We start from the raw sequence: 50,531 nt of genomic DNA on the forward strand, positions 1-50,531 counted from the left end.
CGCCAGGCCTCCACCTGCTCGGGGTAGAGCCCGCGCTCGCGGCAGTAGGCGCTGACTTCAGCCTCGTTCATCGGAGCTGTCTCCAGGACGATCTGGAACTTCTCCTGGCTGGTCCACTGATCTGGCTGGGTAGAACGTGATGGCAAAACCTGTCCTCGTGCTCTGGCCTGTTTCCGCCAATTGTAGAGGGTTGTCGCGGTGATGCCTTCCTGCTCGGCTAATTCCGGGATGGTCATGCTCATGGGCGGTGCCATCTTCTTGAGGATGGCTTCCTTACGCTCTGTGGGATAACGCACGTTGATCACCTCTCAATCCGTTTGGGTGACAACTACGCTGGCAGATAGGGGGGTGCCACTTGCACCGCCCTGGACGTTCAGCGTGGTGTTCAGAGTGCGCTCGACGGCCTTACCTGAGCCATTGTCACCTTCAAAGGTGATAGGCTGCTGCACAGCCTGATTAGTAGCATGGAGCTGACTGCCGTTGATGGCGTCGGTGCTGGTCTCGCTGACCTGGCCTGCGGCCACGTTATGAATCTGGCGCTCGCCCTCTTTACTGCCGACGCTGACGAAGCCGTTGCTCTCCGAGGCCAGGCCTGCATAATCACGGGTCTCGTCATTCAGGGTCGATTCCGTGGCGGCAGTGCCGATGTTGACTTCGTGCGTATCGGAATCATTGCCGAGAACCACACTGTTAACCTGGTCGAGCGTGACATCGTTGCCCAGTACGAAGCTATTGTCCGCGTCGATATCGATGGTGTTGTCGTTGCCGAAGGCGTAAGCGCCGGTCGCGTTAACCTCATTAGGGTCGCCGAATGCGCCGGAGTTGTCGCCGGTGACGATGCTGCCGGTACCAAAACTCAGCGAGTTCTCGCCGCTAGCCTTACTTCCGGTGCCAAATGCGATAGCGTTCTTAGCGGTCGTATCAGTTATAGCGCCCTTACCAAATGCTATGGCGTTTTCACCGTTTGCCTTCGCCATATTGCCCAGCGCGTAGGCATTAAGGCCATCGGTGCTGGCATTCGAACCAACGGCAAACGAATCTGCCTTTTCGGAACGCGCCGTATCGCCGATGGCGTAGCCGCTTTCGGCGGTGGAGCGGGCCTTGTTACCCACGGCATAAGCGCTGTCTTCATTGACGGTCGCCTTCGTGCCGATAGCGAAAGCGTCCTTGCCGCTTACGGATGTCGCCTGGTTCGCCCTGGCATCGGCGCCAATGGCATAGGCTCTGCTTGCCTTGGATTGCGCGCCGCTGCCGACGGCATAGGCATGTTTGGCAGAGGCTTCTGTCCTGTCCGCATCCTTCTTGCTGCCTAACGCGAACGCATTGGTTGCGGATGCACGTGCCTCGTTACCCTGGGCGTAGGCGCTATTGCCGCTGGACCGGGCCTGGGTACCCAGAGCATAGGCGTTGGTCGCGCTGGTATTCGACTCGGTGCCGATGGCAGTGGAACTGGTTGCGCCCGCACTTACTTCCGCTTGGTCCCCAAAGGCATTGGCACTTGCGGCATTTTCTTTAACGACGGCAACGTTGCCAATGGCGTTGGCATTTTCGGCATCTGGATGCACTTTGGCTTTATAGCCAAACGCTTGGCCCTGCGCTGCTTCGCTTAGCGCAGACTCCCCAATAGCGGAGCCGTGCTCTAAGGTTACCCGGGCCTTGTAGCCAACGGCGATACCGCTATTTGCAGCGGTCTTACCCGCCTGGTTCTCGACCCTTGAGGCTTCACCAATGGCAATAGACTGATCAGCGTCAGCACGCGAGCCTACACCAATGGCAGCCGCACTCTGGCCCTTGCTATTGGATCGTTCGCCAATCGCTAAGCTATATTGCTCTTCTGCCTTGGCATCTCGGCCAATCGTCAGGCTCGAATCACCACTCGCCCCGTCCGTCGGGCCGATGGCAATAGCATCGACACCGCTGGCGCCGGTATTGTCATAGTTGGTATCGTCCTTTGACGTATTGACGCTGACAAAATGCGGCCCGGCTTCCTCGAGCTGCCTGACATTGACGGCATCAGTAGGGCTAGTGCCATCAGCGACCTTGTGGATTTGCGTATCGGCCAGGGTAATGTCGTCTTGACTGCTACCGTCATACACGACGGCATTGGAGCCGCTAGTCCCGCCACTACCGCCGCCAGGTGCACCATTTTCATTCAGGTAAGCGGATAGCGTGTTCTTGCCATCCCGGCTGAATGACAGGCTCCCATCGGAGTTCACGGTGACGTCATCACCGAAAACGCCCTGCACCTCATCGCCCAGTTGCTTCAGCTGACCGACGTTGGCCGCATCCGTGTCTAGCTCACCGCCTGCGACATTGACAATCCGGCGAGTCGTGCCAGTGGGGCCTCCGCTGCCAATGGAAAGAATCGAGCTCGCCGTTTCACTGGTCAGATAGGCACCGGCTGAAGGTGCGTTAACAGTTTTATCAGCAACTGAACCACTTCCCAGGGCAATGAAGCCCGAACTGTTGGTCGAGGTCTCTTGCCCCAATGCCAGACTATTTTCCCCGGATGCCACTGCATTGGCACCCAAAGCCAGGGCACCGCTATCGGACGCATTGGCTTTTCTGCCTATGGAAACGGTGTCATCGGTCGAAAGTGAACTGCCATTTTTAGCACTACTGCCGCCTGCCTGCTGGCCGAGAGCAATATTGTAGTTGCCGCCCCGCTCGAGGCCGGCCTGGTTGCCGATGGCGACGTTTTCGTCACTGTCATCGGCACGGTCCTTGCCGGCGTTGGCACCGATGGCCACATTACGACCACCGGCAAACACGCCTGAGCCGGCATTGCGCCCGATGTAGACGTTGCTGATATCGGCGGAGGGAAGCCCATAAGAGCCTGCACCAGCACCATCGCCCATGGCCACATCATGGTCCATCTGCGCCTGAGCGCCGTTGCCGATGGCCACTGCACTCTTGCCGCTGGGGTCAAGGGTCTGGCCGGGCGTTGTCGGATCTGGAATGGAGTCGTGCCCCGCCTGGCTGTTGTTACCGATGGCTACTCCGTTGCTGCCGGCACCGATCACCTTGGCATTATTGCCGCCGGCGAAGCTGTTTGACCCGGCCGCCGTGGCGCCGGGGCCAATGCCGACGGCGCTGCCGGCGGCCGTCGCTTTGTGGCCGATACCGACTGCATCATCTGCCGCAGTGGTTCTGTCGCCAAGGGCAACGCTGGAGTCGCCGGCTGCTACGGTACCCACACCCAGCGATAGACTGTTATCACCCGAAGCAAGGTTGGTGCCGGCCTTCAATGCAGCAATGAACTGATTTACGCCGGCTTCATCAACCGGCACCCCGGCGATTTCAGTGATCTGGTTTGAACCAGCAGGGCTATAGGTTCCGTCGGGGCTGAGCGGTACGCCGGTTGCCGTCACTGGAACGCCGTTGATCGATGTCAGATTGGTGTCATCATCGACCAAATCCAACGCCGTGATAGGATCACCGTTCGCGCCAATCGAGATGGCGTTTTCTCCCAGAGCCAGGGTTTGTTTGCCGACGGCAATCGAGTTTTCAGCCCTCGCCTGCGCTTGATTGCCTATGGCCGTTCCAGATTCCAAGGCCGCATTAGCTTGGTACCCCATTGCCAGGCTGTTACCCGCCCCGGCGCTGGCCTGGTTACCCAAGGCAATGCCATTGTCTGCCGTACCACTAGTCATGGCACCAAGCCCGGCAGCAAAGCTGTTGTTGCCGTCGGCAATTGACGTCGGCCCGATGGCGACCGAGTCAGTGCCGTTGGCTTGGGAGTCATTCTTGGTAGAGTTGGCGTGGAAATACTTGATGCCATCGCCGCCTTCGGTCAAATCCCACAGCTGGCCGGTGGCGACGGCTTCATTACCGTTTTCTACAACATTACCATCGGCAACATTGGTGACCGCGTTGCCGCCCATATCGACCGTCTGGCCGTTAGCCACGCTCAGGCCGCCGTTGGCTTTCAGCTCGCCACCAACGGTTAAGTCACCCGTGGTCTTTACCGTGGTGAACTCCGGATTCGCCGATGTGGCTATGGAAATCGCCTTACCGTTGCGGCTAATCTCGATGTTATTGCCGCTAGTGAAGACGACGGTATCACCAGGAGCAATCGTTTCTTTGTCGCCTCCGTTCGCCTGAACTTTCCAGCCCTGGCTGGCCGTGGCCTGGACGTCGTCCAGCTGGCTCTTGTTAACTGCATCAGAATCACCGGTGCCGTCAGCAACATTGGTGACCTTGTTGCCGCCCATATCCACCGACTGGTTGCCAGCCACGATCAGGCCGCCATCGGCATTTAAATTACCACCAACCGTTGCGTCACCGGTGGTCGTTACCGTGGTGAACTCCGGATTCGGTGAGGTAGCAACTTTAATGGTGTTGCCGTCACGGGAAATCTGGATATTGCTGTCACCGTCTGCAAAGGTGAGCGTCTCGCCCGGCCCGATCTTCTTCTCATTGCCACTGTTGGCCTTGACATTCCAGCCCTGGTTTGCCGTAGTCTGGACGCTATCCAATTGGCTCTTGTTAACTGCATCATTGGGTGCCGAGCCAGCAGCCAAGCCCGTTATCTGCTTGCTACTCATGTCCAGGCCACCGTTCAATGTCGCCTGACCCGTCACCTGTAGCGCACCAAGGAGGGCTGTATTGGTTACCTCGAGGTCGTTAAATAAAACATCATCCTTGGTAGCAACAGTATAGACCGCTTGACCGGTACCCCCGGTACCCTCAGAGACGTTTATATTCTTGCCTGCCTTCACCTCGCTATCGGCGGAAGCCAGCATGGCCGGCGTGATCACCGCACCGGCCGCCAACCCTATCGCGACGACAAGGGGGCAAAGCACACCCGCAGGCGAAGCCTTTACGGCGGCCGTCGGCGCCACCTGGAGCCGCTGTCCGCTAGACTTACCCTTGGATTGGGCTGCCTCGGAGGCAACCACCAGACGTCCAAGGGTGCTGTTCCAGATAATTCTAAAGACCTTGTTCATGTCCACCTGCGAAGTGTCGTTCTGGTTGTCTCAAGCAGCCCTGCCTTGTACGGAGATACTCATTCTCTTTATCGAGTAGATAATGCGCCTAGGGGCCGTAAGCGGTAGTCCTGACCGGACAGACCGCCAACAGCCTGGGCTCTCTATTTTTTGAGTATTTCTCGCCGGTCTCGCGCTCTGAAAGGAGCGACAGACGGATACAGCGCTACGCTGTCAGGGAGACTAAAATTTAAAACGAACGACTGCTTTTTCCAGAGGGGAGAAAGTTTGCCTAAAGGGAAGAAACTTTCGTAGACGCATGAATTCAGGAGATAAAAAATGGCAGGTCAGGCGGATGGAGCGCCGAAACCCGCCAGGGGTAGGGGCTGGAGCACTATACTAAAGCACTAATTGCTTTCCTTATATCGGAAAAGTTCCCTCGTTCTGCTTGACTACGGAGCCGGTCGGCAAGTTCCTTTTGACCCGGGTCGGCAGAAGCCAGGGCGTCACACCAGTCCATGATGTCGCTGACCGCGCCAAGCTCCAGAAACGTTTCCAGCTCTTTCAAGTCAGGGGGCTCGTTCGTTGCCTCACTGGCCTCGCCCCCCGAAACGCTCTGGCCGGCGGCCGCCTCGAGGCCACAGAGACGCGCCACTTCCCGACGAAACTCGAGGAAGTCGATGGGTTTTGACAGGTATGAAGAATATTCCAGGAGGGAATCCTGGTGTCTTCTGCTTTGAAGCACGCTCCAGGTAGCAGAAACCAGCATCACGGGCACCGTGGCATCTCGTGTCCTGGCAGCCCGTAGAACATCATCACCAGAAACACCCTGGAGCCGATAGTCCGTCACGATGATATCTGGTGATTCGAGTGAATCATTGAGAGCCGATATTGCCTCATGACCATCTTGAAAACCTTTAACGACAAAGCCCATCGCATCCATGCCTCGACACAAAAGATCGAGAATCGGCCTGGAGTCCTCCACTATCCATGCGCTCAAGTTATCGACATGATACTTTGGCATCAGGCAGTCAGGCGTGGCGGCACTAGCTTTAATCAAGCCCGCCTCGTCACCGATTTCAACGGGAATCAATATGCTGACCTCAGTGCCCACTCCCTGTTCGCTATTAAGAGTAATGCTTCCCCCCATCGTTGCTACCAGATCTTTTACAATAGCAAGCCCGAGCCCAACCCCCGAACCCTGCTGCGAATCACGGGAAAAAGGCTGGAAGACACGCTCCTGTAGCTCTTTAGATATTCCTCGGCCAGTATCCTTGACCGTCATTTCAAGACCGACACGACCACTGCCATCACTCAATTCACAACAGCTGACACTTAAGTAAACCTCACCCGAGAAAGTGTGCTTTGCTGAATTATCTATCAGATTGATGGCAACCTGGCGAAGAGAAATCTCATCGCAGATAACAACCGGAAACTCATTCACTGAAACATTCATGGAAAAATGGTTATCATTTTTCCTGACGAGGACATCCGCCTCCTGAGAGATAAAATAAAAAAGCTCTTCAAGATGCACATTGGCATCTCTCCACTCATGAGAGGCAACGCCTCTTGAATAGCCAATCAATCGGTTGATCAAGTTACTCATGTGCCCTGAGCTTGAATAGATGATTCGACCAAACATCCCGACCTGACCATCCTCTGCACTAAGCAACTGCGCATAGCCACTGATTGATGTAAGCGGAGACTTCAAGTCATGTGACACACGTCCAAGAAAAAGATTTTTCTCCTCATTCGCATTCTTGGCGTCATCGAGGGCCACACTTAGCTCATACGTTCGCTGCCCCACCAGCTTCTCCAGATCTTCACGCTTTTCCCGCTCGGCTCTTCGTAGCTTCTTCTCAAGATTTTTTTCCTGAGAGCGCTTTTGCTGAGAATAAAAAACCAGAAGACAAAGAATCATAAGTACAGCAGAATAAATCCTGTATTCTTCAAAAGCTCCCGTATAGCAAAAATTAGTTACATAACCAACGAAAAAGAAATTTGACGTCAGCCACCAAAGAGAAAGAACTCCCAGAAGAGTATAATGCCAATGGCGATCTACTCGAAGCGCGGCAGGAATCATGAATAACCAGGCGATGGAAAAAGAAAACTCAATAAATATTCCCATATTGCGCATAATGATGCCATCAAGTAAAAACGTCATGACACCAAAAAACAAGGCAACTACAATAGAAAAAACCGAAACCCTAAAACAAAGATCCTTAAGCCTCAACAAGAAGACAGATGAAATCAGAAAAAGCGACTCCGTAAAAATCCATAAAAATGCACGAACATTAAGCGAGTAGTCAGAAAGCCAGCTCAATAAAACCTGACTAACATATCCTTCTTTTTCCGATTCAAAAACAAAAGCCACTAATAACCAAAACCCAAGAAGAGCATAGCGAATATCAAACTTCAGCAAAAGAACAGCAAAAAGCGTGAGTATCGAAACAAGCAAAAGAGAGTGAAACTGACGACTCTCTACTTCTTCCACCGAAAACTCGACAGGGTCCCAGCTGGTGATATTCAAGTACGGACGGGTATCCGAGTAAACTCGCATCACCATCAGCAGGCTTTCATCAGGCTGTACTTCCACAGGCAGAATCAGCCGGTTTCTTTTAACCTCCCGATCTTCCAAGGGCACCTGCAACCCTGTTTCCATCTTTCTCTTTACCTCACCACTTTCAGGGTCCAGAAGCCAGGCATCAACCTTATCAAGCCGCCAGGGAGACAGTTCAAACCAACGTTTAATGTACTTGTCGCTAGAATTTTCAAGCTCCGCCTTAAGCCATAGCGTGGAGTATTGTCGCGGCCTTTCCAGAATATCTTCACGCTGACCGACCTTCTTCCAGCCATCGCTTCTCAGCGCCTGACCAAGAGATAGACCACTCTCCCCTTCAGAGTTGAAACCCAGCATACCTAGAGCAACATTATCGTCTGAAAAAACAGCAGACATATCGATAACTGCATCAACATTATCGACCCCCACCATTTTCTCAAGGGGCTCTGCTTTTACTGCCCCTGCGACCAAAATAAAAAGAACAAAAAAGATCAAAAAACACAATCTTGAGAAAACAGTAGCGACAACATAAAATTTGCGCACTTTAGTTTAGCCTTTCCAGCTTTCTAAATCTGGATGGCGGAGTCTCAAAGCGCTCCTTGAATGCTGTAGAAAAAGTTCCTACCGTGCTGAACCCGACTGCCTGGGCCACATCAGTAACTGGCATGCCAGTCGAAACCAGTAGCTTTCTCGCCTCTTTCATTCTTTCTTCCCGCAGGTACTCATAAACAGTCAACCCAACGAATGCTTTGAATGAAATATTTAACTGCTTGGCGTTAGTCCCAACCAGTCGAGCAAGCTCATCGAGCCCAGGTGCCTTATCGAGCGATTTCAAGAGCTCTATCTGGGCACTGTAAAAAAGTATTTCATCAAGCTGGCTATGAGAAAAACCTTGCTCTGACTCGCCTTCTTCAAGGCGACCCTCTTCGCAGGATGGCTTTGTCCCACTATATTTTAAATGTATAGAAAGACGCATCTTGACTTCATCGAAATTGAAGGGCTTTGCGATGTAGTCAACAGCACCGGCCATTAGCCCCTTCACTTTTTCGCTCGGCGAAGAATAACCCGAAAGAAACAAGATGGGAATGGCTTTAGTCTTGCTATCCCGAGAGAGCAACTTACAGGAATCCAAACCGTTGCAGTTTGGCATCTCAAAGTCCATCAATATTGCATCAGGAATGATCATTCTTGCTTTATGAAGACCATCAAGGCCATCATGAGCATGATAGATTCGACATCCCAGATGACGCAGAAACGTCGAAATCAGCTGGCGCTCCGCCTCTATGTCATCAACTACCAGTACTTTTTTACCTCTTAATTTATCCATACCCTTATTGCTCAGCCCCTGGCATCCATATTGGCAAGGTCTGCTCGCAGCAACCTCATCGCATAGGCCCCTGTGCGAGCATGTAATGGGAATGTTACTGCCCTGTTCTACCTACGATTCTGTCACGTGACGGACCATCAGGCTAGTGACTCAGGGCCGCACTTCCACGATGGTCGCGTAAGAGCGTTGCTCAGCGACACCCTGGTGATGAATGGCGTTACCACCGTCATGGTCTAGACCAGCACCGGAACATCGACCAGCCGCCCCGCCTCAAGCCGGCAGCGCCTGTCGGCCAGGGCTTCGATATCATCGCGATCGTGGCTGACCAGGACCACCGCGGCTCCAGCCGCCTGCTGACGGTTCACCAGCGTCCACAGGCCTTCCCGTGTGCCTTCGTCCAGGCCGGTAAAGGGCTCGTCGAGCAGCAGGACCGGCGAGCCACGCAGCAAGGCGCGCAGCAGCGCTACCCGCTGACGCTGGCCACCGGAAAGCTCACTGGGCAGGCGCGCTTCGAGGCCGGCCAGGCCCACCTCGGCGAGCCCTGCGGTGATGCGCCGGCGCTGGTCGCCGCTCAGCTTCAGGTTCGGGGCCAACCCCATTCCCAGGTTGGCCCACACCGGGAGATGGTCGAAGAGATTGTGCTCCTGGAAGACGGTGGTCATGCCCCGCTCCCAGGGCGGGCACTCCAGCAGACTCTCTCCCTGCCAGGCCAGGCGCCCCCCTTCCGGTTCGAGGAAACCGGCCAGCAGCCCCAGCAATGTGCTCTTGCCACATCCTGAGGGACCCTCCACCGCCAGGCACTCCCCCGGGTCCAGCCGAAACGTGAAGGAGAAGGCCGGCGTCTCGCCGGGGTCGACGCGGTCATAGTGGAAGGTCAGGTCGCGGCAATCGAGCATTTCAGGGTCTCCAGCGCGGGCGCGGCGGGCGGCGAGTTAGCCCCCCCAACACCGCGAAGATAAGGGCCACTCCTGCCAGCAGCAATAGCGCCGTGGCGGCGGCCCCCTGCCAGCGGTAGCCGCCCAGCTGCTGATAGAGCAGCATCGGCAGGGTCGGCGCCGAAGGGCTGCCAAACAACGCGATCACACTGAAATCGCCCAGCGACAGGGTCATCGCGTAGGCCAGGGCGAGAGCCAGCGGGCGGCGTAGCCGCGGCCAGGTCAGCCACCGCAGGCGCGCCGAACCACGCACCCCGAGCTGGTCCGCCAGGCGTAGTTCCGGCACCGGCAGCCCCGGCAGCGCCCCACGCAGTACCTGCATGGCGAAGGGCAGCGCCATCAAGGCGTTGACCAACACCACCAGGGCATAACCCTCCCAGCCGCTGCCCAGGGCGGGGCGCAACAGCAGGAAGAGCCCGGTCCCCAGCACCAGCGCCGGCACCACCAGGATCAGCTGACCGCCCCCCTCCATCGCCAGGCCCAAAACAGCATGTCCGCTACGCTGCAGCCAGCGGCTGCCGGCCAGCAGTGCCAGCGCCAGGGCGAGGGCCCCAAGCCCGGCTCCCAGCGCCATGACCAGGCTCCGTGCCGCCGCCGGCCACAGGCTCGATGCCTGGGGTAACTCGGGCAGCCCTCCCAGGCCGGCAATCACGATGGCCGACAGCGGCGGCACCAACAGCGCCACCAGGGCCAGCAGCCAAATCGCATCGACCCAGCGCGAGGCACCCGATGCATCGCGGCGGCGCCAGCGTCCCAGGGCCGGCAGGCGCACACTGCCCACCATCAGCGAGGGCGCACCGCCCCGGGAAAGCGCCAGCAGCCACAGGCCCAGGCAAATCGTCAGCTGCGTCAGCGCCAGTAAGGCCGCCAGGGCCAGGTCGTGATCGAACTTGAGCGACTGATAGATCGCCACCTCCAGGGTGGAGCTTTGCGGCCCACCCCCCAGGGTCATGACGATGGCGAAACTGGTAAAGCAGAGGGTGAAGACCAGCGCCGCCAGCCGCGGCAGCAGCGAGGCGAGTCGTGGCCACTCCAGGGTGCGCCAGATCGCGACTCGCGAGAGCCCCAGCTGAGCGGCCAGCCGCCACTGGGCCGCCGGCGCCGTTTCCAGTGCCTGGAGCATCAGTCGCGCGGAAAGCGGCAGGTTATAGAGCACATGGGCCAGCACGATGCCCGAGAGGCCATAGAGATAGCCCGCCTCGAGGCCAAATAGCCACTCCCAGAGCGGCGACGCCCAACCGCGCCGGCCATGCACCGCCACCAGGCCGAACAGCCCGATCAGCGTCGGCAGGACCAGCGAGAGCTCCATGGCTCGCAGCAGCAGGCCGCGTCCGGGAAAGGCGGGACGCCGCGCCAGGGCCAGCGCCACGGGAACGGCGAGCCCCACGCTGAGCAGCGTGGAGAGCGTGGCCTGCCACAGGGTAAAGCGCAGTATGGCGGCGAGCCACGGCTCCTGCCACAGCATGGCCGGATGCACCTCGCGAGCCTGCCATAACAGCGCCCCCAGGCTACCGAGGCCCAGCCCCGCCACCAGCGCCAGGGCAACGAAGCCCAGCCCCGGCGGCCAGGGCGAAAGGCGTTTCCAGCGTGGCATGTTCAGCGCGCCGCGGCGTTCAGCCACTCACGAATCCAGGCACGACGATTAGCGTGCACCGCCTCGGGGGTAAAGGTAAGGCTATCGGGGTCGATCAGCCGCTCGAACACCGTCGGCAGTTCAGCGCCCAGGTCGATGGCCGGGTTCATCACATTGCCCAGCGGAATATGGCGCTGGAAGTCCGGCGTCAGCATAAAGGCCAGGAAGTCCCGAGCCAGCTCGGGCTCATCGCTCGAACGCAACATCGCCGCGGTCTCCACCTGCAGATAGTGGCCCTCGGCGAATTCGGCGGCCTGGTAGCGGTCGCTCTCCTCCACCGCCATATGGTAGGCCGGCGAGGTCGCATAGGAGAGCACCATGGGCGCCTCGCCGTTCATGAACAGCGAGAAGTAGGCCTGGCTCCAGCCATTGGTCACCGTCAGCACCCGCTCGTTGAGCCTCGCCCAGGCCTCGGGGGCGTCATCGCCATAGACATGCTTGATCCACAGCAGCAACCCCTGACCGGTGACGCTGGTGCGTGGGTCCTGGAGGATGACCTTGAGGTCCTCCGGGGCCTCGAGCAGCTCGGCAAGGCTCGCCGGCGGCTCCGCGATCTGCTCGGTATCGTAGACGAAGGCAAAGTGCCCCCAGTCATAGGGGAGAAAGGTCTCGTCGTCCCACTCGATGGGCAGGTCGAGCGCACTCGTATCGGCGCCATGGGGGGCCAGCAGATCGAGCCCGCGGGCCTCGGCCATCAGGTTCATGTCCAGGCCGAGCACCAGGTCGGCGCCGCTGTCCTGCCCTTCCAGGCGCAGGCGCTGCAGGATATCGACGCCGCCATCCAGCGCCACGAAGCGCAGGTCGCAGCCGGCGCAGCGCGCCTCGAAGGCCTCCTCGATGGCGGGCCCCGGCCCCCACTCCGACACGAAGGAATCGTAGGTATAGACGGTCAGCGAGCGTTCGCCCGCCGTGGCCGTCCCCGCCGCCAGGCTTAACGCCACGGCCCCCAACACTGCTGAATAGTTCATCAAATGCCTGCTTGCCTGGTATGGGGGTCTGACCCCAAGGGGTGGGGTCAGACCCCAAGGATACTCAGCCGAAGACTATCTTGGCCACGTCTTCGTAGCGCTTGGCGAAATGCACGGTGACGCCGTCCTTGAGGTGGTCGGGCAGCTCGTCATAGTCGCGGCGGTTGGCGTCGGGCAGGATCACCTCGAAGATGTCGCTGCGCCTGGCGGCAATCACCTTCTCGCGGATGCCGCCCACCGGCAGCACATGCCCGGTCAGGGTCAGCTCGCCGGTCATCGCCAGGTTGCGGTCGATGGCCTGGTGCTTGGCCAGCGACAGCAGCGCGGTGGTCATGGTCACCCCCGCGGAGGGGCCATCCTTGGGGGTGGCGCCCTCCGGCACATGCAGGTGGACGAAGGCCGAGTCGAAGAAGTCGGCATCGGCCCCGAAATCGGCCAGATGGCCCAGCACATAGCTGTAGGCAATATTGGCCGACTCCTGCATCACGTCCCCGAGCTTGCCGGTCAGCTTGAAGCCACGGTCCAGGGAGTGAACCTTGCCCGCCTCGATGGGCAGCGTCGCCCCTCCCATGGAGGTCCAGGCCAGGCCGGTGACCACGCCCTCGCCGCTGAGCACCTGTTCCTTGCGGAACAGCGGTGCCCCCAGGTACTCCTCGAGGTTCTTCACCGAGACCTTGACCGACTGCTGGTCATTCTCCAGCAGCTTGACCGCCGCCTTGCGCACGATGCGATGCAGCTGCTTCTCGAGCTGGCGCACCCCGGCCTCGCGGGCATAGCCCTCGATGACCTGACGCAGTGCCGCGGCGGTCAGGTTGATACGCTTCTTGGGAATGTTGTCGCGCTTGAGCAACTTGGGCCATAGATGATTCCTGGCGATCGCCATCTTCTCCTCGGCGATATAGCCGGAGAGACGAATCTGTTCCATGCGGTCGATCAGCGCCGGCGGAATCGAGTCCAGGGTGTTGGCGGTGCAGACGAAGAGCACCTTGGAGAGGTCCAGGCGCACATCCAGGTAGTGGTCGAGGAAGTCGACGTTCTGCTCCGGATCGAGTACCTCGAGCAGCGCCGAGGCGGGATCCCCCTGGAAGGACTGCCCCATTTTGTCGATCTCGTCGAGCATGATCACCGGGTTCTCGACCTCGACCTCCTTGAGGGCCTGGGCAATCTTGCCGGGCATGGCCCCGATATAGGTACGCCGGTGGCCCTTGATCTCCGCCTCATCGCGCATGCCACCCACCGAGAAGCGGTAGAACTCGCGGCCCAGCGCCTCGGCGATGGAGCGCCCCACGGAGGTCTTGCCGACCCCGGGCGGCCCCACCAGCATCACGATCGAGCCTCCCACGTCACCCTTGAAGGTACCCTCGGCCAGGAACTCGACGATGCGTTCCTTGACGTCCGCCAAGCCGTCGTGATCGCGGTCGAGCACCCCCCGGGCGTGAGCCAGGTCGAGCTGGTCCTGGCTGTGCACCCCCCAGGGCATGCTGGTCAGCCAGTCGAGATAGTTGCGCGTGGTGCCATACTCCGGCGACCCGGTCTCCAGCATGGAGAGCTTGTCGAGCTCTTCCTCGATGCGGGTCAACACCTTGGGCGGCACCACCAGGCTCTCGAGGCGGTCGCGAAAGGTGTCGACGTCGCTCTCACGGTCGTCCTTGGAGATGCCCAGCTCCCGCTGGATCACCTTGAGCTGCTCGCGCAGGAAGAACTCCCGCTGGCGGTCCTGCATCTGGGCGTTGACCTGGTCGCTGATCTCGCTCTGCAGCTGGGCGACCTCGATCTCCTTGCGCAGCAGCGGCAACACCTTCTGCATGCGGGCGAGCACGGGCAGCGTGGCCAGCACATCCTGCAGTTCGTGCCCCTTTGCCGAGGTGATGGCGGCGGCAAAGTCGGTCAACGGCCCCGGCTCATGGGGGCTGAAGCGGTTGAGATAGTGCTTGAGTTCCTCGCCATAGAGCGGGTTGATCGGCAGCAGCTCCTTGATGCCGTTGATCAACGACATGGCATAGGCACGCGTCTCGTCGGCCTCGGCATCCACCGGCTCGCGCGGATAGCTGACCTCTACCAGATAGGGCGGCTCCCGGGAGATCCAGCGCTGGATCCGAAAACGCTGCAGGCCCTGGGCGATGAACTGCAGCTGATCATCCTCGCCCTGCAGCTTGTGCATCTGCACGGCGGTACCGAACTCGGGAAAGTCGTCATCCGCCATGTCTCCCGGGGCAGCCTCGCCGACAAAGGCCAGGCCCACGGTCTGGTGAGATGTCTTGGCGACGCGCTCGATCGTATCGTCCCAACGCTCACGATTGATGACCAGCGGCTGCACCTGGGCAGGGAAGAAGGGGCGGTTATGGATGGGCAGCAGATAGATACGCTCGGGCAGCGCCTCCCGGGCCGGCACGACGGAGCGATTGCCGCCCTCGGACGCCGCGTCGGAGGCAGAGTCCGCGTCCTGCTCATCATGAATCCATTCCGGCTCATCCGCACTCGGGCGGTCCTGTTCGTCGCTCATGGTGTCTCCGTGTCCAAGCAGTTGGGCTGATGCCAATGCAATGTGGAATGCGGGCGACGAGCGATAACTTCAAGTCCGGCTATCTCCACAGCGGCGGCAACGGTCGGCCATTGACGCGGACCTTGCCACGGATGACATCCACCACCAGGTCGTCGGTGCCTAACGGTAACCCGAGCCACAGGGACACCACGGTAGGCACCTCGCGCCAGATGAAGTCACCGTCGAGGCGACGTCGCCAGCGGGCCTGCTCGGCGGCCTCATCGAGACGCGGGAAGCTGAGCTCATCGAGATGGCGCGGATCAAGAATCAGCGCCCCCTCCCCTTGAGCCGAAACGCCGAGCATGGGGCTGTCGAGATCCACTTCGGTAATATCCAGGCGCGGTGAATCCTGAAGCACCGCCTTGAACTCGGCATCCAGCTTGCGAAGCAACTCCCGCGGCGTCTGGTGGCGACCGTGAAGCACCTCATCGCGCAAGCGGCTGAACAGACTCCGCAGGGCCCCGGCATGCAGCCGCGAGAGCTGTGCCTCGACGCGCCCCGTCAGCAGGACCTGATCGGCCGTCATCAGCTGCCCGATGTCGAGCTCACCCTCGAGGCACAACTCGCTGTCGTCGAGCTGCATGCGACTACGGTAGACCAGTTCGCTGCCGTCGAGTTCGAGATCCGGCTGGCGCCAGGACAGCGACTCCAGGTGAAGCAGGTCATGCTGAGTAAAGTGGTAGGCACCGGCCGTATACGCATAGCGACTCTCGAGGCTGGTCGGACCCGCCTCGAGGCTGGCGACTCCATCGGTGAGGCGCCAGGGCTTGAGCCTGGCGCGCAGCCACCAGTCGCCATATTCACCGCCGAAGCTTACCTGGCCCCCCTGGAAATCGAGCTCACGATCCCCCTGACGAATCAGAAAGGGCGCAAGCCCGATGCTGCCCTCGAGCGAACCGCCCAGGGTCTTATAGCGGGCATGCCAGCGCGGCGCCGAGGACGGCAAGGCATCGCCGAACAGTAGCTCGCGTGCCGGCCCCAGGGCCGGCTGAATGTCCCCCTCCAGCCGCGTGCTGAGCACCCCGTGACGCGCGTTGTAGGTCAAGGCAAGCTGCCAGTCGTTGCCCAGCAGCGGAGCAATCACTATTCGTCCCGACGAGGAGAGCCAGCCGCGCTCGATGGCGGTACGTTCGACAACCAGCTCACCACGCGCCTCCAGATCCCGCAGGGTACGCACCAGTTCGCGCTCGAAGAGCCACGAAGCGGTGTATTGGGCCACGCCCCAGACCAACGCCAGCCCTACCACCACGGGTACGATCAGTCGTTCCTTGCGCATGGTGACCCCCTTCCCTGTCGCGCCCAGGCAGCCGCCAGGTACTGGCGTCGCGGCCTGTCATCTAGTGTAACCAGAACCACAGGTGCATCAGGCTCCAGGCGAAGATGCCGGCGAGTACATCGTCGATCATGATACCGAAGCCACCGGCGACACGGCGGTCGGCCCAGCGAATGGGGAACGGCTTGATGACATCGAACACCCGGAACAGGACGAACCCCCAGAACGCCGATTCCCATGAGAAAGGCACGGCCGCCATGGTGATCCAGTAGCCCACGAACTCGTCCCAGACGATACCCGAATGATCGTGGACACCGAGGTCGCGTGAGGTCTTCTCGCAGAGCCAGACGCCCCAGATGAAGGCGATAACGATGACGCCCCAGTACCAGGAGAGCGGTAGCTCGGAAAGCAGCCAGTAGAAAGGAATGGCCGCCAGGGTACCAAAGGTCCCCGGCGCCCAGGGCACGGCACCGCTACCCAGGCCGAAGGCCAGGAAGTGCGAGGGACGATGCCAGACGCTGGAAGGGGCTCGACTCATGAGGTGCCTCGCGGGTTCAGGGCCCGAAAATGCTGCCAGCCAGTATGCCGAGACGCCTCGACACCGCTCACGCCGGGTGTCTTCGTGAGTTGGCCGACAACCGTCAACGGCAATGATAACGCCGCCAGGCGCCGCCGGGCCTCGTCCAGATGCCCGGCGGGCAGACATAACAGCAGCTCATAGTCATCGCCACCGGTCAGCGCCGCCTGGCGAGCCTCCTCTTCTCCCAGGGCTTCGACCAGCCCGTCGGCCAGCGGTAGTGATTCGAGTTCGAGATGGGCACCGCCTCCGGAGTGCTCGAGGATATGGCCCAGATCGGCGAGCAGCCCATCCGAGATGTCCACCGCCGCCGTGGCAAGCCCCGTCAGGGCCTGGCCGGCGGCCAGCCGCGGCTGGGGAGTGAGGTAACGGCAAAGCAGCGGATGAGCGAGATCACGCTCTCCCCCCTCCCAGGCAGCCAGGCCACCGGCCCCGCCACCCAGGGCACCGGTCACCACCAACAGATCGCCGGGGCGGCCGCCGCCTCGGCCGAGAGCCGCCTCGGGGGCCACCTCGCCCATCACCGTGACACCGATGGCGAGCTCGCCACGGGTGATGTCACCGCCGGAAAGATGCGTGCCGGTGGCCTCGCAGAGCGCCAGAAAGCCGCGCGAGAAGCCTTCCAGCCAGGCATCATCGCTGTGCTCCAGTGCCAGCGACATGAAGCACCAGCGAGCCTTGGCACCCATGGCGGCCAGGTCGGACAGGCTAACCGCCAGGGCGCGATGGCCCACCGCCTCGGCGGGCGCGTCCGACGGAAAGTGGACCCCGAGGACCGAGGTATCGACGCTTACCGCGAGCCGCTGCCCCTGGGCCGGAGCCAATAGCGCGCAGTCATCGCCTACCCCCATCACCACACCGGAATCGGGCCCGGGGGTGGCGGGAGTAAAGTAGCGTGCGATGAGTTCGAACTCGCTTTGCATCCGGTGACCCTTCAGCGGCGGCGGGCGGCTACCTCGGCGCCACGCAGGCGCCCGGCAAGCTTGTCGAGAATACCGTTGACGTACTTGTGGCCATCGGTCGCACCGAATGACTTGGCCAGCTCGACGCCCTCGTTGATCGCCACGCGATACGGCACATCCAGGCGCCGCGAAAGTTCATAGGTTCCCAGGCGCAGGATGGCCAGCTCGATGGCATCGAGTTCGTCGAGCGTGCGATCGAGCAGAGGGGCGATGGAAGCGTCCAGGTCGGCACGGAAACGGGCCACGTTATGCACCAGCTCATGGAACAGCGCCAGATCGGCGATCTCCATGACCTTATGCCAGTTCTCGTGATCCTCGAGGTCATCATCGGCCAGCTGGCTGCGGAACTCCATCTCCACCGCGCTAATCGACTTGCCGGTCATCTGCCATTGATAGAGACACTGCACCGCCAGCTCACGGGCGGCACGCCGCCCCTGCTGTGCCTTGGAGGGCGTGCGCTCGCGGCTCATGCCTCCTCCTCGGCGCCGCCGCCCAGCTGGCGCATCAGCGAGACCATCTCCATGGCCGCCATGGCCGCCTCGGCGCCCTTGTTACCGGCCTTGGTGCCGGAGCGCTCGATGGCCTGCTCGATGGAATTCACGGTCAGCACACCGTTGGCGATGGGCGTCTCGAACTCCAGCTGCAGGGTGCCCAGCGCCGAGTTGCAGCTGCCGGCCACGTATTCGAAGTGCGGCGTGCCACCCCGAATCACGGCACCCAAGGCGATCACCGCCTCGGGGCGTGCCGCCTTGATCACCTGCTTGACCGCCAGCGGCAGCTCCCAGGCGCCGGGCACGTGGACGATGTCGATATTCTCGGCATCGACGCCATGGCGTACCAGGCTATCCACGGCGCCCTCTACCAGGCTGTCCACTACATGATGGTTGAAGCGTCCCACCACGATCACATAGCGACCGTCGACGTCGACGAAGCTGCCTTCCACTTGAGAAATGGGTTCCATGTCGGGTTCCTGCTGAGGCTCACTGGCGCGGTAATCCGCGCCGGGTGTTAAGTAAAGTTCGGAATGAAGCTTGCTGAGTGGCAGACGGCTCACTCGCCGGCGGCATCATCGCTGCTGGCCGACACGTCTTCGGGGCCAAGTCGCTCCACCACTTCCAGGTCGAAACCGGATAGCGCCGAGAACTTCCAGGGCGAACTGAGCAGACGCATCTGGCCCACGCCCAGATGGCGCAGAATCTGGGAGCCGGTGCCGATGGTCAGGTAGTTGCCGGCGCCGTCGGAGTCACTGGTGCGCGGGGCGCGGCGGCGCTCCAGGAAGGTATCCAGCTGATCGCGTAGATCCTGGGCCGGTCGCCCCTGATCGAGCAGCACGAAGACGCCGCGCTCGCTGCGCGCCACCTCGGCGATGGCCCGATGAGAGGTCCAGTGACCGCTCTCACCCTTATGCAGACAGAGCAGGTCACGCATGGTATCGGCCAGGTGCACGCGCACCGTGGTCGGCGCCTCGGGGTTCGGCCGCCCCTTGACCAGGGCCAGGTGATGAGCGCCCTGGATGCTGTCGCGGAAAACGTGAAGCGTCAGCTCACCGTAGGCGGTCTGTACCTGAGTGGCCTCCACATGATCCACGGTCTGCTCGTTGTGGATGCGATAGTGGATCAGGTCGGCGATGGTGCCCATCCTGATGCCGTGCTGCTCGGCGAAGCGCTCGAGCTCCGGGCGACGCGCCATGGTGCCATCGTCGTTCATGATCTCGCAGATCACACCGCTGGGGTCGAGTCCGGCCAGGGCGGCCAGGTCGCAGGCGGCCTCGGTATGTCCCGCCCGGCGCAGCACGCCGCCGGGCTCGGCCATCAGCGGGAAGATATGGCCGGGCTGGACGATATCCTCGGCCTTGGCATCGTGGGCCACGGCGGCCTGAACGGTACGCGCACGGTCGGCGGCGGAGATACCGGTGGTGACGCCCTCGGTGGCCTCGATCGAGAGGGTAAACTTGGTACCGAAACCGGAAGCGTTGTCGTTGACCATCAGGGGCAGCTTGAGCCGTTCGCAGCGGCTGCGGGTCATGGGCAGGCAGATCAGGCCCCGGGCATGGCGCGCCATGAAGTTGATATGCTCGGCATGAACCTTCTCGCCGGCCATGATGATATCGCCTTCATTTTCACGATCCTCATCATCCATCAGGATCACCATCTTGCCCTGGCGGATATCCTCGACCAGGTCTTCGATGGGGGCCAGGCCCCCGGCAGTGGCGTTCACCATGAGTTCTCCAGAAATTCCACGCGGCGGATGTTGGCTAGTGGCGACAGCCGCGTCGCCCACCGGCCACACCTCACCTCGAAACGGCGTCAGGGTACCTTGGCGCGGCAGCGGGCGCCAGTAAAGTGGACCTTGGCGCGGCAGCGGGCACCAGTAAAGTGGACCTTGGCGCGGCAGCGGGCGCCAGTAAAGTGGACCTTGGCGCGGCAGCGGGCGCCAGTAAAGTGGACCTTGGCGCGGCAGCGGGCACCAGTAAAGTGGACCTTGGCGCGGCAGCGGGCGCCAGTAAAGTGGACCTGGGACCTCTCCTTCGGCTTGCCCCCAGAGCCCCTCGTGCTGCTTGCCCCAGCGCCCCTCGTGCAGGGTGACGAAGCTATTCCTGCGGCTTACTACGCCGCCGCGGGCAGGCGGTGATACGCCAGTCCTGCCCCACGGCGCGGATATCCTGGATATCCAGGCCACGCTGATGGGCCATGGTCTCGATGCCGGCGAGCTGAAACAGCGGCCGGGCATCGCCGCCGAGCAAGGTCGGCGCCACGAACAGTTGCATCTCGTCGACCAGGCCCGCATCCAGCATGGCCCCGGCCAGGGTCGCCCCGGTCTCCAGCAGCACCTCGTTGGCCTGCTCTTTCTCGGCCAGGTGGCGCAACAGGGCCTCGAGATCGACCCGCCCGTCGCTGCCGGCGGGCAGCGTCAACACCTCGGCGCCGGCTCGTGACAGGCGGGCGATGCGTTCCTCCTCGACGCCCTCCACGGTTACCACCAGGGTTCTCCCCGGCTCGGTCAGGCAGGCCGCCGCTTCCGGCAGGCGCAACCGGCTATCGACGATGACGCGCAGCGGCTGACAGGCGGCGATGGCGGCGGCATCGTCGAGGCCGAGCTGGTCGGCACGCACGGTCAGCCGCGAATTGTCGAAGATCACCGACTCCACGCCGGTGAGCACGGCGCTCGAGCGCGCACGCAGGCGCTGAACCTGGCGTCGCGCCTCGGGCCCCGTAATCCACTGCGATTCACCGGACGGCATGGCGGTACGACCATCGAGGCTCATGGCCATCTTCAGGCGCACGAAGGGGCGGCCGTGGTCCATGCGCAGGATAAAGCCGGGATTGAGGGCCTGGGCCTCTTTCTCCAGCACCCCCACCGTCACCTCGATGCCGGCATCGCGCAACCGCGCGATGCCACGCCCGGCCACCGCAGGGTTGGGGTCCTCCATGGCCACCACCACCCGGGCCACCCCGGCCTCGATCAGCGCCATGCAACAGGGGCCGGTACGGCCGGTATGGGAGCAGGGCTCAAGCGTCACATAGGCGGTAGACCCCCGGGCGTCCTCACCGGCGGCCGTCAGGGCGTGTACCTCGGCATGGGGCTCGCCGGCACGTGCATGATACCCCTCCCCCACCAGGCGCCCATCCTTGACCAGCACACAGCCGACTCGAGGATTGGGATGAGAGGTATAGAGGCCGCGCCGAGCCAGCTCGAGGGCACGGGCCATCCAGGCTTCGGGGGGCTTGAGATGGGCCATATGGGCTCCGATTCAGCGAGAAGAGGTCTGGTCGGGGTCCTCGGCGAGACGCTCGATCTCGGCACGGAATTCGTCGATATCCTGGAAGCGGCGGTAGACCGAGGCGAAGCGGATATAGGCCACCTGATCGAGACCCCGCAGCGCCGCCATGACCGCTTCGCCGATGTCCCGGGCATGAATCTCCCGCTCGCCTCGGGCGCGCAGGGTCTGGCGAATGCGCTGCACCGACGCCTCGGTCGCCTCGGCGCTGACCGGACGCTTTTCCAGGGCTCGCAGCATGCCGGCGCGGAGCTTCTCCTCGTTGAAGGCCTCGCGGGAGCCGTCGTCCTTGATCACCCGCGGCATGATCAGTTCGGCGGTCTCGTAGGTGGTAAAGCGCTCGCTGCAGGCCACACACTGCCGGCGGCGACGCACCTGGCCCCCTTCGGCGACGAGCCGCGAATCGGTGACCTTGGTGTCGTGGGTGCCGCAGAAGGGACAGTGCATGGCAGGGTTCCAGAACAAGAAAACAGGACTCGTCGCATTGTAGCGACTCAGGCCCCGTTCGCACAGCGCAGCCGCTCAGTGCCCCGTGGCTATCACCGACAGCCTACACCGTTCGGGGCTGATCTGGCGGCACGCCTGAATTTGCGTCATTGCGATGGCCTGGAGGTCAGTGCCCCATGGCCTCGATACGCCGCACCGGTACGTCGAGCGTTCGGGTGTCGCCACCGTCGAACTCCAGGGTCAGCTCTATCTTGTCACCCTCATGCAACGGCGTGGCCAGGTCAATCAGCATCAGATGATAGCCGCCCGGCGCCAGATGCACTCGCTCACCGGCCGGCACCGGGATCGACTCGACCTGACGCATCTGCATCACGCCGTCCACATTGACATGGTTATGCAGCTCCGCCGCCTCGGCGCCCGGGGTGCTGGCCCCTATCAGGGAACGCTCAGTTTCACCGTCATTGTGAAGCACCATGAAGGCTGCCGTGGTCGTCGAGACCGGCGGCACGGCCCGCACGTGGATATCCTCGACGCTCAGCGTATCGGCCAGTGCAGCGCTGCTGATCAAGGTGGCAAGCAGCGCCACCAGCGAACCACGCCGGGCCAGGGAACAACGTTGCAGCATGGGGGTGATCCTCACGATAATGGAAGCCAAAGATCACAGCATAGGGCAAATCGAGCCATAGGGTCGCGTTTGCGACATAACGCCCCAGGGTGATGGAGTTAATGCGCCGCTAATGGTTGTCTGTCAGGCTCTCGGCTCCTGGCGTGAGTGCCAGTGAATCAATCGGCAAGGAGCCTTGTTCCCATGCAGGCATTGAACCAGAGCGTCGCCGTGGGTCCCATGGGATTCTCGATCGGCCAGCTGCTGATCATCCTGGCCTTCGGCATCGCCCTGCTGACCGGTGCGCTGATCGGTCGCCGCCACCGCACCCCCACGGCGGACACCCTCTTCAACCTGCTGTTGATCGCCCTGATCGGTGCGCGGCTGGTGTTCGTGACGCGTTACTGGAGCAGCTATGACGGCATCCTCTCGCTGCTGGATATCCGTGATGGCGGCTTCAACCCTCTCGGCGGTCTCGTGGCCGGCGTGGCATATGCCGCCTGGCGGCTATGGCGTTCGCCCCGCCAGCGGCGCCCGCTGAGTGGCGCCCTGCTGGCCGGCACGCTCGCCTGGGGGCTGACCGCTGGCCCCCTGCTGTTGATCGAGAAGCAGGGCCGTCCAATCCCCGACACTCCTCTCACCACCCTGACGGGCGACGCTACCGACCTGCCCGAGCTGGCGGAGCGTCAGAACAAGCCTCTGGTGGTCAATCTCTGGGCGACCTGGTGTCCGCCGTGCCGCCGCGAGATGCCGGTATTCGAACAGGCCCAGGACGAGGCCGGCGATATCACCTTCGCCTTCGTCAACCAGGGTGAGAACGTGGCGTTGGTGAACCGTTTCCTCAACGAGCAGTCTCTGGAACTGGACAACGTGCTTCTCGATGCCCGGACCGCTCTGGGCGATGTCATCGGGGCCATGGCCATGCCCACCACGCTGTTTTTCGACGCCAAGGGGCAACTGGTGGATACCCATTTCGGTGAGCTCTCTCACGCTACCCTGCGCCAGGGACTGGAACGCCTACGCTGATGCCCCGAATTCAAGCAGGGCCATTGAGCCTTCATGTCAACCGCACAAGGACTTCTTCCCATGCGACATCTTCTCAAGATGCCGGCGATCGGCGCCCTGACTCTCGCCTTCACGGCTCCCGCCCTGGCCAATGATGACCTGAGTGCCGACGACCTGCCGGCACCGGTGGCCGCCCTGACCGATCAGGGCCTGACCATCCACGGCGAGTTCGAGGCGCCGGCCGGGCTGACCGGCTACGGTGCCAGCCACTCGGCCGGGGAAGTCGCCATCTATCTGCTGCCGGGCGGCGAGCATGCCATTCTCGGCACCCTGGTGGATGCCGAGGGCAACAACCTCTCCGAAGCCGCGCTGGACAAGCATGTGCGTGCCGCACAGTTTGCCGAAGTCTGGCAGGACCTGGAGGCGAGCCACTGGATCGCCGACGGCAGCTCCGATGCCGAGCGTATCGTGTATGTCTTTACCGACCCCAACTGCCCCTACTGCCGCCAGTTCTGGCACGAGGCCCGCCCCTGGGTCGAGGCCGGCGAGGTGCAGCTGCGCCATATCATGATCGGCGTGCTGGCCTCGGACAGCCCGGCCAAGGCCGCCGCCCTGCTGGGCGCCGACGACCCCGCCGCCGCCCTCCATGCCCATAGCGGCGAAGGCGACGAGGTCGACGCTGCCCCTCAGTCACGCGAGGTCGAGGAGCAGGTCTACGCCAACAACCAGCTGTTCGATTCGCTGGGTTTCATCGCCACGCCCACCACGCTCTATCGCGACGGGGATCGTGTCGATCGCGTCGAAGGCGTGCCCAGCGCCGAGCGCCTCGAGGAGGTCATGGGCGGCCCCAGGCCCTGAACGGCAACCACCCTTCAGCATGCGAAAGGCCCCACCCGGCACGGCAGCCGGGTGGGGCCTTGGCGAGAAGGGACAGTCCCTGATGGTACGACTCACTCCTCGACGTCGAGGCTCTCGAAGCGCGGCACGCCGACGTTCCAGGGCTCGACCTCGTCCCCCTTCTCCCCCCAGTTGGCGTGATCGGCGAGGCGATGACCATCGACCTCACGCTCCTGGCCATAGCTGGAGTGCTTGTGGAAGGTAGGGCCGAACTTCTCCACCACCTCGTCCACGCTGCCGGTGTAGCGCGGGTCCTGCGGGCGCTCCTGCCGGGTCATGTAGTAGGCGATGTCCCACGCCTCCTGATCGGAGAGCGACAGCGGCTGCCCCAGCGGCATGTTGTTCTTGATGAAGCCGGCCGCGGTGTGGGTGCGCACGATGCCGGCTCCCCAGTTGTTGGAGCCATCGCCCCAGGTGGCGGGGAACACGTACTCGCCGTCCTGGTAGAGACCCGAGCCATCCTCGCTGTGGCAGACCGCGCAATTGTCCACGAACAGCTGCTCGCCATTCGCATAGCTCAGCTCGTCGGGGCGCTCCGGTGCCGGGAAGCCTCGCCCGTAGATGGGCTGGTCCGGATAGACGGGCGCTCCCTTGGCCAGCCACCGGTGGTAGGCCGAGAGCGCCAGCATGTCGTCGCTGCCGTACGCCGGCGGGGTACCGTTCATGGAGTAGGCGAAACAGCCGGCAATACGCTCCTCCAGGTTGTTGACGTGCTGGTTCTTGCCGCGAAAGTCCGGCAGGGTCACCGCGGCCGGCCATACCGGAGCGCTGAACGGCTGCCGTCCCTCTCCCAGGTGGCAGCTGGAGCAGTTCATGTCATTGAAGACGTTCTTGCCACGCAGCTGCTGGGTGTTGGTGAAGAGATCATAGCCACGGCGAATGACGGCCTTGGCCTGCGGCTTCATGTCGGCGGCCTCGAGGTCCGCCATGGTCGGCGGCACATGCACCAGTTCACCTTCCTGGGGCGCCGGATAGCCCATCTCCACCAGCGTGTCATAGGGGTGGCCATCGGTCTCTGCCCAGGCGATCAGGCTTGCGCCGGCGGCCAGCGTCGCACCGGCCAGTACCAGCATCTTCCTGCGATTGATCATTGTCTGTTCCCCCTTACTCGTCGGTCGCCGGCTGGCTGGACAGCCAGGCCGCCACGGCACTGATGTCCTCGTCGCTCATGCGCTTGGCAATCGCCCCCATCAGGTTTTGCGGGTCGTTGGCACGGCGGCCCTCCTGCCAGGCGTGCAGCTGATTCTCGATGTAACCGGCATGCTGACCGGCGATACCCGGGAAGGTGCTGCCCACGCCCTGATTGCCGGGCCCATGGCAACTCTTGCAAGAGACGATGTACTCATCCCAGTCGCCACGCAGGGCAATCTGCTCGCCGCGAGCCAGCATCTCCGCGTCGACATCACCGCCCTCTGCGTCGGTGACCGGCAGCTGACTGTAGTAGGCCGAGACATCGGCAATCTGCTGGTCGTCGAGCCCATCGACGAACGGCATCATGGTGGGTGCCTCGCGACTCCCCTGCTTGACGTCATGCAGCTGCTTGACCATGTAGTCGGCGTCGAGCCCCGCCAGACGCGGCCAGGACTCCCCTCCCGGGATGTTCATGCCGCCACCATCGGCCTGATGGCAGGCCACGCAGGTTCCCGCCGCCGCTTCGCCACGCTCGGCGTCTCCCTCGATCGCCACGGCCTGGCCAGAGGCCAGACCGGCGCCCAGAAGCAGGCCGAGCCCACCCAGGATCCTCTTGCTCGTCATTGGTCTTCTCCTTGTCATGTCATGCCCTCTCCGGGGCAGTATCACTGGCCTGAACGGGAAGGGTCAGGCGTGCTTCCAGCCCACCCCGTTCGGGGCCGGCAAACGCCAGGTGACCACCGAAACGCTCGGCGATCGCCACCACGATGGCCAGACCCAGGCCACTGCCATGCTGCTTGCTGGCACGCCAGAAGCGTCCGGCCATCTGTTTCAGGGCGTCGTCATCGACGCCAGGCCCCTGGTCGATCACCCGCAGCGTCAGGAACCCGTGGCCTTCACTCTCCGCATCGAGGGTCACTGTCGATGCCTCGCCGCCGTGGCGCAGGGCGTTATCGATCAGGTTGCGCAGCGCGGTCACCGCCAGCTCCCGCGGCAACGCCAGCGGTGCCTCGGGCCACGCCTCCGGCAATTCGAAGCGTGAGATCGGCGCACCACTGTCGCGTAGCGCCAGGGCCACCACCTCCGCGGGCCGGCAGAGGGCACCATCCTCGAAGGCCAGCCGCCCCTCCACGCGGGCCAGCATCAGCAGCTGGTCGAGAATACGCGCCAGGCGCTCGACGCCCTCCTCGGCGTAACCCACGGCATCACGCGCCGCCTCACCCTCGACCCGGCTGGCGACCTGAAGGTGAGTCTTGATGGCGGTGAGCGGCGTTCGCAGCTCGTGAGCGGCATCATTGGTGAAGCGCTGCTCACGCACGATGGCCTGCTGAACCCGTGCCAACAGGCCGTTGAGCGTTTCCACCAGCGGACGCAGCTCGCTGGGCACCCCGTAGGTGGCCACCGGCGCCAGGGCATCCGGGTGGCGACGCGCCAGGGAGTCACGCAGCCGAGCGATGGGTGACAGGCCACGCACCACACCGATCCAGAGCGCCACCAGGCTGCCCAGCATGGCCACCACGAAGGGCACCGTGGCCACCTTGATGACATTGCCGAGCAGCATGTCGCGCTCGTCCATGCGGTCGGCGGTGGTAATGGTCAGCCCGTTCCGCGCGTAGGTGAACACTCGCCAGGTCACGCCGCCCTCTTCGCGGTAGGCGTGCCCACCGACCTCACCCACCCTCAGGATCGACTCCAGATCGGTGTGGGTACGGGCCATGATCTCCCCCCGGGGCGAGTGCACCTGGCAGGCCAGCCCTTCGATGGGCGGGATCGACAACGCACGCCGATCGGCCTCGAGCCACACCTCCTGGGGCAGCTGTGCCATGAGTCCCGCGACCATGCGCGCCGACTGGGCGAGGCGCTGATCCAGGGTGGCCACGAACTGCTCTTCCAGATCACGCAGCAGCCAGGCCGCCGCCAACCCCCAAAGCAACACCAGGGTGATGCCAAGGGTGACCAGCAGCCGTGTGCGCAGGCTCACGACCGCTCCTTCTCGGCGGACTCATCCAGCGGCGGTCCCAGCCGATAACCCAACCCACGTACCGTCTCGATCAACTCGCTGCCGAGCTTGCGCCGCAGGTGGTGGATATGCACATTGAGCGCATTGCTCTCCACATCCTCGCTCATGCCGTAGAGGCTATCCTTGAGCTGGTCTGCCGAGAGCACGCTGCGCGGCGCTTGCAGGAAGGCCTCCAGCAACACCAGCTCACGCCGCGACAGCGCCACAGGACGACCATGGAGACTGACCTCGCGGGCCACCGGGTCGAGGCACAGGGAACCGTGTTCGATCAGGGGATGAGAACGCCCCGCGGCACGACGCAGCAACGCCTGCAGTCGAGCCACCAGTTCGTCGAGATCGAAGGGCTTGACCAGGTAATCATCGGCACCGCCCTGCAGGCCCGCCACCCGGTCGCTGACCGCATCGCGGGCGGTCAGCACCAGGACCGGGGTGGTCACTCCACCATCGCGCCACTCCTCCAGAAGGTTGAGGCCGTCACCGTCGGGCAATCCGCGATCGAGGATCACCACATCGCTATCGACACTCTCCAGGACGCGACGTGCTTCGGTGATGCTGGCTACATGGTCAACGACATAGTCGTGTACGGCGAGCCCGGCACAAATGCCCGAGGCCACCAGAGCATCATCCTCGATCAGCAATACGTGCATGGAATAAGGTCCTCTTGTTTGGCGATATCCTGTCACCACACTATTAAGCCCGCGTTAATCTCTCCCTGGAGATAAGCGAATTGCCGGTATCCATTGGTTGTAGACAAGAACTCCCCCACAGACATAGCCTGCGGGGGAGTTTTGACGAACCTCAAGTTCAACGACGTCCAGGAATCGCCCTGGCCAGGAACCAGCCCGCTGACATGGCGATCAGCATCGCCGCAAGCGGAGCGGTCAGCCCACCGACGGAGGCAAGGGCAGGCCCCGGACAGTAGCCGGAGAGCCCCCAGCCGATGCCGAACAGTACCGAGCCACCGATCAGCCGACCATCCAGATCCTGACGGCCAGGCAGCTGGAAGGCCTTGCCGTAGATCGGGCCGGCTCGCCTGAAGGTCAGCCGATAGCCGATAAAGTTGGTGACCACGGCACCCCCGAGCACAAACATCAGGGTCGGGTCCCAGGCGCCGGCAATATCCAGAAACCCCAGCACCCGCGACGGATCCGTCATGCCGGAGATGCCGACGCCCAGTCCGAACAGCAGGCCGGCGATATAGCCCATCAGCGTTTTCATGCGCCACCCCCGATCAGGTGTCTAACCACATAGACGGTGATGATACCCGCCACCAGGAAAGAGAGGGTCGCAACCATCGAGCGCGTCGACAGGCGCGCCAGCCCGCACACGCCATGGCCGCTGGTGCAGCCGCTTCCCACGCCGGTTCCCAGGCCTACCAGCAAGCCGGCCACCAGCATCAGGGCCACGCCGCCGGCGGGCTCGCCGATCACCTGCCCCGTTACATCGACGCCACTACCGGCCACGTTGCCCTGACCACCGCCCAGCAGCATCAGCACCAGGGGGCCGCTGATCAGACCAAGCAGGAAGGTAAGCCGCCAGGCACTGTCACCCTTGGGTCGCGTCGTGATCAAGCCGCCGATGATGCCGCTGATGCCGGCAATGCGACCCAGGGTTGCCATCAGCCAGGTCGCGGACAGGCCGATCAGCATTCCGCCGGCCAGCCCCTGCAGGGATGAATTCCAGTCCACTCTTCTCTCTCCTTGGGTACTGTCAGGAATACCGCATCGATAGAAACATTGTTTATCCGGGGCTCACCCACCTGGGACTGTCCCCGGTCGATGCTCTTCGCCAGCATCGGTGCCACTGCCGCGGATAGTCCCTTCTGGTGAACACATGTTCGCAACAACGCTAGGGTGGTGTGCTTGCCTGCAGTTCGGCACAACGCCGCGACAGGCTGCCATCGCTCTCGCCGCGCAGTTCACACCAGGCATCATAGGTGCTCAGGAACACTTCGCCGGTCATCTCACGGCAAAACTCGGTACGCTGCAGGCGATCCATCACCGGACCCTTTACCTCGGCCAGATGGAGACGCACGACAGAGTCTCTGAGGCGAGTATTGATCGCCTCCAGGCTTTCCAGCGCCGAGGCATCGATGACGTTGACCGCCTGACAAGCCAGTACGATATGCTCGAGGCTCGGCTGTCCGGCCGCCAGCTCCATCACGGTGTCCTCCAGGTAGCGCGCATTGGCGAAGTAGAGGCTCTCGTCGACCCGCAGGATCGCCAGGCGCGTGTCGGTCTCCACCTGGTGGCGCTGCACGTTGCGAAAGTGTTCGGTGCCCGGTACCCGCCCCACTACCGCGCTGTGGGGTCGGCTGGTGCGATACAGGTGCAGCGCCAGCGACAGCCCCACTCCCACCATGATCCCGCTTTCCACGCCATGCCCCAGGGTGATGACGATGGTGGCCAGCATGGCGGCGAAGTCACCGCGCGAGTAGGCCAGGGTGCGCCTGATCGCGCCGAGATCGACCAGCGACAGCACCGCCACGATTATGGTGGCCGCCAGCGTGGCGATGGGCAGGTAGGCGATCAATGGTGTCAGCAACAGCGCCGCCACGCCGATGCCTATTGCGGTAAAGGCCCCCGCGGCCGGCGTCTCGGCCCCGGCATCGAAGTTCACCACCGAACGCGAGAACCCCCCGGTAACCGGCATGCCACCGGTCAGCGAGGCGGCGATATTGGAGGTGCCCAGGCCCACCAGTTCCTGGTCGGGGTCGATGCGCTGGCGGCGCTTGGCGGCCAGGGTCTGGCCCACCGATACCGACTCCACGAAGCCGACGATGCTGATCAGCAGTGCCGCGACAAACAGCTCGCTCCATAGGCCACCGTCGAACCCGGGCAGAGTCAACGGCGGAAGACCGGCCGGTACCTCACCGACGACCGCCACGCCCCGCTGGTCCAGGCCCAGCCCCCAGCTCGCCAGGGTAGTGGCCGCCACGGCCAGGATCGGCGCCGCCTTGGCCAGCATGTCCGCCGGGCGTGCCGGCACGCCGAGCCGGGACAGACCAGGCTTGAGCCAGCGCCGTGCGACGTGGAGAAATACCAGTACGCCTGACCCGATCACCAGGGTCGGCAGATTGACGCTACCCAGCCGGCTACCCAGCGCTATCACGAGCTCCAGCAGGTTATGACCGTTCGCCTCGACGCCCAGCACATGCTTGAGCTGACTGGCGGCGATGATCAGCCCCGAGGCGGTGATAAACCCCGAGATCACCGGGTGGCTGAGGAAGTTGGCCAGAAACCCCAGGCGCGCCATGCCCATCAGGGTCAAAATCCCCCCGGACAACAGCGCCAGTACCAGGGCCGCGCCGAGATACTCCGGCGAGCCCTGGGGGGCCACCTGCCCCACCGCCGCCGCCGTCATCAGCGAGACTACCGCCACCGGCCCCACGGCCAGGGTGCGGCTGGTGCCGAATACGGCATAGACCACCAGTGGCGTGATGCTGGCATAGAGCCCCACTTCGGGCGGCAGTCCCGCCAGCATGGCATAGGCCAGCGACTGCGGGATCAGCATGATGGTGACGATCATCGCCGCCAGCAGATCGCTGGCCAGGGCGCTGCGCCCATAGCCGGGCAGCCATTGCAGGATCGGCAGATAACGTTTCGGATTCACACGATTCGCCTCGGCTGTCGATGGTCAGAAGGTGTTGATGGGCACCTTCAGGTAAATCTGGCCGTTATCCTCGGCGGGAGGCATCTGGCCGGCGCGCATGTTGACCTGCACCGAGGGCAGAATCAGCCTGGGCATGCCGAGGGTGGCATCACGCTCGGTGCGCATCTTGACGAACACCTCTTCACTGACGCCCTCGTGGACGTGCACGTTATGCGCGCGCTGCTCGGCCACCGTGGTCTCATGCTGGAACTCTTTACGCTCCGGCGCCTTGTAGTCGTGGCAGAGGAAGAGTCGCGTCTCGCCCGGCAGTGCCAGCACCTTCTGGATGGAGTGATAGAGCGTCCGGGCATCGCCACCGGGAAAATCACAACGGGCGGTGCCGTAATCCGGCATGAAGAGGGTATCGCCGACGAAGGCGGCATCGCCGACCACATAGGTCAGGCAGGCCGGCGTATGTCCCGGCGTGTGCAGCACTCGTCCCTCGAGGTTGCCGATATGGAAGGTGTCACCCTCCTCGAAGAGGCGGTCGAACTGGCTGCCATCCCGAGCGAACTCGGTGCCGGCATTGAACGCCTTGCCGAAGACATCCTGCACCACGGTGATATTCGCGCCGATACCGGTCTTGCCACCCAGTGCCCCGTGCAGATAGGGCGCCGCCGAGAGGTGGTCGGCATGCACGTGGGTTTCCAGAACCCACTCCACCTCGAGGCCGTTATCGCGCACGAAGGCGATGATTTCGTCGGCGGAACGCACATCGGTGCGTCCGGCGGCATAGTCGAAGTCGAGCACCGAGTCGAGAACGGCGCACGACTTGCTGTCGGGATCCTGCACCACGTAGCTGAAGGTGTTGGTAGGCTCGTCGAAGAAATGCGTCACAACTGGCTTGGACATGGGAAATCAACCTCCGTCGGGTGTCGCTTGCCGGGGAACGAGGCCAGCATAGCCCAATAGATGTTCTAAGGATAGATCAATTTAGAATATAAGACATCTCCTTCCCGATGACATGCCCTGCGTCCCGTCACCCATATCGAGCTCTCGGAACGCACGGCGCCCGCGACCAGAGGGCCGCGGGCGCCGTGCTTCGTTGCCGATAGAAGAGTCGGCCGTGGCTATTTCTTCAACTTGCAGGTATTGACGCCCAACAGCTTGTAGGCCGGGCAGAAGTTGAACAGGCCGGTGGCCAGAGGCACCACGCCGACCCAGCCCCAGACACCGATGGTGCCGGTCAGGGCGAGCAGGATCAGCAGCGCCCCCACCACGATGCGCAGACTCTTGTCGATACCGCCCACGTTGCTTGTCATATCACTCTCCTGAATAGGTAAAAGGCCTGGAAAGGCAGGCAGCGGCCACCTAGAAGGTGGAGACCGAAACCGTCGGATCACGCATCAGCTCGGCGATCGGACCCGGTGCGGCGACGCCGATACCATCACGCAGCACTTCTTCCCCATAATCACGGTTGGGCAGATAGATCGCACAGACGTCCACCTGGGCGCCGTTGTCCATCAGCATCTGCAGGATGCCCTCGGGGGTTACCTGTCCGGCAGGGTTGCTCGGCGGGGTGTTGATGGGCTCGGCACTCTGATAACCCTCCACGGCCAGATCACCCGCCTGGTCGCAGAGCAGCACCCGCAGGTCGCTTCCCTGCTGCTGCATGGCATTGGACAGGATCATCGCCATACCCTGGGTCTCCAGGGAATCGCTGGTCAGGATCACCAGCGCCTTATCACTCATGGCCCGACCACTCTCGTCCTTGTCACCGAGACTGTCAGCCGATGCGGCACCGGAGAGGCCAATGGCGGCAGCCGCCGCCGTCAGAGTCAGGGTCTTTTTAACGCTCATTGGTACACCTCATGCTTGGTAGTCAACGTATCCACTATTGGCGGGCACCTGACGCGGGGACCTCAACGCCTCCCCACCACCCCATAACCAAAAGCTATAAGCTAATGAAAAAATTCGATCTAATTGAAGCGTAGACCAGAACCGTCGCCACTGGCATGAGACATGTGGCCGCACCTTGATACAGATCATCCTGGATCGCGACCGTTCTGCCACAGGACAGGAGCTCGCTGCGGGCAGCCCCTACCCGAGTCTCGGTCTCGACACAATGCTGCCCCACAGGCAGGTGGCGTTAGCCGGGGTCATCGCCATTACGTCGACCCTCCATGCGAAGAAAATGACAATTGCCTTGCCTCTCCATAGTGAGGGTTTTACTCTAGCAACATGCTAAAAAAAGCCCTTGCCATATATCATTAACGAGAGTCATAACAGGATGTCGACGACCCCTGAGCTTGTGCTTGTAATGGGTGTTTCTGGATCGGGAAAATCGTTTATCGGCCGAAAAGTCGCCCAGGCTATCTCGGCCGATTTTATCGATGCCGATGACCATCACAGTCCCACCAGCATTGCCAAGATGGCGCGCGGCGAGCCCCTCAATGACGGCGATCGTGAAGGGTGGCTAGTCACCCTGTCGGACTTCTACCGGGAGCATCACCGACAGGGACGCTCGCTGGTCATCGGCTGCTCCGCGCTCAAGCGCCGCTATCGTGACACCTTGCGCGGCGGCGCGCCGGGGCTCCAGATTCTGTCTCTGCAGGGTAGTCGCGAGCTTCTCCTGGCTCGATTACGCGCCAGAAAGGGTCACTTTTTCCATGGTGACCACATGCTGAACAGTCAGCTCAAGGACCTGGAACCGCCGGGGGTCGACGAGGCCTTATGTCTCGACATTTCCCATTCCCCCCAGGTCATTGTCGAAATTTTTATTCGTCATTTACGTAGTCGCTAATCTTTTTTACACCTTTATCCATGTAAAAGAAAAGGGAGGCTAAAAGCCTCCCTTCTTCATTGCATTGTCAATATTTCACAGTGGCCATATTGCCAACTGCGGCCAGAGAAGAAGCGTCGCCAGCACAAGAAGCTGTATGGCCATAAAGGGTAATACCGACAGGTAGATATCCTTCAGGCTGACCTCCGGCGGCGCTACGCTCTTGAGGTAGAAGGCCGCGGGGCCGAACGGCGGCGACAGGAACGACACCTGCATGTTCACGGCGAAGAGAATACCGAACCAGATGGGGTCATAGCCCAGTTCCGTGACGATAGGCAGGAAGATCGGCAGCGCCAGCATGGCGATGCCGATCCAGTCCAGAAACAGGCCGAGCACCAGCATGATCGCCATCATCACCAGAATGATGACGATGGGGGCCACCTCCATGCCGAGAATCAGGTCGGAGACGAAGCGATTGCCGCCCATGAGGTTGTAGACGCCGACCAGAGCAGCGGCACCGATACCGATCCAGATGATCATGCCGCAGGTGTTGAGCGTCTGGGTAAGACTGTGGTGCAGGATGGCAGTGCTGAACTCACCGCGCAGCACAATGGCCAGGAGCACACCAAACACGCCCATGGCCGCGGCTTCGGTCACCGAGGCGATGCCACCATAGATGGTACCCAGCACCAGAAAGGCGATCATGCCCGGCAGAAGAATCGCCTTGGCCGCCTCGAGCTTGCTGGCGAACGGGTTATCCTGGGTCTCGGCGGTCAGCGGCGGGCCCATCGCCGGGTTCTTCAGGCAACGCACCAGCACATAGGCAATATAGGAGCCCATCAGTATCAATGCCGGCGTGATCGCCGCGGTAAACAACTCGGCGATGGAGACGCTGGCGATCAGGCCATAGATGATCAGCACGATCGAAGGCGGCATCATGGTTCCCAACGCCCCGCCGGCGCACACCACGCCGATGGAGAGCCGCTTGTCATAGCCCAGGCGAAGCATCTGCGGTAGCGCCAGGATCCCCAGCAGCACGATCTCCCCGCCGATGATTCCCGACAGCGCGGCGAGGAAGAAGGCGACCACGATGGTCTGGACCGCCACGCCCCCGGGCAGACGCCCGGCGAACACCCGCATGGCGTTGAACAGATCCTTGGCGATGCCCGAGCGGTCGAGCAGCGAAGCCATCAGCACGAACATCGGCACCGCCACCAGGGAGTACTCGGTGATGAAGCTGAACACCCGGCTGGTGACCAGCGGCAGTGCCGTCTCGCCGAACCAGCCGAAGGTGAAGACCATGGCCACCAGGCCGGTAATGAAGGCCAGCGGCAGGCCGGTCACCAGCAGGCCGAAGATGGCGGCGATCATCAGGATTGTGGCTGTCCCGATATCCATCAGTGTGCCTCCTTGTCGGCGGGCTCGGAAACATCGGGACGGGCGCGGATCGACTGCATCACATGCAGCAGCGCCTGAAGGGTCATCAGCGCCAGGGCGAAGAAGATCATCCCCTTCACCATGGCGGGAAAGGGGGGATTCCAGGAGGTACCGGAGCGCTCCAGCTGCCATTCGCCAAAGGGGTTGTGAGAGGCGCGCCAGAACATGTGGAAGGCCGCATAGCTCATGGCCAGGCAGAAGCCCAGGGTCACCAGGTCATTGAAACGGTCCATCCAGCACTTCAGGCGAGGCCCGGCCGCGTCATAGAGGACACGCACGCGGATGTGGGCGTTTTTCGCCATGGCGGCGGGGCCACCCAGGGCGAAGGTCACCGCCACCAGGAAGACCACGCTCTCGTGGACCCAGGAAGTGGGACTGTTGAAACCGTAGCGCAGGAAGACTTCGACCACGCTGATGCCCATGGCGATCAGCACCAGCCAGGCGGCACCGCGAGCTCCCCGGGCTACCAGGCGATCCAGGGCAGTGCGTTCGGGGCCGAGATTCTCGGCCGGTTCACGGCTATCTTGAGAAACTTGGGGCATGACGGGTCTCGGTACGCCTCGTCCGGACCATGCCCGGACGAGGCTCAGCTTGTCAGGAAGTGAATGGGGTCGACTTACATCAGGTTACGGCTCTGGAGAAAGTCGACGACGGAGTCGTAGACCTTCTGGTTCATCTCGCTGCGCTCGGCCCAGGCCGCCCACTCATCCTTGGCGATGTTACGGAGCTTGGCGCGCTCCGCAGGTGCCATGTCGATCAGCTCGATGTCCGGGTTCTGGCGCGCCTCGGCGACGGCCTCGAGGTCCAGCTTCTTGAGTTCGAAGACCATTTCGTAGGCAAGACGGTCCACCGAGGTCTCGAGTATCGCCTGGAGGCTCTCCGGCAGGCCATCCCAGATCTCCTTGTTGAGCGACACCGCCACCATCGGCAACGAATGGAAGCCCGGATAGCTAGGATAGTTGGCGAAGCTGTGCAGCCCCTGATTGTGGTTGGTGGAGAATACCGTGTAGTCGGCGGCGTCGATCACGCCCTTCTCCAGCGCGGTATAGACCTCGGAGCCCGGCAGATTGACCGGCGCAGCACCGGCCTTCTCGAAGATGTTGTAGACCATGCCCTCCGGGGCACGCACCTTCAGGCCTTCGAGGTCCTCCACGGTGCGGATCGGCCGAGTCGAGGGGAAGGACTCCAGACCCGTGGCCGCGGCGCCGATCAGCTGCACGCCGTAGGGGTTGACCAGCTCGTTGTAGAGCGCCTCGCCACCGCCGTGATTCATGTATTCGAGAAACTCCAGCGGATCACCCCAGGCGCCCACCAGGTTACCGAGCATGCCGAAGGCCGGGTCACGGCCGGAGAAATAGCTGGGATCGGTCAGGTGGCCCTGGAGAATCCCGGACTGCACGGCATCCAGGGTCTGGTTGGCCTGGACCACGGCGTTGACCGGCAGGATCTCGATCTCGATACGGCCGTCGGACATGGCGTTGACATTGTCGGCCCATGCCTTCTTGAGCTCGAACTGAGGCTCACCGGCGGTCTCGGAGGTCTGGAAGGTCCATTCGTATTCGGCCGCCTGCGCCGAAAGGGCCACGGCACCGAGAACGGCGGCGGTCAGTCCCTTGAGGGCAAAGGCGGGTAGCGGCTTGAGCAATGGCATGGGTTGACTCCTTGTTATGGCGTTCGAGCTATCACATGGTCGGCGATTGCCGCGACTGTCGAGCACTCAGCTCGACGGGAGTTCTGCCGCGCCCGGCAGGCACGGCCGAAGTGAAAATGAGTCGAAGAAATTAGCAAAACCGAGATCGAGCCCGGTGCGTTCCAGCACCGACAACGCCGCCTTCTCCGCCTGTTCCGGCTGGCGCAGGCGGATCGCCTCCAGCAGCTGGCGGTGACGCTCCATGCTGTCACTCAGTTCTGCCGCGCTATGGTTAGAGGTCTCTACCAGCAGACCGATGGCTGGCTTGAGCATATGGCTAAGCTGGGCCCAAAGCAGGTTGTGAGTGGCCGCGAAGATCGCTTCGTGGAAGGCGACGTCATACTCGTCATGGCTGCGTCCCTCGAAGCGTCGGTCGGGCGCCTCGAGGGCGCGAATCATGTTGTACCAGGCCGTCTCGATAGCCAGCAGGTCGGCGGCGGTTGCATGCTCGGCCGCCAGCCGCGCGATGAAGGGCTCAACTGCCACGCGAAAGGCGAAAATATCGCGCCGAATGCGCGGGTTGGGCTTCGCGAAACGGGCCATCCAGTCGCTGACCCGTGGATCCAGCAGGTGCCAGTGCGTGAGCTCGCACACACGACTGCCCTGCCCTGAAATGCGCACCACCATGCCCCCCGAGACCAGCTGCTGCAGGGCGCTGCGCACCGTGCTGCGGCTAACGCCGTAGGTGTTGCAAAGATCGAGCTCCCGGGGCAGGAAACTGCCCGGGGCGTAGACGCCGGCGAAGATGTCACGCGCCAGTTCCTCGGCGATCCTGGGGTTGCGGGGTGTCGGCATGAGCGACCTCTGTACGACCTGCCTGATGCTATGTCCGACATAGGTTGGATCAGATTGTGAGTGCTCGCCTCTATACTTTAGTCATATCAAACAGCAAGACCCCGTCAGGCGGGGTGCCTGACGGGGTCTTGAAGAAAGTCAACGGAGGCAGACGGGGCGCTGACGCCCCGTCTGCTGTGATCAGCGGTAGACCGGGAACTCGGCGCAGACGGCCTCGACCTTGGCCTTGACCTCGGCTTCGACGGCGGCGGAGTCCTCGCCTTTCGCCATCACGTCGAGGATATCGCAGATCCAGCCGGCCAGGGCCTGGCACTCACTCTCGCCGAAGCCGCGGGTGGTCACCGCCGGGGTACCGATGCGCAGGCCGGAGGTAACGAAGGGGCTCTGGGGGTCGCCGGGCACGGCGTTCTTGTTGACGGTGATATGGGCACGCCCCAGGGCGGCGTCCGCATCCTTGCCGGTCAGCTCCTGCTTGATCAGCGAGAGCAGGAAGAGATGATCCTCGGTGCCACCGGAGACGATGTCATAGCCGCGCTCGAGGAACACGCCGGCCATCGCCTGGGCGTTCTTGACCACCTGCTGCTGGTAGGTCTTGAACTCGGGTGCCATGGCCTCCTTGAAGCAGATCGCCTTGGCGGCGATGACGTGCTCCAGGGGGCCACCCTGACCGCCCGGGAAGACCGCGGACTGCAGCTTCTTCTCGATCTGCTCGTCGCCCTCGCTGGAGAGGATCAGGCCGCCGCGCGGGCCGCGCAGGGTCTTGTGGGTCGTGGTGGTCACCACATGGGCGTGAGGCATCGGGTTCGGATAGACACCGGCGGCCACCAGGCCCGCCACGTGGGCCATGTCGACCAGCAGGTAGGCGCCCACCTCATCGGCGATCTCGCGGAACTTGCCCCAGTCGATGATCTGGGAGTAGGCGGAGAAACCGGCGATGATCATCCTGGGCCGATGCTCACGGGCCAGCTTGGCGACTTCCGCGTAATCGATGCGACCGGACTCGTCGATACCGTACTGCACCGCATGGTAGTGCTTGCCGGAGAAGTTGGGCTTGGCCCCGTGGGTGAGGTGGCCGCCGGCATCGAGACTCATGCCGAGCACGGTATCGCCCGGCTTGACCAGGGCCTGGAAGACGGCACCGTTGGCCTGGGAACCGGAGTGGGGCTGGACGTTGGCGTAGGTGGCGCCGAACAGCTCCTTGGCATAGTCGATGGCCAGCTGTTCGACGATATCCACGTATTCACAGCCGCCATAGTAGCGCTTGCCGGGATAGCCTTCCGCATACTTGTTGGTCAACTGACTGCCCTGGGCCTCCATGACCCGGGGGCTGGCATAGTTCTCGGAAGCGATCAGCTCGATATGCGCCTCCTGGCGCTGCACTTCCTTCTGCATGGCATCCAGGAGGGCATCATCGAAACCGGCAATCGTCATGTCACGGCTGAACATCGGCGGGGAACCTCGTATCACGGGGGACAGGTAAGTCACGGCATGATACCCCAGCCCCCTGCTCCTTTCACATGAATCGGCGTCATCCTGGCTCGCGCGGCATTCATGTATGCGATGTGCCGATTGCTCGTCGGCCCGGCAAGCGCCAGCGCACCGGGCCGGGTGGCTCAGCGGGTCTTCACCTGCATGGAGAATCGATCGGGCAGCGCCAGGGGGTCGTCGGCGAAGCTTTCAAGATGCTCCTCGGCGGGCAGGTCGAAGCTGGCCACCACCTCTTCGGCGCTGCCGGCCATCAGGTCGACCAGGCCACTCAAGAGGTCGGTCACCTGGGGGCCGAACATCACCCCGAAGCCTTCGGCCTGGGTGCGTGCCTGCTCGAGATATTCGGCCTCGCTGATGCCCTCCATGGTCGCCCCCAGGGCCACCAACCGGGAAAAGAGCCCGTTCTCGGCAACACTCAGCACGAAGTGACCACCACCCAGGCTGGCCTCTTCCAGCAGGGTCCCGTCGGCCATCAGCTCGGCGACATCCGCGCCCTCCGGCAGAGCCAGCAGGCTTTCCAGGTCGACCGCCAGGGTCAGGGCATCATGCAGGGTCAGCTCGCCGTCGCTGAACAGCCGGCCATCCCGCTCGCCTTCCGGCTCCCAGCGGGCGTCGAAGTCGCCATCCAGGCGCAGCTGGCCGGTGCCATCGGTCAACACATTGCTGACCATGCGCATCTGGGTGCGCTCCTCCTCGGGGGAAAGCGCAATCACGCGTTTCAGGTCGACCTTGAGCGTCTCGAGTAACAGCCTGCCCTCGCCATCCTCGAAGTCTCCGTCCAGTTCGAGGCCGGCCAGGGACGCCAGCATTTCCCCGGCGTGCTTGAGACTCAGCTCGGTAAGCGTCACCTCCTCGAACCACTGCTCGGCCAGGGCGTCGTCATCCTGGGGCGGTACGGCACTGCCCGGAGACGCCAGCACGAGCCCCCCGATGCTCAGCAGCAGGTCCTCCTCGAGTTCCTGTGGGGCGTCCTCGATATCGACCCCTTCCATACGGATGCCTTCGAGCCTGACGGCGTCGGGTTGCTCGTAGTCTCCCTCCACCACGTAGCGGTCGATCGACAACGTCTCGCCGTCTTGACCGATGAACTCCAGGTCCTCGGCGGTGGTCTCGCCGCCCAATAGCGAAGTCGAGAGATCGCCGATAACCAGCTCGCCGTGGTCAGCCATCAGCGCCTGCAAATCGCTGCCGAGGCGCTCGGCATCGGCGAAGGCCGGGGTACCGGCCAGCAGGGAAATCGCCAACGGCAGCGCCAGGCGCGGCAGTCCAGTGTTTGAGAAACGCATCAATTCATCTCCTGGGTGATCAAGGGGTCAGGCCACAGTCTAGACTAACTCAGACCATCAGGGACTGTCCCCGGCCGAGCCATCAGGTCGGTGTTTGCCATCAGGTCTCACCCAGCAGTCCCAGGCTGGTCGCCGGGGCCTGGCGGCGCAGGTCCCGGGAGAGCAGATGCCCAATGCCCCCGATCAGCAGCGCCCCGCCCAGCGGCAACACCAGCCACAGCCAGGGGTGGGCGCGTGGTACCAGATCGAGCCAGGCCACGTAGAGCCCGGCGATGGCCAGTTCGGCAAGCAGCGCCCCCATCAGCCCGCTGGCCAGGCCCAGGATGGCAAACTCCGCCCCCTGCACCCGTGAGAGCAGTCGATTGTCGGCACCGAACACCCGCAGCAGGCCACTCTCGTGGGCACGCACCGGGCGGCTGGCGGTCAGCGCCGCGTAGAGCACGCTGATGCCGGCCAGCAGCACGAAGGCCAGCACCACCTCCACGGCACGGGTCACCCGGGTCAGCAGGTCCCGTACCTGGGCGAGGATGGCATCGACATCGAGCAGGGTCACGCCGGGAAATTCGCGTACCAGGTCGCGCTGCACCTTACGCTCCGCGTCATCGAGATGGAAGGCGGTGATATAGCTGTGGCCGAAGCGCTCCAGCACGCCGGGCGGGAAGATCACATAGAAATTGGGGCGAAAGCTGTCCCAGTCCAGGTCGCGCAGGCTGGCGACCTCACCGACGATATCGTCGGCACCGATGGTAAAGGTCAGGGTATCGCCCAGCTTGAGCCCGAAGCGCTCGGCCAGGCCATCCTCCAGAGAGATCGGGACCCGCTCGGCGGCGGGTTTCGTATCGGGCTCGGCGGCCACTTCATCAAACCAGCCGCCGGTCTCGCGAGCGTCGCGCCCCGCCTGCCGGTCATCGAACCAGGTCCCCGCCACCAGGCGGTTGCCCTCGGGCAGGGTCTCACGCCAGGTAAGGTTGAGCTCGCGGCGCAGGGCGTTGTCACCCCGGGCCTCGGGGGGCACCGCTTCGCGTGGCGCCATCCCGTTAATGGCGCTGATGCGCCCGCGCACCATGGGATAGAGGGCACTGCGGGCATCGGCGGCGGCGCCGAGGGATGCCTCGAAGGCCTCGCGCTCATGGGGCTGGATATTGATGGCGAAATAGTTGGGCGTCTGTGCGGGGAGCTGGGTCTCCCAGCTGGACAGCAGATCGCCACGCACCAGGGCCATCATCGCCATGGCAAAGAAGGTCACCGCGAAGGCCAGCAACTGGCCGAGGCTGGCGGTTCGCCGGCGCGATAGCTGGGCGCCGCCCAGCCGCAGTGCCTGAACCAGGCCGGCCCTGCCCCCCTCCCGCGGCAGGCGCGCGGTCAGGCGCAGCACGCCGGCGAGCAGCAGCGAGCCAAGCCCCCACAGCACTCCCAGCATCACCAGGCCACCCGACAGCAACCCCACGGCGAGGCCCAGATCGCCGGAATAGAGCCACAGCAGGCCACCGAAGACGCCGCTGGCCACCGCCACGACCAGCCAGGCCGAGGCGGGAAGTGGGTCGAGCTCGCGGCGCAGCACCTTGAGGGCGCTGACCCTCTTGAGCCGCAACAGGGTGGGCCCGGCGAAGCCCACCAGTACCGCCAGGGCGGTGAAGACCCCGAGCCAGAGCGGCAGCGCACCCGGTGGCGGAAGCTCCAGGGACAGGAAGGTGGTGAGCAACGCCAACAGCGCCGCCTGGCCCGCCAGCCCCAGCAGCGCCCCCAGCAACGACGCCGCCAGTGCCAGCCACAGCAGCTGCAGGCCGAACAGGCGACTCAGCTCGCCCTGAGTGGCACCGAAACAGCGCAGCAGCGCGGCGGTGTCCAGGTGGCGGTCGACATAGCGGCGGGTTGACATGGCCACGGCCACCCCGGCCAGCAGCACGGCGGCGAGCCCGGCCAGGCTCAGGTAGCGCTCGGCACGCGCCAGGGCGCTGCCGAGCCCGGGCCGGTCACGACGCACATCGCGGACCTCGACGCCATCGCGGCGCAGCCGCTCCATCAGCGGTGCCAGGTCATCGAGGATATCCGGCGGCCCCGCCCCGAGCAGCTCGAATTCCACCCGGGAGCCGGCCTGGACCAGCTCGGTGGCTGCCATGTCGTCACGATGCATCATCAAGCGTGGGTTGAAGCTGGCAAAGCCCGCGGACTGATCGGGTTCGCGCTCCACCACGCCACCGACCGTCAGCTCGCTCTCGCCCAGGCGCACCCGATCACCGATCTTTGCCTCGAGCAGCAGCGCCAGGCGGGGGGCCAGCCACACCTCGCCCGGGGCCGGGCCGTGGGCCACCACCTCGACACCCTCCCCCAGGTCGACGTGCACCCCGCCATAGAGCGGGTAACGGCCATCCACCACCTTGAGGCTGGCGGGCTGGAAGGCGTCGTTCAGGCTGACCATGGAGACCATGTCCACCTGGTCGCTGAGCACCAGGCCCGCCTCCTCCAGGGTGGCCCGCACCTCGGCGTCGAAGGGGCGCCCCTGCTCCAGCACCAGGTCGCCGCCCAACAACTGGCCGGCCTGGCGGGTCAGGCCACGGTCCAGACGGTCGAGGAAGAAGCCGATCATGGTGGAGGCGGCGACCGCCAGGGCCAGGGCGACGAACAGCGCACGCACGTCCGCGGCACGCAGGTCGCGGGCCAGCCCCCGGGCCGAGAAACGCGCCAGACGCAGGACGGAGAGACTCATGCGCTCACCTCGTCGAGCCGCATCTCCTCCAGGCGGCCGTGATCGAGACGCAGGCAGCGATCACAACGCCGCGCCAGGGCGTGGTCGTGGGTCACCAGCACCAGGGTGGTGCCGGCCTCGCGGTTCAGCGAGAACAGCGCATCGATGATGCGCTCGCCGGTATCGGGGTCGAGATTGCCGGTGGGCTCATCGGCGAATACCAGCTCGGCGCCGACCACGAAGGCACGCGCCAGGGCCACGCGCTGCTGCTCGCCGCCGGAGAGCTGCTTGGGCAGGTGGTCGAGGCGCTCGCCGAGCCCCACCCGTGCCAGCCATTCCCGTGCGCGCTGCTCGCTGTCCGCGCGGGGGGAAAGCTCCAGCGGCAACAGCACATTCTCCAGGGCGGTCAGGGTCGGCAGCAGCTGAAAGTTCTGGAACACGAAGCCGACGCGACCGGCACGCAGCCTGGCCCGGCCATCCTCATCGAGGTCGGCCAGCCGGTGGCCGAACATCGCAAGCTCGCCGCCCGAGGGCAGGTCGAGCCCGGCCAGCAGCCCCAGCAGGGTCGACTTGCCGGCGCCGCTCTGGCCGAGAATCGCCACCGTCTCGCCGGGAAACACCGAGATCGCCAGGTCACTCAGGATGGTGAGCCGTCGCTCACCGCTTCTCACCTGCTTGACCAGGTGCTCGGCGTGTAGAATCGGCGTCATATCCGTACGAGAGGTTGCGTTCATGATAAAGGGATTCCCTGAGATTGCGTTGCGGCGCTTCATCGCCTGGCGGCTGACGCTGGCTCTTGCCCTGACGCTGGTAGCGAGTATCGCCGTGGCCCAGGCCGACACGCGGCCCACCCTGCTGGTGATGGGCGACAGCCTGAGTGCGGCCTACGGCATCGAGGCCGACAGAGGCTGGGTCAGCCTGCTGCAGGCACGGCTGGAGGGCAAGGCGCGGGTGGTCAACGCCAGCATCAGCGGCGAGACCTCAAGCGGCGGGGCCAGCCGCTTCCCCGCGCTTCTCGGACAGCATGCCCCCGACATCGTTCTGCTCGAACTCGGCGGCAACGACGGCCTGCGCGGCCTGCCCCCCGGCCAGTTCGAGGCCAACATGCGGCGCATGATCGAGGCCAGCCTCGCGGCCGATGCCCAGGTGCTGCTGCTGGGCATCGATATTCCCCCCAACTATGGGCGCGCCTATCGCGATGCCTTCACCGGAGTCTACCGCCGCCTGGCCGACGACTACGCGCTGGCACTGGTGCCCTTCCTGCTCGAGGGCGTGGCACTTGACGACGCGCTGATGCAGGACGATGGCATTCATCCCACCGCGGCGGGCCAACCCATCATGCTCGACAACGTCTGGCCCGAACTCGAGGCACTGCTGGAGGATAGTGGCATGGCCCTGGCCAAGACCCGCGACTAGGCGGCTTATGGCTGGCCCTCCGGCGCCGGGGCCTTCTGCCACTGCTGCAGCCCGAGTCCACCGAGGATCAGCACCAGGCCGACCAGGGTGGAGGGCAGGATCGGCTCGCCCACCACCAGGAAGAGCAGCAGCAGCGACACCGGCGGCGACAGGAAGATCAGGTTGGACACCTTGGCCGTACGCGAGATCCCGTGCACGGCAAGCTGCCACAACACGAAGGCGATGCCCATCTCGAACAGCCCCACATAGACCCCGGCGCCGAGCGCCGGCCAGCCGTGCCACTCCAAGCCGGGACCGGCGACCAGCAACAGCGTCAGCACCGGCACCCCGACGCTGAAATTCTGCCACTGGGCCACCAGCGGCGGGCGGTGATCACGGGCATTGAGCAGCCAGTAAAGCGCCCAGATCAGCGTCGAGGCCAGCGCCATGCCCACCCCGAGCGGGTCGGCGAAGGCCACGTTGAATACGGCGCCACGGGTGGCAATCACCCAAACACCGGCGTAGGCAACGAGTCCCGCCAGCACATCCATACGTGTCAGCCGTTGGCCGAGGAGCGGTACCGCCAGAAATGCCATGGCCAGCGCCCAGGTATAGTTGAGCGCCATGGCTTCCTGGCCCGGCAGTCGGTCATAGGCGCCGAACAATACCAGATAGTAGGCCACCGGATTCATCAACCCGGCCCAGGCCGCCGTGCGCCAGCCCCGGCGCAGCGCCTGCCTCAGCAGCCCCTGGCGCGCCACCAGCACGCCGATCAACGCCCAGGAGACCAGCGAGGCGAGCCACATCAGCTCCAGTGGGCTCATATATCCCAGCGCCACCTTGAAGGCGGTGGCGACGGTGGACCATAGCGCCACGGCGCCGAGGCCGTAGAGCATGGCCTGACCGTCGCGGGTCATGATGACACCCGCCTGAGCGTGGTGCGGTCGAAGAATCTGATAGGTGACACGGCGGCCTCCCTGTCGCGACAATGAAGGCACTATCCTACCAGCGAACCTGCCAGCGAGTAGCCCCCATGACCGAACCCGAGATCAGCCAGCACCGCCTCTACGAGTGGCTGACCGGCGATGATGACAGCCGGATGTGCAAGGACATTCCCGATGAGGCATGCGACGAGCAACCGCGCAGCTTCTTCCTGCATCTGGTCGCCTCGCTGGGCAACAAGCTGGCCGACGAGCTATCCAGCGCACGTCTAGTACTGCCCTGGCTACTGGGGGTAATCGGCTCACCGCTATGGATGATCGGCCTGCTGGTACCGATCCGCGAATCCGGCGCTCTCCTGCCCCAGCTGTTCGTGGCCGGCTTTATCCGACTGAAGCCCCGGCGCAAGTGGGTGTGGGTAGCCGGCGGGCTGCTCCAAGCGGCCTCGGCCACGGCTCTGGCACTCATGGCGATGTTCGGATCCGGTGGGGTCGGCGGGGCCTTGGTGCTTGCCGCCCTGGTGGCGCTTTCGCTGGCCCGCGGACTCTCCTCCATCGCCACCAAGGATGTACTGGGCAAGACCATCGCCAAGCAGCGCCGCGGCACCCTGATGGGCTGGAGCGGGAGCGTGGCGGGCGCCGTGACCCTGGCCGCCGGCGGCGTACTGATGCTCTTCGAGGACCGGCCCGGTGAGACCGCCCTGGCCGTGCTGCTCGGGATAGCGGCGCTGGGCTGGACGCTGAACGCCCTGTGCGCGGCACGTATTCGCGAGGCGCCCGGCGCCGTGGAAGGCGGCGAGAATGCCTGGGACAGCATCAAGCTGGGCCTGCGCCTGCTGCGCGACGACCGCGCCTTCCTGCACTTCAACGTATCCCGTGCCCTGCTCCTGGCAAGCGCCTTGGCACTGCCCTGGGTGGCATTGCTCGGCCAGCAACAAAGTGGCACCGAACTGGGGGGCCTGGGGGTACTGATCGTGGTCTCGGGGCTGGCCGGCATGCTGGCAAGCCCGGTATGGGGAAAGCGTGCCGATGCCTCCAGCCGGCGCGTCATGCGCGACGCGGGCCTGGGGGCGGCGGCCTGCTGCCTGCTCGGCGCCGCCATCGCCTGGCTGCCGGGCGGCTGGACCCAGACGGTATGGCCCTATGCGCTGGTCTATGCCCTGCTGGTGATCGTTCACGCCGGGGTACGCCTGGGCCGCAAGACCTATGTGGTCGACATGGCCGATGGCGACAAGCGCGCGCTCTACGTGGCGCTCTCCAACACCCTCACCGGCGTGCTGTTACTGGCGGTAGGCGGGGCGGTCAGTATCCTGGGCCAGTGGCTGGGCAGCCCGGCCCTGCTGGTGATTCTCGCCGCCATGGCGCTGGTCGCCGCCGCCAGCGCCAGCCGGCTGCCCGAGGTGGAATAAACGCCTGTCGCTGGTCATGATATCTGGCACACCTGAGCATCATTGGCATATCGCCACCCCAGTCGCCTAGCGTCATGCCGCACAATACTGCGCCATTATCGCCAGGACGTCACCGGGCGAGTCGAGGCCCTGACACAGCGGGCCAATGGCTGGCCTTTACCCGTCGCGGGCACTATCATCCGTGGGTCATCAGCCAATCCTTCAACCAAGTGGAACTCCATGGCGCAATACGTCTCTCTGCGCCATTCTCTTTTCGTTAAATTTCTATGGAAGGATGGGTAGCCCCCAGAACAACAGGCTTTCCAGCCTACCCAGAGTCCGCCCCCCTCCTACCTTTACTAAAAGCCAACATTTTTGGTTAGCTTTGCCGCTTTTGGGCCCAATTTGGCTTGGAAACTTAACTTTTTGAAGGAGAGCTGTGCGACCCGGCATTCGTCAGGAATAGTTCTCATTTTTGTTAATTTTAGCCGCTTCTTTTTCCGGATCACCTAAAGTGACCGGAAGCCCCGCCCCCGGTTAACCGACACAATGGCACCTTGCCTGCTGCAGCTAGAAATGCTTTAAACATTATGCAGAATCATTTTCCATAACTCCGCTATGGGTTATGTTATGGAAAATACTGTATAGACTATAGGTCGAGCAAGACCTGTCGGTAATGGCTAGAAAAGCTAACTTGGTAGTGAGCTTGGGTCTCGCGACGACTCTCATACGGAGCTGCAAGGGGATCATTCTCCAGAAGGCCAAAACTGACACTCGACACGTTATCAGCTCCTCCTTTTCCCTCTGCTCCGCCGTGCGGATGATGAGATCTCGATGAAAGATTTTCCAACTGGGTCAGTACTGCTAAATCATCTGGGAGGTCCTCCGCAGTCCGCTTCGCAAAGCGCTGAAGAGTGGGCTCTGCAAGCATAAACAGCCAAGCGTGATCATCGTTCTGTCCTATTCTTCTTAACACCCTTCCAAGCACCTGACGGTAGTGAAGCTCAGTGCGGATGCGGCTGAGGTAGCAGCACACCTGAAGACGAGGGATATCCGTTCCCTCACTGATCATGCCGACTGCTACAATCCATCGGCAGTCACTATGCCGAAACAAATTGATCACCTGCTGGGCACCTAACGTCGTAAGCGCTCCACCAACCCCACCTTCTGTGGCGTGAGTTAGATCGGTAGTGTGTCTTTCCAGCGCCAAGGGAGCAGCGTGTTGAGGTCGTCGTCCTCGCCGAGTGTCGGTAGCGTTTCGAACACGAACTGCAGGTACTCGTAGGACGAGAGGCCATTGGCCTTGGCCGTCTCGATCAGGCTGTAAATGGCGGCGCTGGCCTGGGCACCGCTCGGTGTGTGGCTGAAGAGCCAGTTCTTGCGGCCGACGACGAAGGGGCGGATGGCATTTTCCGCGGCGTTATTGTCGAGCGGGATCAGCCCGTCATCGAGGAAGCGGGTCAGGCGCTGCCATTGGCCATCCAGGTAGTGCAACGCTCTGCCCAGTGCGCTCTTCGGCAGCACCTGAGTCAGCGACTTGTCGAGCCAGGTGCGTAGCTGGGTGATCAGCGGGCGGCTCTTCTGCTCGCGCAGCGACTGGCGCGCTTCGGGTGCCAGGCCCTTAGCCTGCTTTTCCACGCCATAAAGCTTGCGAATCTGATTGAGGGCCCAGTCGGCCTTGCCGGTCTTGCCCTTGGGCTGCACCTTCTGCGCCTCGACGAACTTGCGACGGGCGTGCGCCCAGCAGCCGGCATGGATGATACCATTCTTGCGCACCACCTCGGCATAGCCCTCGTAGCCATCGGTGACCAGGCGACCGGCATAGTCACCCAGCAGGCGTACGGGCACTCGTCCGGCGCGGCTGGCGTCATAGTCAAACAGCACCACCTGTTGGCCAGGTGGGCCACCGCGCTGTAGCCACATATAGGACGTTGAACTCGCCGGCCGGTCGGGTTCCGTGTTGACCTGAAGTGTGGTCTCGTCCATGTGGATCAGCGGGGCTTGCAGCAGGTGTCGGCGTAGCGCCTCGATCAGCGGTGTCATTCGCTCGCCGGTTTGCACCATCCAACGGGCCAGGGTGTTGCGCGGGATCTCGGCGCCGTGACGGGCAAAGATCTGGCTCTGCCGGTAGAGCGGCAAGGCGTCCTGGTACTTGGCGGTGGCCACATAGGCGAGCAACGTCGGGCTGGCGTTACTCTTCGGCAGCAGCTTGGCGGGTGCCGGGGCAATCTGTACGCCCTCTTCGCAGGCGGGGCAGCCGTACTTGACGCGCACATGGCGGATCACCTCGACCCGCGCTGGCACCACATGCAGCTCCTCGCTGATCTCTTTGCCGATCTCCTTGAGCTCGGTGCCGTCATCGTGGCAATGCCGGGCCTCCTTGGGGAGCTCATGGACGACCTCGACGCGAGGCAGCTCGGGCGGCAAAGCCACTCGGCCGCCACGGCTGCGGCGCTTGGCCGGCTGTTGGGGTTCAACCGGCACATCAGCTTCGTGGCCAGCCGTGTCATCCTGGGCGCCGGCCTCCTCCTCGTCGGCCGCCACTTCCGCCTCGTTGATGAGCAGGTCTCCCTGCGCGACACGGTACTTTTCGGTGGAGGGACCGAACTGACGTTCGATGGCCAGGCGGAACTGCTCGAACAGCGCCGCCTTGGCGGCTTCCCACTCCGCTTCCTTCTTCTCCATCAGTTGATGGAGACGCGCGATTTCCTCCTGCTGAGAACGCACTTGGCGCTGCAGCTGGGAGACGCTGGCGGAGGAAGTCGAGGTCGACGAAGTCATGCCGATATTTTACCAAGCAGTGCCACCGGAGGCAGCAAAAACATCAACCCACTGCCTGGAAATCCAAGGCCTTGTGGGGCTGCATGGCGCTGAGGTCATAGCCATCCAGAAGCCAATTCAGCTCCTGACCCGAGAGGGTGACCGTGTCGCCCTCCAGTCGGTCCGGCCACTTGAAGCGCTCCCGTTCCAGGCGCTTGTACCAGACCACGAAGCCGTTGCGCTCCCAGAACAGCAGCTTCACCTTGTCGCGCTGGCGGTTGCCGAACACGAACACGGCCTCCTCGAAAGGGTTGAGCTCCATGGCCTCCTGAACCAGCAGGGCCAGTCCGTCGATCTGCTTGCGCATGTCGACCGGCTCGCGGCACAGATAGACTCGCAGTCCGGTATCTGGCCGAATCATGGCGCTACCTCCACGGCGACGAAGCGCTGCGGCCGATGCCGCGGCGGCACAGGCACATCCTGCACCACCAGACGCTGCTCCCACGCCAGCAGTGACGCCAGCTCAAGTCCTTGCTCCTCGGCGTACTCGCTCAGCGGCAGTTGTCGAGACGAGGCATGGAACAGATGGCCCAACCAGAGGGCCTGCGTCGAAGTCAGGTCGGTCATGGTGTCCTCCTTGCTATCGAATGACACCAGTCTGACGGACACTATTCAGCGGCAGAAGATGGGGTTGGTGGAGCGCTTACC

45 protein-coding genes are annotated in these 50,531 nt (G+C 63.2%); 5 read left to right on the top strand and 40 right to left on the bottom strand.

The genetic code is table 11. The features are described 5' to 3' along the window. The 17 genes from Q358_RS0111970 to Q358_RS0112050 form a co-directional block, all read right to left on the bottom strand. The coding region (locus Q358_RS0111970) for a transposase (protein ID WP_156940908.1) at positions 1–305 on the bottom strand (305 nt) is incomplete at its 3' end. Positions 306–308: 3 nt separating this feature from the next. Beyond that, positions 309–4,949: an ESPR-type extended signal peptide-containing protein gene (locus Q358_RS0111975; protein ID WP_027962226.1), complete on the bottom strand. Its 4,641-nt coding sequence runs from the start codon at positions 4,947–4,949 to the stop codon at positions 309–311. Between the two features lie 373 nt (positions 4,950–5,322). Beyond that, the gene (locus Q358_RS0111980) at positions 5,323–8,031 is read right to left on the bottom strand and encodes an ATP-binding protein (protein ID WP_156940911.1); all 2,709 of its coding nucleotides are present in this window, start codon (positions 8,029–8,031) and stop codon (positions 5,323–5,325) included. Between the two features lies 1 nt (position 8,032). Continuing rightward, positions 8,033–8,815 carry a response regulator transcription factor gene (locus Q358_RS0111985; RefSeq protein WP_043488246.1) on the bottom strand — a complete coding sequence of 261 codons (783 nt, stop codon included), beginning with the start codon at positions 8,813–8,815 and terminating at the stop codon, positions 8,033–8,035. Positions 8,816–9,048: 233 nt separating this feature from the next. After that, positions 9,049–9,711, bottom strand: coding sequence for a thiamine ABC transporter ATP-binding protein (locus Q358_RS17375; RefSeq protein ID WP_043488248.1), 663 nt, complete (start codon positions 9,709–9,711; stop codon positions 9,049–9,051). Position 9,712: 1 nt separating this feature from the next. Further along, entirely contained in the window at positions 9,713–11,371 is a 1,659-nt protein-coding gene (gene thiP, locus Q358_RS17380) for a thiamine/thiamine pyrophosphate ABC transporter permease (protein ID WP_156940912.1), read from the bottom strand. Further along, positions 11,347–12,351 carry a thiamine ABC transporter substrate binding subunit gene (gene thiB / locus Q358_RS0112000; RefSeq protein WP_027962229.1) on the bottom strand — a complete coding sequence of 335 codons (1,005 nt, stop codon included), beginning with the start codon at positions 12,349–12,351 and terminating at the stop codon, positions 11,347–11,349. Before thiB ends, thiP begins: the two co-directional genes overlap by 25 nt. Before the next feature lie 64 nt (positions 12,352–12,415). Next, a complete protein-coding gene (gene lon / locus Q358_RS0112005) occupies positions 12,416–14,854 on the bottom strand; it encodes an endopeptidase La (protein ID WP_027962230.1) in 2,439 nt (812 codons plus the stop codon). A 79-nt stretch (positions 14,855–14,933) separates the two neighbouring features. Beyond that, positions 14,934–16,169, bottom strand: coding sequence for a DUF945 family protein (locus tag Q358_RS0112010; RefSeq protein WP_027962231.1), 1,236 nt, complete (start codon positions 16,167–16,169; stop codon positions 14,934–14,936). Between the two features lie 61 nt (positions 16,170–16,230). Continuing rightward, positions 16,231–16,704, bottom strand: coding sequence for a phosphatidylglycerophosphatase A family protein (locus Q358_RS0112015; protein ID WP_027962232.1), 474 nt, complete (start codon positions 16,702–16,704; stop codon positions 16,231–16,233). Then, positions 16,701–17,666, bottom strand: coding sequence for a thiamine-phosphate kinase (gene thiL / locus Q358_RS0112020; protein ID WP_027962233.1), 966 nt, complete (start codon positions 17,664–17,666; stop codon positions 16,701–16,703). Before thiL ends, Q358_RS0112015 begins: the two co-directional genes overlap by 4 nt. An 11-nt stretch (positions 17,667–17,677) precedes the next feature. Then, a complete protein-coding gene (gene nusB, locus Q358_RS0112025; RefSeq protein WP_027962234.1) occupies positions 17,678–18,175 on the bottom strand; it encodes a transcription antitermination factor NusB in 498 nt (165 codons plus the stop codon). Further along, positions 18,172–18,666, bottom strand: coding sequence for a 6,7-dimethyl-8-ribityllumazine synthase (gene ribH / locus Q358_RS0112030; RefSeq protein WP_027962235.1), 495 nt, complete (start codon positions 18,664–18,666; stop codon positions 18,172–18,174). The genes nusB and ribH overlap by 4 nt, the downstream gene beginning before the upstream one ends. 89 nt (positions 18,667–18,755) lie before the next feature. Then, positions 18,756–19,925 carry a bifunctional 3,4-dihydroxy-2-butanone-4-phosphate synthase/GTP cyclohydrolase II gene (gene ribBA / locus Q358_RS0112035; RefSeq protein WP_027962236.1) on the bottom strand — a complete coding sequence of 390 codons (1,170 nt, stop codon included), beginning with the start codon at positions 19,923–19,925 and terminating at the stop codon, positions 18,756–18,758. A 370-nt stretch (positions 19,926–20,295) separates the two neighbouring features. Further along, complete coding sequence (gene ribD / locus Q358_RS0112040) at positions 20,296–21,444, bottom strand: bifunctional diaminohydroxyphosphoribosylaminopyrimidine deaminase/5-amino-6-(5-phosphoribosylamino)uracil reductase RibD (RefSeq protein ID WP_027962237.1); 1,149 nt, start codon at positions 21,442–21,444, stop codon at positions 20,296–20,298. Positions 21,445–21,456: 12 nt separating this feature from the next. Beyond that, positions 21,457–21,930, bottom strand: a complete 474-nt coding sequence (nrdR, locus tag Q358_RS0112045) for a transcriptional regulator NrdR (RefSeq protein WP_027962238.1) — start codon at positions 21,928–21,930, stop codon at positions 21,457–21,459. Between the two features lie 166 nt (positions 21,931–22,096). Beyond that, on the bottom strand, positions 22,097–22,555 hold the full coding sequence (locus Q358_RS0112050) for a copper chaperone PCu(A)C (protein WP_043488251.1): 459 nt from the start codon (positions 22,553–22,555) through the stop codon (positions 22,097–22,099). A 183-nt stretch (positions 22,556–22,738) separates the two neighbouring features. Between Q358_RS0112050 and Q358_RS0112055 the strand changes: the two genes are divergently transcribed. Next, complete coding sequence (locus Q358_RS0112055; protein WP_027962240.1) at positions 22,739–23,560, top strand: TlpA disulfide reductase family protein; 822 nt, start codon at positions 22,739–22,741, stop codon at positions 23,558–23,560. A 60-nt stretch (positions 23,561–23,620) separates the two neighbouring features. Beyond that, positions 23,621–24,397: a thiol:disulfide interchange protein DsbG gene (gene dsbG, locus Q358_RS0112060; RefSeq protein ID WP_027962241.1), complete on the top strand. Its 777-nt coding sequence runs from the start codon at positions 23,621–23,623 to the stop codon at positions 24,395–24,397. Between the two features lie 92 nt (positions 24,398–24,489). Here dsbG and Q358_RS0112065 read toward each other — a convergent pair whose 3' ends face one another. The 10 genes from Q358_RS0112065 to Q358_RS0112110 form a co-directional block, all read right to left on the bottom strand. Next, positions 24,490–25,527: a c-type cytochrome gene (locus Q358_RS0112065; protein ID WP_027962242.1), complete on the bottom strand. Its 1,038-nt coding sequence runs from the start codon at positions 25,525–25,527 to the stop codon at positions 24,490–24,492. Between the two features lie 13 nt (positions 25,528–25,540). Then, positions 25,541–26,191, bottom strand: coding sequence for a c-type cytochrome (locus tag Q358_RS0112070; RefSeq protein WP_027962243.1), 651 nt, complete (start codon positions 26,189–26,191; stop codon positions 25,541–25,543). A 19-nt stretch (positions 26,192–26,210) separates the two neighbouring features. Continuing rightward, positions 26,211–27,548, bottom strand: a complete 1,338-nt coding sequence (locus Q358_RS0112075; protein ID WP_027962244.1) for an ATP-binding protein — start codon at positions 27,546–27,548, stop codon at positions 26,211–26,213. After that, positions 27,545–28,234 (bottom strand): response regulator, encoded by a 690-nt coding sequence (locus tag Q358_RS0112080; RefSeq protein WP_027962245.1) that lies wholly within the window; start codon positions 28,232–28,234, stop codon positions 27,545–27,547. Before Q358_RS0112080 ends, Q358_RS0112075 begins: the two co-directional genes overlap by 4 nt. A gap of 157 nt (positions 28,235–28,391) precedes the next feature. Then, on the bottom strand, positions 28,392–28,805 hold the full coding sequence (locus tag Q358_RS0112085) for a DUF6691 family protein (protein WP_027962246.1): 414 nt from the start codon (positions 28,803–28,805) through the stop codon (positions 28,392–28,394). Next, positions 28,802–29,275 carry a YeeE/YedE family protein gene (locus tag Q358_RS0112090; RefSeq protein ID WP_027962247.1) on the bottom strand — a complete coding sequence of 158 codons (474 nt, stop codon included), beginning with the start codon at positions 29,273–29,275 and terminating at the stop codon, positions 28,802–28,804. Before Q358_RS0112090 ends, Q358_RS0112085 begins: the two co-directional genes overlap by 4 nt. A gap of 160 nt (positions 29,276–29,435) precedes the next feature. After that, positions 29,436–31,199 (bottom strand): SulP family inorganic anion transporter, encoded by a 1,764-nt coding sequence (locus Q358_RS17385; protein WP_051530359.1) that lies wholly within the window; start codon positions 31,197–31,199, stop codon positions 29,436–29,438. Positions 31,200–31,223: 24 nt separating this feature from the next. Next, complete coding sequence (locus Q358_RS0112100; protein ID WP_027962248.1) at positions 31,224–32,090, bottom strand: MBL fold metallo-hydrolase; 867 nt, start codon at positions 32,088–32,090, stop codon at positions 31,224–31,226. Positions 32,091–32,308: 218 nt separating this feature from the next. After that, positions 32,309–32,500: a YgaP family membrane protein gene (locus Q358_RS0112105; protein WP_027962249.1), complete on the bottom strand. Its 192-nt coding sequence runs from the start codon at positions 32,498–32,500 to the stop codon at positions 32,309–32,311. A gap of 49 nt (positions 32,501–32,549) precedes the next feature. Beyond that, positions 32,550–33,038, bottom strand: a complete 489-nt coding sequence (locus tag Q358_RS0112110) for a DsrE family protein (RefSeq protein ID WP_027962250.1) — start codon at positions 33,036–33,038, stop codon at positions 32,550–32,552. A 430-nt stretch (positions 33,039–33,468) separates the two neighbouring features. On the opposite strand from Q358_RS0112110, the gene Q358_RS0112115 reads away from it, so the two are divergent. Then, positions 33,469–33,981: a gluconokinase gene (locus tag Q358_RS0112115; RefSeq protein WP_027962251.1), complete on the top strand. Its 513-nt coding sequence runs from the start codon at positions 33,469–33,471 to the stop codon at positions 33,979–33,981. Between the two features lie 75 nt (positions 33,982–34,056). On the opposite strand, the gene Q358_RS0112120 is transcribed toward Q358_RS0112115, so the two are convergent. The 8 genes from Q358_RS0112120 to Q358_RS0112155 form a co-directional block, all read right to left on the bottom strand. Then, on the bottom strand, positions 34,057–35,358 hold the full coding sequence (locus Q358_RS0112120; protein ID WP_027962252.1) for a TRAP transporter large permease: 1,302 nt from the start codon (positions 35,356–35,358) through the stop codon (positions 34,057–34,059). Then, entirely contained in the window at positions 35,358–35,939 is a 582-nt protein-coding gene (locus tag Q358_RS0112125; RefSeq protein WP_027962253.1) for a TRAP transporter small permease subunit, read from the bottom strand. The genes Q358_RS0112120 and Q358_RS0112125 overlap by 1 nt, the downstream gene beginning before the upstream one ends. A 74-nt stretch (positions 35,940–36,013) precedes the next feature. Continuing rightward, the gene (locus Q358_RS0112130) at positions 36,014–37,048 is read right to left on the bottom strand and encodes a TRAP transporter substrate-binding protein (RefSeq protein ID WP_027962254.1); all 1,035 of its coding nucleotides are present in this window, start codon (positions 37,046–37,048) and stop codon (positions 36,014–36,016) included. A 66-nt stretch (positions 37,049–37,114) separates the two neighbouring features. After that, positions 37,115–37,882 carry a FadR/GntR family transcriptional regulator gene (locus tag Q358_RS0112135; RefSeq protein ID WP_027962255.1) on the bottom strand — a complete coding sequence of 256 codons (768 nt, stop codon included), beginning with the start codon at positions 37,880–37,882 and terminating at the stop codon, positions 37,115–37,117. A 180-nt stretch (positions 37,883–38,062) separates the two neighbouring features. Next, a complete protein-coding gene (glyA, locus tag Q358_RS0112140; protein WP_027962256.1) occupies positions 38,063–39,328 on the bottom strand; it encodes a serine hydroxymethyltransferase in 1,266 nt (421 codons plus the stop codon). A gap of 167 nt (positions 39,329–39,495) precedes the next feature. Next, on the bottom strand, positions 39,496–40,656 hold the full coding sequence (locus Q358_RS17980) for a hypothetical protein (RefSeq protein WP_027962257.1): 1,161 nt from the start codon (positions 40,654–40,656) through the stop codon (positions 39,496–39,498). A 100-nt stretch (positions 40,657–40,756) separates the two neighbouring features. Further along, entirely contained in the window at positions 40,757–43,363 is a 2,607-nt protein-coding gene (locus Q358_RS0112150; RefSeq protein ID WP_027962258.1) for an ABC transporter permease, read from the bottom strand. Next, positions 43,360–44,076 (bottom strand): ABC transporter ATP-binding protein, encoded by a 717-nt coding sequence (locus tag Q358_RS0112155; protein ID WP_027962259.1) that lies wholly within the window; start codon positions 44,074–44,076, stop codon positions 43,360–43,362. The genes Q358_RS0112150 and Q358_RS0112155 overlap by 4 nt, the downstream gene beginning before the upstream one ends. Between Q358_RS0112155 and Q358_RS0112160 the strand changes: the two genes are divergently transcribed. Next, a complete protein-coding gene (locus tag Q358_RS0112160) occupies positions 44,075–44,758 on the top strand; it encodes an arylesterase (protein ID WP_027962260.1) in 684 nt (227 codons plus the stop codon). The genes Q358_RS0112155 and Q358_RS0112160 overlap by 2 nt on opposite strands. 5 nt (positions 44,759–44,763) lie before the next feature. On the opposite strand, the gene Q358_RS0112165 is transcribed toward Q358_RS0112160, so the two are convergent. Next, positions 44,764–45,654: a DMT family transporter gene (locus tag Q358_RS0112165; RefSeq protein WP_027962261.1), complete on the bottom strand. Its 891-nt coding sequence runs from the start codon at positions 45,652–45,654 to the stop codon at positions 44,764–44,766. Positions 45,655–45,770: 116 nt separating this feature from the next. On the opposite strand from Q358_RS0112165, the gene Q358_RS0112170 reads away from it, so the two are divergent. Next, complete coding sequence (locus Q358_RS0112170) at positions 45,771–47,084, top strand: MFS transporter (protein ID WP_027962262.1); 1,314 nt, start codon at positions 45,771–45,773, stop codon at positions 47,082–47,084. Positions 47,085–47,712: 628 nt separating this feature from the next. On the opposite strand, the gene Q358_RS19075 is transcribed toward Q358_RS0112170, so the two are convergent. Genes Q358_RS19075 through Q358_RS0112185 form a run of 4 tightly spaced genes read right to left on the bottom strand, consistent with a single transcriptional unit; the run spans position 47,713 to position 50,450 of the window. Continuing rightward, on the bottom strand, positions 47,713–48,186 hold the full coding sequence (locus tag Q358_RS19075) for a hypothetical protein (RefSeq protein WP_425402555.1): 474 nt from the start codon (positions 48,184–48,186) through the stop codon (positions 47,713–47,715). Positions 48,187–48,242: 56 nt separating this feature from the next. Continuing rightward, a complete protein-coding gene (tnpC, locus tag Q358_RS0112175; RefSeq protein ID WP_027962263.1) occupies positions 48,243–49,844 on the bottom strand; it encodes an IS66 family transposase in 1,602 nt (533 codons plus the stop codon). A gap of 43 nt (positions 49,845–49,887) precedes the next feature. Further along, complete coding sequence (tnpB, locus tag Q358_RS0112180; protein ID WP_027961197.1) at positions 49,888–50,244, bottom strand: IS66 family insertion sequence element accessory protein TnpB; 357 nt, start codon at positions 50,242–50,244, stop codon at positions 49,888–49,890. Then, a complete protein-coding gene (locus Q358_RS0112185) occupies positions 50,241–50,450 on the bottom strand; it encodes a hypothetical protein (RefSeq protein ID WP_027961196.1) in 210 nt (69 codons plus the stop codon). The genes tnpB and Q358_RS0112185 overlap by 4 nt, the downstream gene beginning before the upstream one ends. Positions 50,451–50,531 lie beyond the last annotated feature (81 nt).

Source organism: Halomonas halodenitrificans DSM 735 (genome assembly GCF_000620045.1).
In the GTDB taxonomy this organism is placed as follows: domain Bacteria; phylum Pseudomonadota; class Gammaproteobacteria; order Pseudomonadales; family Halomonadaceae; genus Halomonas; species Halomonas halodenitrificans.

Bases quoted from the DNA above. Each gene is read 5' to 3' on its own strand.
- Q358_RS0112115 (WP_027962251.1), top strand. From the start codon at position 33,469: ATGTCGACGACCCCTGAGCTTGTGCTTGTAATGGGTGTTTCTGGATCG.
- glyA (WP_027962256.1), bottom strand. From the start codon at position 39,328: ATGTTCAGCCGTGACATGACGATTGCCGGTTTCGATGATGCCCTCCTG.
- Q358_RS0112065 (WP_027962242.1), bottom strand. From the start codon at position 25,527: ATGATCAATCGCAGGAAGATGCTGGTACTGGCCGGTGCGACGCTGGCC.
- thiL (WP_027962233.1), bottom strand. From the start codon at position 17,666: ATGCAAAGCGAGTTCGAACTCATCGCACGCTACTTTACTCCCGCCACC.
- Q358_RS0112055 (WP_027962240.1), top strand. From the start codon at position 22,739: ATGCAGGCATTGAACCAGAGCGTCGCCGTGGGTCCCATGGGATTCTCG.
- Q358_RS0112155 (WP_027962259.1), bottom strand. From the start codon at position 44,076: ATGAACGCAACCTCTCGTACGGATATGACGCCGATTCTACACGCCGAG.
- Q358_RS0112120 (WP_027962252.1), bottom strand. From the start codon at position 35,358: ATGGATATCGGGACAGCCACAATCCTGATGATCGCCGCCATCTTCGGC.
- Q358_RS0112165 (WP_027962261.1), bottom strand. From the start codon at position 45,654: ATGACCCGCGACGGTCAGGCCATGCTCTACGGCCTCGGCGCCGTGGCG.
- ribD (WP_027962237.1), bottom strand. From the start codon at position 21,444: ATGGCCCATCTCAAGCCCCCCGAAGCCTGGATGGCCCGTGCCCTCGAG.
- lon (WP_027962230.1), bottom strand. From the start codon at position 14,854: ATGAGCGACGAACAGGACCGCCCGAGTGCGGATGAGCCGGAATGGATT.
- Q358_RS0111975 (WP_027962226.1), bottom strand. From the start codon at position 4,949: ATGAACAAGGTCTTTAGAATTATCTGGAACAGCACCCTTGGACGTCTG.
- nusB (WP_027962234.1), bottom strand. From the start codon at position 18,175: ATGAGCCGCGAGCGCACGCCCTCCAAGGCACAGCAGGGGCGGCGTGCC.
- Q358_RS0112070 (WP_027962243.1), bottom strand. From the start codon at position 26,191: ATGACGAGCAAGAGGATCCTGGGTGGGCTCGGCCTGCTTCTGGGCGCC.
- Q358_RS0112135 (WP_027962255.1), bottom strand. From the start codon at position 37,882: ATGCCGACACCCCGCAACCCCAGGATCGCCGAGGAACTGGCGCGTGAC.
- Q358_RS0111985 (WP_043488246.1), bottom strand. From the start codon at position 8,815: ATGGATAAATTAAGAGGTAAAAAAGTACTGGTAGTTGATGACATAGAG.
- Q358_RS0112100 (WP_027962248.1), bottom strand. From the start codon at position 32,090: ATGTCCAAGCCAGTTGTGACGCATTTCTTCGACGAGCCTACCAACACC.
- Q358_RS0112125 (WP_027962253.1), bottom strand. From the start codon at position 35,939: ATGCCCCAAGTTTCTCAAGATAGCCGTGAACCGGCCGAGAATCTCGGC.
- Q358_RS0112130 (WP_027962254.1), bottom strand. From the start codon at position 37,048: ATGCCATTGCTCAAGCCGCTACCCGCCTTTGCCCTCAAGGGACTGACC.
- Q358_RS0112080 (WP_027962245.1), bottom strand. From the start codon at position 28,234: ATGCACGTATTGCTGATCGAGGATGATGCTCTGGTGGCCTCGGGCATT.
- Q358_RS0112085 (WP_027962246.1), bottom strand. From the start codon at position 28,805: ATGAAAACGCTGATGGGCTATATCGCCGGCCTGCTGTTCGGACTGGGC.
- tnpB (WP_027961197.1), bottom strand. From the start codon at position 50,244: ATGATTCGGCCAGATACCGGACTGCGAGTCTATCTGTGCCGCGAGCCG.
- dsbG (WP_027962241.1), top strand. From the start codon at position 23,621: ATGCGACATCTTCTCAAGATGCCGGCGATCGGCGCCCTGACTCTCGCC.
- Q358_RS0112010 (WP_027962231.1), bottom strand. From the start codon at position 16,169: ATGCGCAAGGAACGACTGATCGTACCCGTGGTGGTAGGGCTGGCGTTG.
- nrdR (WP_027962238.1), bottom strand. From the start codon at position 21,930: ATGCACTGTCCCTTCTGCGGCACCCACGACACCAAGGTCACCGATTCG.
- Q358_RS0112110 (WP_027962250.1), bottom strand. From the start codon at position 33,038: ATGAGCGTTAAAAAGACCCTGACTCTGACGGCGGCGGCTGCCGCCATT.
- Q358_RS0112050 (WP_043488251.1), bottom strand. From the start codon at position 22,555: ATGCTGCAACGTTGTTCCCTGGCCCGGCGTGGTTCGCTGGTGGCGCTG.
- Q358_RS0112185 (WP_027961196.1), bottom strand. From the start codon at position 50,450: ATGACCGACCTGACTTCGACGCAGGCCCTCTGGTTGGGCCATCTGTTC.
- Q358_RS0112170 (WP_027962262.1), top strand. From the start codon at position 45,771: ATGACCGAACCCGAGATCAGCCAGCACCGCCTCTACGAGTGGCTGACC.
- ribBA (WP_027962236.1), bottom strand. From the start codon at position 19,925: ATGGTGAACGCCACTGCCGGGGGCCTGGCCCCCATCGAAGACCTGGTC.
- Q358_RS17375 (WP_043488248.1), bottom strand. From the start codon at position 9,711: ATGCTCGATTGCCGCGACCTGACCTTCCACTATGACCGCGTCGACCCC.
- Q358_RS0112105 (WP_027962249.1), bottom strand. From the start codon at position 32,500: ATGACAAGCAACGTGGGCGGTATCGACAAGAGTCTGCGCATCGTGGTG.
- Q358_RS0112150 (WP_027962258.1), bottom strand. From the start codon at position 43,363: ATGAGTCTCTCCGTCCTGCGTCTGGCGCGTTTCTCGGCCCGGGGGCTG.
- tnpC (WP_027962263.1), bottom strand. From the start codon at position 49,844: ATGACTTCGTCGACCTCGACTTCCTCCGCCAGCGTCTCCCAGCTGCAG.
- Q358_RS0112160 (WP_027962260.1), top strand. From the start codon at position 44,075: ATGATAAAGGGATTCCCTGAGATTGCGTTGCGGCGCTTCATCGCCTGG.
- ribH (WP_027962235.1), bottom strand. From the start codon at position 18,666: ATGGAACCCATTTCTCAAGTGGAAGGCAGCTTCGTCGACGTCGACGGT.
- Q358_RS0112015 (WP_027962232.1), bottom strand. From the start codon at position 16,704: ATGAGTCGAGCCCCTTCCAGCGTCTGGCATCGTCCCTCGCACTTCCTG.
- thiB (WP_027962229.1), bottom strand. From the start codon at position 12,351: ATGAACTATTCAGCAGTGTTGGGGGCCGTGGCGTTAAGCCTGGCGGCG.
- Q358_RS17980 (WP_027962257.1), bottom strand. From the start codon at position 40,656: ATGCGTTTCTCAAACACTGGACTGCCGCGCCTGGCGCTGCCGTTGGCG.